Genomic DNA, 55400 nt, shown 5'->3' on the forward strand with positions numbered 1-55400 from the left:
CGGGCTTCAGCGCGTGGCCCGGCAGCACCTTGCCGCTCCACAGCACATTGTCAACGATAAGCAACCCGCCCGGCCGCACGTGGCCGATAACGGCCTCGAAGTAAGCCAGGTTGTGCCGCTTATCGGCGTCAATAAAGACCAGGTCCCACACTTCGTCGGCCAACCCGGGCAAAACGTCGTGCGCGTCGCCGATGTGCAGCGTCACGCGCCCGGCCAGGCCGGCCGCCGCCACGTAGCGCCGGATGCGCGCCTCCCGCTCGGGGTTGATTTCGATGGTGTGCAGGTGGCCGTCCGGGGCCAAACCCTCGGCCAGGCACAGGGTGGCGTACCCGCAAAAGGTGCCGATTTCGAGCACGCGCCGGGGCCCCAGCAAATGGCTCAGCATACTCAAAAAGCGCCCCTGCACGTGGCCGCTGCTCATGCGCGGCAGCAGGGTTTGCAGGTGGGTTTCGCGGGTGAGGCGGGCCAGCAGCGGCGGCTCGGGCGCGGTGTGGGCGGCGGCGTAGTGCTCGGTCGGGGAAGCCAAGGCGGTAGCGGATGGAGTGAGCGGCTTGTTGGCAGTGGGCGGGGCCCGGCGAACTGCGGCCGGCCAACGGGCCGCCCGCTGGCTTTCGACTACCTACCCAGGCGGGCGCGGGGCCCGGGGGCGGGCAAAACTACCACCGCGCTTCCCGCCGCCAGTTGCGGATGGGCACCACCCGGGCCGCGAAGCCATCGGCCAGGCGCGGGCCCCGGGCCACGTACTGCCGGCGGCGGGCCGCAAACGGGAAGGGCGCGTACCAGGGAATCTTGTCGGCCCGGTTTTGCAGCACCCACACGGGGTTGCCGGGGGCCAGGGCCACGGCCTGCACCGCGATGACGGGGTAGGGGGCGGGCCACACCAGCCGCTCGGGCAGGCCCAGCAGGCCGCTGCGCCCGGTCAGGCCGTCGAGGCCGCTGTAGCCCCGGAAGCCGCCCGAGCGGGCCAGCAGCCGCACCAGCCGCGCCCGTTCGAGCAGGGGCCGGCGTTTCTTCTCCCAAAACGCGTTGTGGAACGCCCGCGGGAACTGGCTGCGCACAAAGGCCTGGTCGGCGGGCGCGGGCAAGCGGTGCAGGATGTCGGCGTATTCGAGGCGGTTGAGGGCGGGCGCGATGATGTAGTGGCGGTACTCGATGAGCACCGGGCTGGCCACCAGCACCCCCGCCGCGGCCAGCGCCAGGCCCCAGGCCAGCGGCCGGGCCCCGCGCCGGGCCGCGGCCCACAGCCAGGGCAGCAGCAGCAGCGCCACCAGGGCCAGCAAAAAGCCGTAGCCGAACCGAAACGCCGGGGCCAGCCCGAACCAGAACGCCGCGCCGCCCACCGCCACCGCCCCCGCCACCAGCACCTGGGGGGCCTGGGGCAGGTGCCCGCGCCGGTACTGCCCGCGCCCCAGCAGCAGGCTGCCCGGCAGCAGCAGCGGCACGGCCAGCAGCGCCACTTGGTTGGCCCGGTACTGCTGCTGCCACCACAGCGGCAGCCAGAACTGCCAGGACTTGTCGTGCACGCTGATTTGGTTGTAGAAGTCGGAATTACGCGCGTACTCCCGGATGTAGTCCTGGTGCAGGCGCAGCTCGGCCAGCGGAAACTTCCAGCTCGGGTTGAAAAAATCGAGGGCGGTGACGGGAAACACCAGGTAGCCGCTGATGACGTAGTTGCGGGCCAGCCACGGGGCCACGATGGCCACGGCCAATAGGCTCAGCACCCCCATGAACCGCCCGTTCAGCAGGGCCCCCGAGCGCCCCACCCACCACAGGGCCAGCAGCAGCAGCGGCAGCGTGGACAGCTTGACGGTGACGGCCAGCACGCTCAGCAGGATAACGGCCGCGTGGCCCGTGCCCAGCGGCTGCCCGGGCCGGGGCGGCGGCAGGGCCAGGGCCTGCGCCAGGGCAAAGAAGACGAGCAGCGTCACGGCCGGGTCCGGCGAGAGCGAGGGCAAGTCGTCGAGCAGCCAAAATACCGCGAAGGCCGCCAGCACGAAGCGCACCGCGTCGGCCGGCCCACACCGGCCCTTGAACAACTGGTCCAGCCCCACCAGCCCGTACCAGCCGAACAAGACGAAAAAGACCGTGTTCAGCACCTGCAACGGGCTGCCCACGTAGCGCCCCCAGCTGAAAAGCGCCTCCGGCACGAACCACGCCGAGTTGAAGCCGATGTGCAGCTCCAGGTTGGCCAGGCCCGGCACCACGCCCATCTCCTCCAGCCACCGCACCGATTGGGCGTGGTAGTAGCCCGTGTCGATGTTGATGGGCGGCATGGTGGCCACGGCCAGCGCCACCAGGGCCAGCAGCCCGCCCAGGGCCAGCACCGCGCCGTGCAGCTGCCGCGCCCGGGCCCACTGCCGCCGCAGCAGCTGCCGCGTGGCCGGCTGCCACAGGCCGGTAGCCGCCGCGCCCGCCGCCGCCAGGTGGGCCCCCGTGTGCACCGGCCCCGCCAGCGACCACGCCTCCAGCAGCACCGTGAGCAGGGCCAGGCCGCCCAGCCAGGTCGTGAGGGCCGCCACCGGCCCGTCGTCCGTCAGCCGCAGGCAGAACCGCACGAAGCGCAAAAACCAATAGCCCAGCCCCAGCGGCAAGAGCAGCGCGTACAAGCCCGCCAGTACCAAAATAGCCATGCGTGGGAGGTAAAGATTTAACCAATAACAGAATAAATATTCATTCTACCATAAGTTAAACCAAGCCGTACGCTTGCCAGCATCGGCCGGCCGTACGCCAGGTGCCCGCCGCGCAAGTAAAAATGCCGGGTGCCGCCGCCTTCCCGCCGCCCAAAAAGCGTCCGTGGGGCCGGGCCCGGCGGGCTCACCCCCGCCACGGCTCCAGCCGGAACCGCCACACCTTGTAGCCCGACTTGCCAGTGACGTAGGTATGGTCGGCCACCTGAAAAAGTCCTTCGTAGCGAAACTGCCGGGCCGCCGGGGCCGGGGCAATGCGCCGGAATACCCGCACCGGCCGGCCCGTTTCCTGGCTGCGGGCCAGGCCCTGGTTGCGGTGGTTGAAGTCCTGGTCGGTTACCTGGCGGCCCGACTTGGGGCCGCGCCCGCCGTGCCCGGCGTACCAGAAGTAATCGGCGTGGACTTCGTCGTCCTCGTACTGGTCGGCCAGAACGAGGCTCTCGGCCCCGTGCTGGGCCGTGGCGCACACGCCCGTCCGCCGCGGCCGGTGCTGCCCAACGTCGGCCAGCGCGAGGCGCGAGGCAAACAAGTCGCCGGGCTGCGCCGTGCCGATGGGCCCAAAGGTCGGTAGCGCCATCATATCGGTAGCGTCACTACAATTAGTTACGACGGCTTTCCATCGGCTAACGGCTCGTAAAAATGCCCCCGGTGATAAGCCAAAAAGTCGGTGCCAACCACGTGCTTTTTTTGCGTGATGAGCCGGCCTGGCAAACCCAATAATTGTAGGTTATCGTTGATGCCAAAGCTGCCTAAATCAAATAATACGTGGTGGTTGGCGCACAGGCACAAGACATTAGCGAGGGCGTCGGGGCCGTGGTGCGGGGCCCCCAGCGGGCGAATGTGGGCCGCTTCCGCATAGGGTACCGCGCCGCGCAGCTGCACCCCACACACCTGGCAGCGGTAGTCGTGCAGGGCCTTCACGCGGCGGCTAACGGCTGTGTCGCGCACAACGCGTAGCACGGTACTGGCCCGGCGCGGGGCCGGGCCGTAGGCCAGGACGGGCTCTGCTGCTTCAAACAAATTCGGGGAATTGGATTCTGCGACTGACGGCCCGCCGTCGGTTAGCAATCCTGCTGGCAATAGTTCCAGCCGGAAGCGCCACACGCGGTGGCCCGATTTACCCAACTCGGCCCAATAGCTAGCCACGCGGTAAAGGCCGTCGTAGCGGTAGAAGCTGCCGCTGCGGCCCTCTATTTTGCGCGTCACGCGCAGCGGCAGGCCCGCGGTGCAATTGCGCACCAACTCCAGGTTGGCACCAGTCAAGGTTTGGTCGGCTACTTGCCGGTTGCTTTCGGCGCTGCGTCCCCCGCGGCCAGTGTAGATGATGACGTCGCCAAAGTCCACGTCGTCTTCGTAGCCGCCCGACAGCACAATGGACGCCGCGCCCTCGCCCTGCCGGGCGCTGATGCCCGCCTGCGTTTGGGCGTGCACGCCCGCGCCGTGCAGCTCCAGGCGGTTGCGGAACTCGTGGCCGGGCGCTACGCCGGCAATGGGCCCAAACACGAACGGGAGCTTTGCCATCGCGCCCCGTTATTTCCCCTCCGGCAGGTATTGCAGCACGCTCAGGTGCTCGTCGGTGAGCAGCTCGTTGGCCATGGCGAGCAGGTCCGGGGCCGTCACCTGCTCAATTTGGCCGAAGATTTCGCTCAGCGGCTCCACGCGGCCCAGGTCGAGGGTGCTCTTGCCGAGCAGCTGCATCAGGCCCGAGTTGCTTTCCTCGCTCATGGCGAGCTGGCCCATGAGCTGGTTTTTGGCCACGTGCAGCTGCGTGGTGGTCAGGGCTTTGTCGCGCAGCAGCTTCAGCTCCTTCTGCACCAGGCCCAGGGTGCGCTTCACCTGCTTGCCCTCGGTGCCGAAGTAGATGCCGAACAAACCGGTGTCGGTGTAGGGCGAGTAGGTGCTGTCGATGGTGTACACCAGGCCGTATTTTTCGCGCACGGCCAGGTTGAGGCGCGAGTTCATGCCGGGGCCCCCAAGAATGTTATTCAGCATGAAAAACGGGATGCGGCGGGCGTCGGCCAGCGGGTAGGCGGGGCCCCCCACCAGGCAGTGCGCCTGGCTGATGGGCCGGCTTTCGAGCTGGGTTTTGCGCGCGTAGCCGGCAAAATCCTGGCGCGGCCGGGGCCCCCGCCGCGCCGGCAGGTCGCCCAGAAACTTGTCCGCCAGCCGCTTCACTTCCTTAAAAGGCAGGTTGCTCACCGAGCTGAACACCAGCCGGTCGGTGCGCACGTTCTCGTTATAAAACGCGTGGAAGTCGTCGGACGTGAAGCCGCTCACGCTTTCGCGGGTGCCCAAGATGTTGACGCCCAGCGGGTGCTGGCCGAACACCACGGCGTCGAAGTCGTCGACGATGGCGTCCTCCGGCGCGTCCTGGTACATGCTCATCTCCTCCAGAATCACGCCGCGCTCCTTCTCCAATTCGCGGCCGGGAAAGGTAGAATTGAACGTGAGGTCGGTGAGCAGCTCAAAGGCCCGCTCGAAGTGGGTGCTGAGCAGCGTGGCGTAGAAGCAGATTTTTTCCTTGGTGGTGTAGGCGTTCAGCTCGCCGCCCACGGTTTCGAGGCGGTTGAGGATGTGGAACGACTTGCGCTTGCGGGTGCCCTTGAAGGCCATGTGCTCCCAGAAGTGGGCCAGGCCTTGCTGGTGGGGGCCCTCGTCGCGCGAGCCGATGTCGAGCAAAAAGCCGCAGTGCGCGATTTTGGTGTGCGGCACCTGCTTGTGCAGCAGCCGGATGCCGTTGGGGTACTCGTGGATATCGTAATCAATCATAGAGACCACAAAACTACCGCCGCCGGCCGGAGGTTTCACTTGGCGTAGCGCCCCGCCCCTTCCCGGTGGGGAGGGGGCGGGGTTAGGTGCCCAGCGGCTCCAGCAGCTGCTCCACGGCAATGGTGTAGGCGCAGCGAAAGTGGCCCAGCGGGCAGGCCGCGTGCCCGTGCAGGCCGCAGGGCTTGCAGTCCAGCGGCTCCCGGGTTTCGACCACGCGCCCCGCCGGGCCCAGCGGCCCGAACCCGAACGCGGGCACCGTGGAGCAAAACACCGCCGTGACCGGGGCCCCCACCGCCGAGCACAGGTGCAGCGGGGCCGAGTCGTTCACGTAGTTCATGCGGGCCCCGCGCAGCAGGGCGGCCGAGGCCAGCAGGCCCAGCTGCCCGGCCAAACTGACGACGTTCGGGCGGCCGCTGGCCACGGCCAGGCGGTCGCAGGCGGGCGCGTCGGGCGGGCCCCCGAGCAGGTACACGCGCAGGCCGGGCGGCAAGGCGGCCAGCAGTTCCAGCCACTTGCTTTCGGGGTACTGCTTGGTGAACCACACCGACGTGGGGGCCAGGCACACATAGGGCCCCGCGGCGGCGTAGGGCGCGGCGGCGGCCTCGTCGGCGGCGGTGGGGTAGAGGCGGGGCGCCACCAGGGGCTGGGCGGCCGGGCGGGGCCCCCGGCGCTGGTGGCGCGGATTCTGGCTCAGCACCGGGGCCACCAGGGCCAGGTTGCGCTGCACCTCGTGGGTGCCGTTGCCCACGACGTGCCGCACGCGCCGCGTGAACCACCGGCTGAACGGGTTTTCGGCGAACCCCGCCCGCGCCGGGGCCCCCGAAAACGCCGCGAGGAACCCCGTGCTGGCGTAGCGCTGCAACGTGGCCACGCGGCCGTAGCCGCCGGCCCGCACCCGTTGCAACAGCTGCCACAGGGCGGCGTACTTGCCGTGCTTCTTGTCCCAGATGAGCACCTGCCGGACGTGCGGGTGGCCGCGCAGCAGCTCCTCGTTGCCGCGCCGCACCAGCACGTCCACGGGCGTGGCGGGCTCGGTTTGGGCGAGGTATTCGATTAGGGCCGTGGCCAGAATCACGTCGCCGATGAAAGCCGTTTGGATGAGGAGGATGGGCGGGTGAAGCTGGAGCATGGCGCGGGTAAGGGGCCCAAAACTACGGGCGCAGCCGGCCTTTGCCCAAGGCCCGATTTGGAAAATCTAAAACCAGCGCTTTACCTTTGGCGCAGCAGTTCTTTCTGAAAGGATTGTTTTTATAGAGAGGCGCGGAGAGACAGGCTCGACGAACCGCCGGCAACCCCCAGCTACCCGCTGGCACGGTGCCAATTCCTGACCATATAAAAACGAATTGCCATGCGCCCCCATTGCTCCCCGTTCGGTACGTCTCTGCTCACTCCCCTGGTCCCGGTCCAGCGGTGTTGGGCCCCAACGATGCCCGGCCGGGGTTGTTGAGGCCACTCGACTTTCCCCGGCTACCGGCGCGGGCCCGCGGGCCGCGTCCCCGGTGCCGCCGCGGTTAGCGGCGCATGCGTCTGGCGGCCATTTTTCTTCACCCGTGGGTAGTTAATGCGTTCGGCCCGCCGGGCTGGCCGGTGCGCGTTGGCGCGCCGGGCTGGTTCGCCGGAAAGATTGATTAATTATTCGGCAGTGAATGAAAAACAGCGAGAAAAGGACGGGGTAATTTCCCATTTTCACATCTTTAATTTTTACATTTCTTAACTTCCTCATGCCCCACCTCGAAGTATTGCCCCGCGCGCAGGCCCCCGCCGCCGCCCAGCCCACCTACGACGGCCTGCACGGCAAACTGGGCTTCGTGCCCAACCTCTACGCCACGTTCGCCCACTCGCCGGCGGCCCTCAACGGCTCCATCGGCTTCGGCGCGGCCCTGGCCAAGGGCGAGCTGGACGGCCGCGAAATCGAAGCCATCTACCTCGCCGCTTCCGAAGCCAACGCCTGCGCCTACTGCATCGCCGCCCACACCACCGTGGGCCAGCTCCAGGGCCTGAGCGAAGCCGAAACCCGCGGCGTGCGCACCGCCCGCACCGGCGACGCCAAGCTCGACGCCGTGGCCGCCCTCACCCTCGACGTAGTGGCCAGCAACGGCCGCCCCGCCCCCGCCAGCCTCGACCGCTTCTTCGCCGCCGGCTACAGCAAGGCTGCCCTGGTGGAACTCATCGGCTTCGTGGCCCTGAACACGTTCAACAACTACGTGCAGCACATCGCCCAAGTGCCCATCGACTGGCCCGCTTTGCAGGAGCAGGAGGCGTAAGTGGCAGCAGCTTAACGTAAAACAGGGCGCTTTCCCGGCTGGAAAAGCGCCCTGTTTGTTGCTGGAGGGCCTAAATATTTAGGACTACCTTAGTTTTTTGACTCCTGGAACGGTGTAGAGACGCATCTTTGCGTCTCAGGATTGAACGACTTGTCCAACGGCTTTCGATTCTACCGTTCAACTCTGAAACGCAAGGATGCGTCCCTACAGCGTACGGGCGTTAACTCAAATAGCCGCTAAGCCGCCTTACCGGCCGCGGCGTCCTTTTTCATGGCCAGCCCAAGCGCCACTGCCAGCCCTACCGCAATGGCCAAGCCCGCTGCTGCCGTGGCGATGCGCCAGGGCTCGTGCGTGGCCAGGGCGTGCAGGAAACCGCGCAGCGCGAACAGCATAAACAATGAGTTCAGCACCAGCGGCAAGGTGAATTTTTTCATGGGAGGCGGCAACTAGTGGTTGGGGAAGGGGCGCTTGCGGCGGCAACTTACAGTCCGCCGCCGGAACGCCCTGCGCCGGGGCCCCCGGGCCGCCCGCTACGCCGCTAACTTGCGGCCCCTAACCCACCTCACCGCCGCTATGCGCTACGCCCCCCTGGCCCCCGAGCTTTTTGTTGAAAACCGCCGCCGCTTCCGCGAGCTGCTGCCGGCCAATTCGTTGGCCATTTTCCAGTCCAACGACGTGATGCCCACCAACGCCGACGGCTCGATGGGCTTCCGGCAGAGCAGCGACTTGTTCTACCTCACGGGCGTCGACCAGGAGGAAAGCATCCTCGTACTGGCGCCCAACGCGCGGCTCGAAAGCCACCGCGAAATCCTGTTTCTGAAGGAAACTTCGGACCTGATTTTGGTGTGGGAAGGCCACAAGCTGACCAAGGAGCAGGCCCGCCAAAACGCGGGCATCCCCACCATTATGTGGCTGGAGAGCTTCAAAACCGTGCTGCCCGCCCTGATGAACGAGGCCGAGCAAGTGTATCTGAACTCGAACGAGCACATCCGGTCCGTGGTGGACGTGGAAACGCGCGACGCCCGCTTCATCAAGGCCATCCAGGCGCAGTACCCGCTGCACACCTACCGCCGCGCCGCGCCGCTGCTGCACCGGCTGCGCGCCATCAAGGGGCCCCAGGAGGTGGAGGCCCTGCGCACGGCCTGCAACATCACCGAAAAAGCGCTGCGGCGGGTGCTGGGCTTCGTGCGGCCGGGCGTGTGGGAGTTCGAGATTGAGGCCGAAATCGTGCACGAGTTCCTGCGCAACCGCAGCCGGGGCCCCGCCTACGGCAGCATCATCGGGAGCGGTAAAAACGCCACCGTGCTGCACTATACCACCAACGACGAGCAGTGCCAGGCCGGCGACGTAATTCTGATGGACTTCGGCGCCGAGTACGCCAACTACGCCGCCGACCTCACCCGCAGCATCCCGGTCAGCGGCAAGTTCAGCCCCCGCCAGCGCGAGGTCTACGAATCGGTGCTGGCCGTGATGCGCTACGCCGAAACCCAACTGCGCCCCGGCAACGAAATCGAAGCCTACCACAAGAGCGTGGGTGAAAAAATGGAGCAGGAACTCACCAAGCTCGGCCTGCTGAAAGCCGAGGACGTAGCCGCCCAAAACCCCGACCAGCCGCTCTACAAAAAGTACTTCATGCACGGCACCAGCCACTACCTGGGCCTCGACGTGCACGACGTGGGCGCCAAGTACCGCACCTTCGAGCCGGGCATGGTCTACACCATCGAGCCGGGCATCTACATCCCCGACGAAAACCTGGGCATCCGCCTCGAAAACGACTATCTCCTCACCGCCGACGGCAACGAAAACCTGATGGCCAGCATCCCGCTTGAAGCCGACGACATCGAGCGCCTGATGCAGCAGGGAAATTAAAAATGAGGAGTTAAAAATGCCCGTCTGGTGGTTCAGACGGGCATTTTTAACTCCTCATTCTTCATTGATAATTCTTAATCGCCTTTCCCCGTTGCTTGCACCAGCGCGGGCAAGTACTTGCTGAGAACTTCCACCTCGGAACGGCTGAAATTACCGTCCACGGCCACGAGTACGAACGAGTCGGCCGCGTCGGGAAGCTGGCCGGTGGCGGCAAACTCCGTCACTTTGTCGCCGCTGCCGCGCGTGGACACCTGGTAGCTGCTGGCGGCGGGGGCCCCAAGGCTCAGGGCAGTATACTTCTCGCTTTGTAACACGCCGGCAGCCTCCTGGCGCAGGCCCTGCTGGGCCAGGTCGCGGGCGGCGGCCGTGGTGGGCGCGAAGCTGATGACCCGCGCCGAGCGGATGCTGGTGATGGCGTTGCTCAAGTCGGAGCCGCCCAGCAGTTTAGCGGCTTTCACCAGGGCCAGGCGCTGGAGCAAGTCGGCCGACCACGCGGTGGTGTGGAAGCCGGGCTGGCCTTCGTATTTCTTGAAAAACGCAGCCACGGTGCGGGTCTGCCCGCCGCCGGGGCCGCTGGCGCGGCAGCCCGCCAGCAGCAGCAGGCACACGATGAAAAAGGAAGCGAGGAGAAAAATCGGGCGTTTTGGCATGGGGCGCGGGCGGCGGGAAGTGAACAGCCGCCGGGCCGGCTTCGCAAACGCCGGGCCAGCCCTGGGATTTCAGTGTACAGTGAACAGTTAGCAGTGGGCAATTGAAACGATTAATTGCTCATTATCAATTGCTCATTGTGTGTTCAAAACGCCACCGCGTTCAGGAAAAACACGTCGCGGTCGGGGCTCCCGGGGCGGCGCACGCGCTGGAAGCCGCTGGCCACGAGGCGCGTGCCGTACCAGGGCAGCAGCTCGTCGGGCTCCGAATCGAGCACCTTGCCGGGGGCATCGGCGGGCGGCGTGAAGATGGGCACGGCCAGGTCGTTGGGGCCCGGTTCGGCGCGGTCCACCAGCTTGTAGTGCAGCTGGTCTTCGTAGAGGTAGGCCAGGGCCAGGCGGCCGTCGGGCAGGGGCAGCAGGCGCACGGTTTCCTCCAGGGTGCGCCGGTGCACGTCGTTGAGCACGTAGGTGTTGTCCCACAGCAGGTTGCCGGCCCGGTCGAAGCCGCACACCACCACGTGGCTGGTCTGGTAGCCGTCGGCGGTGCGGGGGTTGCCGTAGTAGCTGCCCATGCCGGTGGGCAGGTCGAAGGGGGCCCCGGCGTAGCCGGGCAGGCCGCGGCCGTAGTAGCGGCTGTTGCCGTAGGGGGTGCTGCGGTAGTGGGGGGCGTACACCTCGGCGGCCAGCACGTAGCCGCCGTCGGCCTGGGGCAGCAGCTCGTGCAGCAGCAGGCGGTAGCGCCAGCGCTGGGGCTCGGCGGCGGTGGCGTCGATGCGCTCGTTGCGGCGCTCGAGGCGGGCCAAGTGGGCGGGGTTGAGGTAGTCGAAAAAGTGCTTGAGCCGCCGGAAATCGTAGAAGCGCAGCGACGAGTGCAGGCCCGGGTCGGCGTTGAGGTCGGTGGCGAACAGGCCCTGGGCGTACTCGGGGTCGCGCAGCGAGTAGGTGCCCGTCAGCAGGCGGGCGCTGGTGTCCTGGAGCGGGCTCAGCTGGGCCGTGATGAGGCTCCGCTCGCTCTCGGCCTGCACGTACTCGGAGCTGACGAGCTGGCCGCGGTCGGTGAGCTGCTTGAGCAGCAGGCGGCTCTTGCGGCCGTTGGTTTGGGTGACGACGTACTCGGCGCGGCCAGCGGCGGCATCGGCCACGAAGCTGAGCTGGGTAGGGATTTGCTCGTACACCGACGAGAGGAATTGCAGGCGGCCGGTGGCCACGTCGAGCAGCAGGGCCGTCACGTGCAGGCCGTCGGCCAGCATCACGGTGGCAAACAGGCGGCCATCCAAGGCCTTCATTTCCAATACGTCGCGGGCCATCTTGGTTTCGAACACCTGCGTCAGGGCCTGGCCGCCCCGGGCGTCGTAGGCGGCCACCAGCAGCCGCCCGGGGTTGTCGACCGAGCTGAACAGGGCGTACACGATGCTGGGCTCGGCGCACAGGCGCACGAAGTTGAACTCGGCGGGTACTTCCACCGCCCGCTCGGCCCGCAGGTGCAGGTTGTGGTCGTACTGCTGAAAAGCGAACAGCGTCTCGCGGCTCAGCGGCGACTTGGGGCGGCCCAGCAGCAGCACCACCGAGCTGTCGGCGGGCAGGGGCTGCACGTGGGCCTCGCTGGTGCTGGGGTCCAGCTCCAGCTCGAGGCGGGCCGCCTGCGTGGGGGCCCCGGGCGGCGGCGGGGGCGGTGGCTCTTTGCGGCGCTGGGCTTGCAGCGGGCCCCCCGCGCCCAGCAGCAGGCCCGCCGTCAGGAGCAGGAAGTACAGTGTTTTCATGCCGAAGGCAGTTACTTGCCGGCCAACCACGCGGCCCCGGCAGCGGCCGTATTTTAAAGGTACGGCCCCCGGCGGGGGCACGCAAGCCGCGCCATGTTACGGCGGCGGCCCGCCGGCCGTTGCGGGCCCCGGCTAGGGGGTGCCCAGCGCCAGGATGAGGTCGAACTCGTCGGGCCGCACGGGCAGCACCGACAGGCGCGACTGCCGCAGCAGGGCCAGCTCGGCCAGCCGCGGGTCGGCCTTGAGGGCGGCCAGCGCCACGGGCCGCGCGAGGGCTCGCACCGGGCGCAGGGCCACCGCCACCCAGGGGCCGTCGGCGTCAGCGGTAGCGTCGGGCGCGGCCGGGGCGGCCACCTCGGCCAGGCCCACCACGGCCTTCTCGCTCACGCTGTGGTAAAAGAGCACCTGGTCGCCGGGCTGCATGAGGCTCAGGTTGTTGCGGGCCTGGTAGTTGCGCACGCCGGTCCAGGCCGTGCCGTCGTCGCGCAGGAAGTCGGCCCAGGAATAGGCCTCGGGTTCGGATTTGACGAGCCAGTAGTTCATGGCGGGAAAGAAGCGAAAAATAGATTTTAGTGAAACCATGTATGTACATTAAATGTATATACATTTGCAAACCGGTTGCGCGCTGCCCACGGCCGCCGCCCCGGTTTTATCTCCAAAACTATTCCTCCCTGCCCTCATGGCCCGCACCGTTCTGCACCCCGCCGCCACCCGCGGCCACGCCAACCACGGTTGGCTCGACTCGTACCACACCTTCAGCTTCGCCAACTACCACGACGCCAACCGGATGCACTTCGGGGCCCTGCGCGTGCTCAACGATGACACCGTGCACGGGGGCATGGGCTTCGGACGCCACCCGCACCAAAACATGGAAATCATTTCCATCCCGCTGGCCGGCGACCTGGAGCACCAGGACTCGATGGGCAACAAAACCGTGATTCGCCAAAACGACGTGCAGGTGATGAGCGCCGGCACCGGCGTGGCCCACTCCGAAAAAAACCACAGCCCGAAGGAAACCGTCAAGTTCCTGCAAATCTGGGTGATCCCCAACGCGCAGAACGTGGCCCCGCGCTACGACCAGCAAACTTTTCTGCCCGAAGCCCGCCGCAACCAACTGCTGCAAGTGGTATCGCCCAGCCCCGACGACGCCGGCGTGTGGCTGCACCAGGACGCCTGGTTCCACCTCGGCAACCTCGACGCGGGCTTCGAAACCGAGTACAAGCTCAAGCAGGCCGGCAACGGCGTGTACGCCTTTGTGCTGGCCGGCGACGTCACCATCAACGGCCAGGCCTTGCACCGCCGCGACGGCTTCGGCCTCTGGGAAGTTGACAAGCTCGCCATCAAGGCCGACAGCAGCGCCGAATTGTTGCTGATGGAAGTGCCCATGCTCGGCTAGGGGCCCGGGCGGCCGGCTTTGCGTCGGCTACCCGGCAATTGCTGTCCATTAACGTTCAACATCAAGTACATGCAAACCCACCTCACCCGCGCCGCCGACCGGGGCCTCAAAGACATCGGCTGGCTGCAAAGCAACTTCACGCTCAGCTTCAGCTCCTACGCCAACCCGCTGCGCAACGGCTTCGGGCTGCTGCGGGTGTTCAACGACGATTTTGTGCAGCCCGGCGGCGGCTTCGGCACCCACGGGCACGCCAACATGGAAATCATTTCCGTGCTGCTGGCTGGCTCCATGAACCACAAGGACTCGCTGGGCTACTCGGAGGTGATAACGCCCGGCGGCGTGCAAATCATGAGCGCCGGCGCGGGCCTGCGCCACGAGGAGTACAACGTGGGCGAGGACGAGGTGAACTTCCTGCAAATCTGGATCGAGCCCAAGCTGCAAAACGTGGGGCCCCGCTACCAGCGCCGCCAGTTCCCGGAGGAGAAGCGCCGCAACCAGCTCACCACCATCGTGAGCAACGAGGAAGGCCAGGCCCACTGCTGGATCAACCAGAACGCCAAGCTCTCGCTGGGCCACTACGAGCAGCCCACCGCGGTGGACTACGCCCTCAAGCCGCTGAATAAGCTGGTGTTCCTGTTCGTCATCAGCGGCACCGTGACCGTGGCCGGCCAGGAAGTGGGCACGCGCGACAGCCTGGGCATCTGGGACACGGATGCCATCCGCCTCGAAACCAGCGCCGACGCGCGGTTTTTGCTCATTGAGGCCCCCATTAACCACTAAACACCTGGCTTTTAGTTGAATTAGCGAGAGAAAGGCGGTCATGCCGAGCGCAGCCGAGGCATTTCGCGTACCGCAGTAAACCATCGATTGAGTTAGTTCAGCACGCGAGATGCCTCGACTGCGCTCGGCATGACGGTCTTTTATAACTCCTTTGAATGGCTTGCCTGCATGGCCCGTTCATTTCCCTCACCGTAGCCTTTCAACCACATAAACCCATGAGCAAGCAATTGTTAATCGGCATTGACAACTTCGTGGCGGCGGGCACCGACCCGGCCACGGGCCGCGCCATTGCCCCGGCCGACCGGATGCAGCAGCTGCTGGAGGAAATTGTGCTGGCCGACGAGGTGGGCCTCGACACGTTCGGCATCGGCGAGCACCACCGGCCCGACTTCCTCGACGCGGCCCCGGCCATGATTTTGGCGGCCGCCGCGGCCCGCACCAAGCGCATCGGCCTCAACAGCGCCGTGACCGTGCTCAGCGCCGACGACCCGGTGCGCGTGTTCCAGAACTTTGCCACGCTCGACCTGCTCTCGCAGGGCCGCGCCTCGCTGGTGGTGGGCCGCGGCTCGTTCACGGAGGCCTTCCCGCTCTTTGGCCTCAGCCTGAACGACTACGACTCGCTCTTCACCGAAAAGCTGGACTTGCTGCTGAAAATCCGCGACAACGCCACCGTCACGTGGTCGGGCCGGCACCGGGCCCCGCTCAAAAACCAGGGCATTTACCCGCGGCCGGTGCAGGAGAAGCTGCCCATCTGGCTGGGCGTGGGCGGCACGCCCGAGTCGTTCGTGCGGGCCGGCACCCTGGGCCTGCCGCTCATGGTTGCCATCATCGGCGGCGAGCCCCACCGCTTCCGCCCGCTCGTGGACCTGTACCGCGAGGCCGGCCGCCGCGCCGGCCACCCCGCCGCGCAGCTAAAAGTGGGCATCCACGTCTTCGGCTTCGTGGGCGACACCACCCAGCAGGCGGCCGACGATTTCTACCCCGGCTACGCCAAAATGTTCACCACCATTGGCCAGGAGCGCGGCTTTGCGCCGCCCACGCGGGCCCAGTACGACGCCACCCGGGGCCCCCGCGGCGCGTTCATGATCGGCGACCCCGAAACGGTGGCCGCCAAGCTGCTGGCTGTCAGCGAGTCGCTGGGCGGCCTGGCGCGCATCTCCATCCAGATGACCAACCTGCTGGTGCCCCACGCCAAAATGCTGCACGGCATCGAGCTGCTCGGCACGCGGGTCGCGCCGCTGGTGCGCGAGGCGTTGGTATCGGCTTAGTTGTTAGTTTAAAAAGTAGCCGGAAAAGGCCGTCATGCTGAGCCTGTCGAAGCATCTCTCCCGCAGCAGTAAACATGATTACTTGCGCGGTAGAGATGCTTCGACTGCGCTCAGCATGACGGCCTTTCTTCATCCTTTTTCTCCAGAAATAACTACTTGCCGAGCAGCGTTTTCAAGTACGCCTCGAAGCCCGCGGGACCTCCGCTGACGTAGCCAATCTTGCCCAGGATTTTGCCGTCGGGCGCCACCACCACGGCCAGCGGAAACTCGCCCTCGCGGTTCAGTTGGGCCTTGGCCGCCTCGTTGCGCTTGAGTTGCGCGGGCGCGGGCTGGTTCTGGGGTTTCTGCGGGTAGTCGAAGTGGGCCAGCACCAGCCGGTCCTTGGCGTAGGCCACGAAGGCGGGCTGGGCAAACACCTCGCGCTCGTACTTCACGCACGGCGCGCACCAGTCGGAGCCCGAAAACACGGCCACAATGGGCCGATTGGTGGCCTTGGCCTGCGCCTGGGCGGCGGCCAAATCATTAAGGCCCCAGTTAGCCACCAGTTTAGCGGGCGCGGTGGTGGGCGCGGTTTGGGCCGCGGCGGGAAGGAGGGGAGCGGCGGCCAGGGCCCCTAAAAGGGCAACGCGGAGGAGCATGGGGAAGAAATAAAAATTGTCATTCCGAGCGCAGCGAGGAATCTGCGGCAATGCTTGGCCCAGATTCCTCGCTGCGCTCGGAATGACAGACGTGCAAAAACTACGCCCGGGTGGCGGGGGTGCCGTAGCCGAAGTTTTCGGCCGGCTCGCCGGTGGTGGCCAGGGGCACATCGTCCACGTCGTCCACGGTAATGGTGAGCAGGCCGGCGATGATCATGGCCGCGCCGCCCACCATCAGGGTGTAGATGGATTGGCCGTGGAAGACGTGCTTCGTGAGGGGCCCCAGGATGAGGCCGGCCGCGCCCTGCGGCAGCACCACAAAAAAGTTGAATACGCCCATATAGTAGCCCATTTTATTAGACGGTAGGGCCCCCGCGAGCATGGCGTAGGGCACGCTCAGGATGCTGGCCCAGGCAATTCCCACGCCCACCATCGACAGCAAAATGTAGTGGTAGTCGTGGATAAAGTAGATCGAAATCAGCCCCAGGCCGCCCAGCACCAGGGCCAGCATGTGGGTGAAGCGCCGGCTGGTGCGGCGCGCCACCAGCGGCAGCAGCAGCGCCATCACGGCCGACAAACCGTTGTAGACCGAGAAGCATACGCCCACCCAATCACCGCCCTTGTTGTAGAGTGCCGAGGTGGTGTCGGTGGTGTGGAACACGTGGCTGGTGACGGCCTGCGTGGTGTAAATCCACATCGAGAAGAGCGCGAACCACGAGAAAAACTGCACCACGGCCAGCTGGCGCATGGTTTTGGGCATCTTGAAAATGCCGGCAAACGACTCCCGGAAGCCGTGCGCGATGCCGGACGTGCGGGCCTTTTCAGCCTCAAACTCGGCCAAATCGGCCGGCGGGTACTCGCGGGTGCGCAGCACCGTCCAGAGCACGGCCAGGAAAAACACCACGCCGCCCGCCGTGAACGAGTAGCGCACCGACGCCGGGATGTGGCCTGCCGCCGCCACGTTGGCCACGTGGAACCAGTTGGTGAGCACCCAGGGCAGCGACGAGGCCACCACGGCCCCCACGCCGATGAAAAACGTTTGGGCCGCGAAGCCGGTGGTGCGCTGCTCCGAGGGCAGCAAGTCGCCCACCAGGGCCCGAAATGGCTCCATGCTGATGTTGATGCTCGAATCCATGATCCAGAGCATACCGGCCGCCATCCACAGGGCCGTCACGTTGGGCATCACCAGCAGCGAGAGTGACGCCAGGATGGCGCCCACCAGGAAGTAGGGCCGGCGCCGGCCCCAGCGCGGGCTCCAGGTGCGGTCGGAGAGGTAGCCGATGATGGGCTGCACGATGAGGCCCGTGGCGGGCGCGGCCAGCCACAAAAAGGCAATTTCATCGGTCTTGGCGCCCATCGTCTCGAAAATCCGGCTCACATTGGCGTTTTGCAGCGCAAAGCCGAACTGGATGCCGAGGAAGCCAAAGCTCATGTTCCAGATTTGCCAGAACGTGAGGCGGGGCTTGGCGTGGGTAGAATGGGCGGACGTAACGGCTCCAGCGGCCATAGCGAAGTGGGTGGGATGTAGGGAGATGGAGAAGGAAGATGGGGCCCCGGGGCCCCATTTCCAAATCTATTTTTTCAATTCTACCACCATCACTGTGCGGGCGGGCACGGCTATGGTTTGCAGGTCGGGCACAGGGGCCCCGGTCACCACGTCCTGGCCCGAGGCAAAGCCGGCGGTGCGCTCGGCGAAGCGGCGGCCGTCTACCTGCTTGGCGTCCTTGGTGTTGTTGGCGATGACCATCACGCACTCGCCGGCGTCGGTGTAGCGGAAGTAGGTGTACACGCCGTCCTGCGGGATGAATTGCATCAGCTTGCCGCTGCTGAGCACGGGGTGGCTTTTGCGGTAGTTGGCCAGCTTGGCCACGTAGTCGAAGGCCTCGCCGGCGGGCCCCGGGCGGGCCGCGAAGTAGTTGGTTTTGTCGCTGGCCCAGCCGCCGGGGAAGTCCTCGCGCACCTTGCCGTCGGGGTCCGAGAAGTTTTTCATCAGCACCTCCGTGCCGTAGTAGAGCTGCGGCGTGCCGCGCAAGGTCAGCAGCCAGGCCAGGCCCATTTTGTACTTGGCGAAGTCCTCGCCGATCACCGAGTAGAACCGGCTCATGTCGTGGTTGTCGAGGAACGGCACGTTGCGCGTGGCGTCGGTGTACATCCAATCGCCCTGTAGGGCCCTATACAGCTTGGTCAGGTCGCCGCCGTCACCCTTCAGGACGTCGCCGATACCGAAGCAAATCTGGAAATCGAGCACGCCCGGCAAGTTGGACTTAAAGCCGTTGACGGGCGGCAAAATATTCTGGGCGAAGAACGCCTGCTCGGCCTCGGTGCCCTCCCAGGCCTCGCCAAACAGGGCCAGCTTGGGGTACTCGTCGGCAATGGCCTTGCCCCAGGCCATCAGGAACTGCGGCTCCGAATACGGGTACGTGTCGATGCGGTAGCCGTCGAGGCCGGTGCTCTCCACCCACCACAAGAAGTTCTGAATCAGGTACGTGGCCACCAGCGGATTGCTCTGGTTCACGTCGGGCATGGTGGTATCAAACCAGCCGTCGTTTTCCAGCTTACGGTCAATTTTGGCGCCGTACGGGTCGTTGAGGACGAAGGCGTTGTAGTTGCTGCGCGTGAAGGTGGGAAACGCGTGGAACCAGTCGGCCGCCGGCTGGTCGCGGAACAAGTGGTGGTAGCTGCCCCAGTGGTTCAACACAATGTCCTGCACCACTTTAAGGCCTTGCTTGTGGGCGTTTTTCACAAACTGCACGTACTCGGCGTTCGTGCCGTAGCGCGGGTCCACCTTGTAGCAGTCCGTCACGGCGTAGCCGTGGTAGCTGGCCTTGGGCATGTCGTTCTCCACGATGGGCGTGGGCCAGATGGCCGTGGCCCCCAGCTGCTTCAGGTAGCTGAAGTGGTTCTCGATGCCCTTCAAATCGCCGCCGTGGCGGGCGTACATCGAATCGCGGGCCACGTGGTTCACACGGGTGCCCCGCACCACGTCGTTTTTGGGGTCGCCGTTCGCGAAACGGTCGGGCATCAGCATGTAGATGAAGTCGGCCTGGGTGAGGCCTTGGGTGCGGGCCGGGTCTTGGTTGCGGGCCCGTAGCTCGTAGGCGCGGGTGGTTTTTTTCTTTCCGTCGAGGAACAGCAGCGTCAGCTGGCCCGGCTTGGCATCGGGCGCGATGGTGAGGTTGACCACCAGGTAATTAGGGTTTTCCAGCTTCTGAATACCGTCGAGTGCCACGCCTGCGTAGCGCAGGCTCGCCAGGCTGGCCCCGATGCCGGGGCCGTGCACCAGCAGCTGCAAATGCGGGTTTTTCATGCCCACCCACCAAAACGTGGGGTCCACACGGTCGATGGCGGGCGCGGCTTTCTGGCCGTGGACGGGGGCGGCCGTCGGGGCCCCCAGCGGGGCGGCCCGCAGAGCCGAAGCTACCAGGGCCCCGGCCAGAACCAGCGCGAAAAACGGGAATATTTTCATGGGAAGAGCGAGGTAAGCAGCACCAAAACTTGCCGCGGCCAGCACGGCCGCGCCGGGGCGGCGGGTACTGGCGGGCGCGGACAAACGCGGGCGCGGGGCCCCACGCGGGCCGCCGGGCAGCGCGGAAAAGTACGGCTACCTGCCGAAACTTTGACGAAAAAGTATCAATTGCTCCACCGGTCTGGGGCCGCTACGGCCGCCGCAGCCGCAGTACGCCTTGGTGCAGCGAGATGATTTCCAGGGTGTAGTCGGGGGTGCTGCCGTCGTCGAGGTGCACGCGCAGGTGGGTGGGGTCGGGGGCCGTCCAGGTGCCATCGTGCCCGGCCAGGCCGTCGGTGGGCGCAATGTCGAACTGCTTGAAGCGGCCCGCCGGCCCAATGGCGAAACCTGTGCGGCCCCGGCTGGGCTTGAAGCGGTAGGTGTTGGGCCGGTAGGCGAGGGTGTCGGCGCGGTCGTCTTCCGGCGATTGCAGCCAAGTGCCTTGCAGCTCTTTGGCGGCGACGGGTAGGGCTGCGCGGCGCGGCTGGCACGCCGCAGCCAGCAGCAGTACCGGTATAAATACCAACCAGCGGGACGAAATAGGGGCCATGAGCGTTGGAATAAGTAAGCAAAAATCAAAGCGTTGGGGCTGGGCCCGCGGTAGAAAAGCCGTTGGCCCGGCCCCGCAAGCTACGCCCGGCGGTACCTTCGCTGCCCCCTAACGACCCTTTCCCGTGGACAACCGCGCCCTTACCCGCGCCTTCCGGCTGGCGGCGCAGCTCATGGAGCTGCACGACGAAAACCCCTTCAAAATCCGGGCCATCGAAGGCACTGCCACGGCCCTGGAGGCCCTGAGCTTCCCAGTGGCCGAGGTGGAGCGCCCCGGCCTGCCCGACCGCACCGGCCTGAGCAAAACTGCCGCCGCCAAAGTGGCCGAGCTGCTCGACACGGGCACGTTCTCCGACTTGCAGCGCCTGCTCGAAATCACCCCGCCCGGCGTGGTGGAGCTGCTGAAAATCAAGGGCATTGGCCCGAAAAAGATTAGGGCCCTGTGGCGCGAGCTGGGCATCGAAAGCGCCGAACAGCTGCGCGACGCCGCCGAGGCCGACCAGGTGAGCAAGCTCAAGGGCTTTGGCCAGAAAACCCAGCAGGGCATCCTGGAAGCCCTCGAATTCACCGATCAAAGCAAGGGCAAGCTGCTGTATCCGCAGGCCGAGGAACTGGGCGAAGCCCTGGCCCGCCGCCTGCGCGAAACCCTCGGCACCGAGCAGGTAGCAGTAGCCGGCGAAACCCGCCGCCGCCTCGAAACCGTGGAAACCGTGGCCCTGGTGGCCGCCACCGACGCGCCCGAAAAGGCGCACGAGCTGCTCAATTCGCTCGAAGGCCTGGTGCCCGCGCCGGCGCTCTCGGGGCCCTTCGCCTGGCGCGGCACCGCCGCCGGCTCGGGCGCGGCCGTGGAGGTGCTGCTGGTGGCGCCCGAAGATTTTGTGAACGAGCTGTTCCTTCAAACCGCCACCGAAGCGCACCTGGCCGAGCCGCTGCCCAGCGCCGCCGGCCAGGGCCCCGGCCAGCCGGCCACCCTGCGCCAGTGGGCCCGCCGCGAGAAATTCGCCCAGGAAGAGCTGATTTACGAAAAAGCCGGCCTACAATACCTGGTGCCCGAGCTGCGCGAGGGCCTGGGCGAAATTGCGCTGGCCGCCGAAAACAAGCTGCCCCGCCTGCTCGAAGACGGCGATATCCGCGGTTCGCTGCACAACCACAGCACCTACTCCGACGGCAACCACTCGCTGCGCGAAATGGCCACTTGGCTCCGCGACCACGGCTTCGAGTACCTGGGAATATGCGACCACTCGCAGGCCGCCCACTACGCCAACGGCCTCAGCGCCGACCGCGTGCGCCAGCAGCACCAGGAAATCGACCAGCTCAACGCGGAGCTGGCGCCCTTCCGCATTTTCAAGGGAATAGAGAGCGACATCCTCAGCGACGGGGCCCTGGACTACGCGCCCGACGTGCTGGCGAGTTTCGATTTCATCGTGGCATCGGTGCACTCCAACCTGAAGATGGACGAGCGCAAGGCCACCGACCGCCTGCTGCGCGCCATTGCCAACCCGTACTGCACCATGCTGGGCCACCCCACCGGCCGCCTGCTGCTGCGCCGCCAGGGGTATCCCATTGATTACAAGGCCGTCATCGACGCCTGCGCGCAGCACCAGGTCATCATCGAAATCAACGCCAACCCCTGGCGCCTCGACCTCGACTGGCGCTGGGTGCGCTACGCCCTCGACCAGGGCGTGCAGCTCAGCATCAACCCCGACGCCCACCACACCGACGGCTACGCCGACACCCGCTACGGCGTGCTCATGGGCCGCAAGGGTATGCTAACCAAGGAGATGACGTTCAACACGAAATCGGTGGACGAGGCCGCCGCCTACTTCGCTGCCCGCAAAGCCGCCATCAAGCCGCCGGAAGTTTTCAAAGCTTCGCTATTCGAGTAGGTACCACTGGCTGTTGGCCATTAGCTGCTGGCTGCTAGCTTTTTGTGCAAAGGTCCCGAAGAAAGCTAACAGCCAGCAGCTAATGGCTAACAGCTAAATGATGAAAATCCTCGTTCTCCGCTTTTCCTCCATCGGCGACATCGTGCTGACCACGCCCGTGGTTAGGGCCCTGGCGCAGCAGGTGCCGGGCGCGGAGGTGCATTTTGCCACCAAGCCCGCCTACCGGGGCCTGCTGGAGCCCAATCCGTACATCGCCAAAGTGCACGTGCTCAGCGGCTCGCTGCGCGAGTTGGTGCGCGAGCTGCGGGCCGAGAAGTTCGATTTTATCGTCGATTTGCACAACAACCTGCGCACGCGGCTGCTCAAGCTCCAGCTCAACGTGAGGTCGGCCAGCTTCGACAAGCTGAACCGCCAGAAGTGGCTGCTGGTCAACTTCAAAATCAACACGCTGCCTAAAATCCACGTCGTGGACCGCTACCTGGCCGCCGCCGCGCCGCTGGGCGTGCGCAACGACGGCCAGGGCCTCGACTACTTCATCCCTGAAAGCCAGGAAATCGACCTGCGCGACCTGCCCGCGGGCTTCCAGCGCGGCTACGTGGCGGTGGCCATCGGGGCCCAGCACGCCACTAAGCGCCTACCCGTCGAAAAGCTCATCGAGCTGTGCGCCAAGCTCAACCGGCCCATTGTGCTGCTCGGGGGCCCCGAAGACGAAACCACCGGCCACGTCATCGAGCTGGCGTTCGACGCCGGCGCGGGCCGCGCCGAGCCCACGGCCCGCATCCCCGAAAGCCCGTATTATTTCCCCAAAACGTCCTCCCTGCACGCCTTCGCCAACCCGCTCATCCACAACGGTTGCGGGCGCTACTCGCTGCACCAATCGGCCTCGCTGGTGCGGCAAGCGCAGCTGGTGGTGAGCCACGACACGGGCCTGATGCACATCGCAGCAGCCTTCAAAAAGGAGATTTTTAGCGTGTGGGGCAACACGGTGCCGGCCTTCGGCATGTACCCCTACAAAACCGAATTCCGTGCCCTGGAAGTGCTGAACCTGAGCTGCCGCCCCTGCTCCAAAATCGGCTTCGCGAAATGCCCGCAGGGCCATTTTAAGTGCATGAACGACCAGGCGTTAGATTTGAACCTGCCGCCGCCCCGCGACGGCCGCTAGGGCCCCTTCACCAACCCGCGAAGCCATGTCCGACATCTGCCAGCACCTCGCCCACATCACCCACATCATCCCGGATACCAAGCACGTGTGCCCCGAGTGCGTGGCCCTGGGCGACGCCTGGGTGCACCTGCGCACCTGCCAGGAGTGCGGCCACGTGGGCTGCTGTGACGATTCGAAGAACAAACATGCCACCAAGCACTTCCACGCCGTGGGCCACCCCGTCATCGCCTCCGCCCAGTCCGGCGAGCGGTGGCTCTGGTGCTACGTGGACGAGCAAATGGTGGAATATTAGGGGCCCATTAAGAACCCACCAGCGCCCCTGAAAGGATCAACCAAACTTTTTGCGCGGCGCACGCATATTTGCCTTACAAAAAATAAGGGGCCAAACCTCACGGCTCAGCCCCTTACCCTACTTAATCCAGTGTTCGGCGGCCGTTAAGGCTCCGCCGCCCACCAGAAATCAAAGAAGCCATTTTACCAGCCCTTCGGGTATTCGGACGTCAAGCCTGAACTTAACCTCCGATTTCGCACGTTCCTTTTCCATATGGATGAGAAGATTAGGTGCTCCAACACCTACTTCTTGAACCCTCGGTCGCTACCAACGGCCGGGGGTTCACCGTTTATATATAGGCAACCGCGTTGGCGAGGTGTGTACCGTGCGTTGCGCCAAAGGTAGCGGCGAAACGCATGCGGTAAATGTGGCCGCGGGTGGCAAAAGAATGGCTATTTCTGCCATTGAAATTCCACTGCGGGAATGGCTAAGCTGTCCAGCACACGTTGAAATTGCTTTTCGGAAAGCGGCGTACTCATAGCCGACCGTACCGCGGGGTCGCCAATATCGGACGCGAAATCTTGTGCGCGGATTATATACTGATAAAAGCCATCGTCCCTTTTAGCGAAAATGAAATCAGCGGTGTAGCCAACTTTGCTAACGCCATGAATTCTCTCCGCATCGATACCCCTTGATGTATCGGGCCCCTCGGATATAAAATAATAAAGCGTTTTATCATATCCTGCCGGGTCATCAGCCACAAGATATGGTCCGACGATTTGCTGCTCACTCATGTCGAGGCACGAAGTGAGAATAAAATTGAGAATAAATAGAATAGGCGTGAACAAATAGGTTTTTTTCATAGCAAACAGCTCCGTTTAATCACCACCGATAGAGAAAACCATTTATTAAATGGTTTTCTCTATCGGTGGCTTTTTCAAGATTCTCAGGGTACATACTTACTCCTGAATAGATATTATAATGAAGAACGAACAATGCGCTTTCATATCGAAAAATCCAATATGCAGTGTCAAGACCATCGAGTTTATTGATAAACTCCACATTAAATTTTGCTTCTAGCTTGTCAGCAGTATTATAAAAAAGATTATAATCGCAGTTTTCTTCAATAATTAGCTCATTATAGCCATTAGCTTTGTCTATCTTAATCATTTTTATATATAAAACAGGTTGCTATATTATTCATAATTGGTGTTAATCCAGTGCCGTTTAAAAGGTGGCCATTCGAGCACGGAAAATAATTTACTCCTTCGAAAATCGTAGTTGCTGAACCAGTTCTCATAAAAAAAGAACTTATCGCCTGACTCGTCAATCACCCCATATGTTATCAAAAACGCATCATCGTTAAAGTGTTGATCATCTGCGTCGGTTACGTAAGTTAATAGCTCTTTCTTAGTCACGCCTGATGCCAGTAAATAAATAGTAGGGCCATCATTTGTAAAAGCAAGTGGGCCCAGGCTGCTTTTGACGAATGTCTTTCGTTCATCACTCAAAGACACTTTCTTTCCGATGAATAAGCTTCTGAAAAATGCTTTCATCCTGCTCGATAAATAGTTTTTACCCAATCCGCGAGAAGCCGCAGTAGCCGTGCAGCACCTCGGGCAGCTCGATGCCGTCGGCGGTTTGGTTGTTTTCCAGCAGGGCGGCCACGATGCGGGGCAGGGCCAGGGCCGAGCCGTTGAGCGTGTGCAGGAGCTGGGTTTTGCCGCCATCGGCGCGGTAGCGGCACTTTAGGCGGTTGGCCTGGTAAGTTTCGAAGTTGGACGCCGACGACACTTCGAGCCAGCGGCCCTGGGCGGCGCTCCACACCTCCAAATCATACGTCAGGGCGCTGGTGAAGCCCATGTCGCCGCCGCACAGGCGCAGCACGCGGTAGGGGAGGCCCAGCTTTTGGAGCAGGCTTTCGATGTGGGCCACCATGCCGTCGAGGGCGGCGTAGCTGTTTTCGGGCTGGGTAATCTGCACAATCTCCACCTTGTCGAACTGGTGCAGGCGGTTGAGGCCCCGCACGTCGGCGCCCCACGAGCCGGCCTCGCGGCGGAAGCAGGGCGTGTAGGCTGCGTTGCGGATGGGCAGCTTCTCGACCGGGATAATCTCGTCGCGGTAGAGGTTCGTCACCGGCACCTCGGCCGTGGGGATGAGGTAGAGGTCGTCCTTGGCGTCGTGGTACATCTGGCCCTCCTTGTCGGGCAGCTGGCCGGTGGCGGTGGCGCTGGCCTCGTTCACCACGATGGGGGGCTGCACTTCAGTATAGCCGGCGGCGCGGGCTTCGTCCAGGAAAAAGTTGATGAGTGCCCGCTGCAACCGGGCCCCCTGGCCCTTGTACACCGGAAAGCCGGCCCCCGTCACCTTAATGCCCAGCTCAAAATCAATGATGTCGTATTTTTTGATCAGCTCCCAATGCGGCTGGGCCCCGTCGTACAGGTCGGGCTTGGTGCCGTGCTCGCGCACCAGCTCGTTGTCGGCGGCGGCGCGGCCTTCGGGCACGCTGGCGTGGGGCAGGTTGGGCAGCTTGTAGAGCAGCTGCTGGATGGCCAGTTCCACCTGCGTCAGCTCGTCGGTGGCGGTTTTGGTGTGCTGCTTGAGCGCCGTGGTGCGAAGTTTCAGGGTTTCGGCGCCGGCCTTGTCGCCGCTTTTCATCAGGGCCCCAATCTGGCGGGCGAGGTCGTTGGCTTCGGCCTGGGCGGCGTCGTGGGCGGTTTGCAGGGCCCGGCGGCGCTGGTCGAGGTCGAGGACGGCGGCCACGTCGGCGGGGCCCGTGGGGTAGTGTTTCTTGGCGAGGCCGGCCAGTACCCGGTCGGTTTGTTCTTTGAGGACGGAAACTTGCAGCATGGGGGGCGGGTTAGGAAAGCGGCGGCAAAGGTAGGCCGGCAGGCAGCCGATTTGGCCGTTCGCTCGTAATCCCCTAACATTGCGGTAGCAACCGGCCCCCGTGGCCGGGCCGGCGGGCCCCGAGGGCCGCTGGCCCGCACCGACCACCTACCTCTTTTTTAAGTAGCGCCGGGTTGCCCCATTATTATTGCTCCACCCGATTTGTGTTGTTGTGCCGCGCCGACGCGGCCCCTCGGCCGGCGGCTTGCCGGCCGTTGTCCCCGCGCCACGGGCGGCCCCGCAGCGGCCCGCCGGCCCCTCCCCGATATTCCCTCCCTCTAATTTTTCTATGCATACCCTCAACGAGTTGAAGGACCGCTTGCTGCCCGACCTCAAGGAAATAGCCGAGCAGCTGAGCGTTGGTAACTTTAAGCGGCTCAGCAAGCAGGATTTGATTTACAAGATTCTGGACCAGCAGGCCCTGCAACCGGGCCCCGACGGCCCCGCAGATGCCCTCGAAGCGGCCCCGGCCGCCCGGCCCGTCCGCGCTCCCCGGGCCGTGGCCGCCCTGGCCTCGGCCGCCGCCGAGCCCGGCGCCCGGCCGGCCCGCGCCAGCCGTCGCCCTGCGGCCGTGGCCGAGCAGCCGTTTTCGGACGTGGCTTCGCCCACCGAAACCCCCGCGCCCGCGCCCGCGCCAGCTGCGCCTGCCGAAGCCGTGGAAGCCGCCGCGCCGGTACCCGCGGCCCCGCTGGCGGCCGCTGCCGCTGAAGTGCCGGTAACCGAAGCCGCCGAAACAGTGGCCACGGACTCCGCTGCCAGCGCCGCAACGGCCAGCGCTGCAACGGCCGGTGCCGAAGCCCCGGCGGAGCGGCCCCGCCGCGAGCGGGTGGGCCGCAACGGCCGCCCCATCAGCGAGAACCGGGCGGCGGAGCAGGCCGCCCAGGCCATCCGCGACCAGGCCCGCGCCGCCCGTGAAGCCGTGGAAAGCAGCGAGGGCGACGCCGTGGGCCTGCCCGCCGCGGCCGAAACGGCCGCCACCGATGCCAACGCCCGCTACAACGGGGCCCCGGCCCGCGACAACGGCCGGCGCGACTACGGGGCCGACGACTACGCCAACCGCCGCCCTGACCGCGACCAGCCGCGGGCGTTCCGGCAAGACCAAGCCCGCACCGGCCAGGACCAGCCCCGCGAGTACCGCAATGACCAACCCCGCGAGTACCGCAACGGCAACGGGCAGGACCAGCCGCGCAACGACCAGCCCCGTAGCGGCCAGGACCAGCCGCGCAACGGCCAGGACCAGCCGCGCAACGACCAACCCCGCCTGACCCGCGAAGAGCGCCAGGCCCAGCGCGACCAGCAGCGGCAGCAGCGCCGCGACGAGCAGCGCGCTAACGGCCAAAACCCCGACCAGCCCCAGAACCCGCAAAACCAAGGCCAGCCGCAAAACCAAGGCCAGCCGCAAAACCAGAACCAGCAAAACCAGAACCAGCGCCCGGCCCGCCAGGAAATCGACCTCGTAGTGCCCGGCAACGGCACGTTCGAGCTGATGCCCGACGGCGGCTACGGCTTTCTGCGCTCGCCTTTTTACAATTACCTGGCCTCGCCCGACGACATTTACGTGTCGCCGCAGCAGGTGAAGCAGTTTGCCCTGAAGCCCGGCGACACGGTGGTGGCCACCATCCGGCCGCCGCGCGAGGGCGAGAAATACTTCGCCCTGGTGGGCATCGAGAGCATGAACGGCCGCTCCGTGGAGGAAGTCCGCGACCGGGTGCCGTTCAGCCACCTCACGCCGCTGTTTGCCGACGAGCGGATGCAGCTCAGCACCAAGCCCAGCCAGATTAGCACCCGCGTGCTCGACATGTTTGCCCCGATTGGCAAGGGCCAGCGGGGCCTCATCGTGGCCCAGCCCAAAACGGGCAAGACGGTGCTGCTCCAGGAAATCGCCAACGCCATTTCGGAGAACCACCCCGAGGTGTATTTGATGATCCTGCTCATCGACGAGCGGCCGGAGGAAGTGACCGACATGGCCCGCACCGTGAAGGCCGAAGTGCTCAGCTCGACCTTCGACGAGACGGCCGACCGCCACGTGAAAATCGCCGAAATGGCCCTCGACAAGGCCCGCCGCCTCGTGGAGTGCGGCCACGACGTGGTGATTCTGCTCGACTCCATCACCCGCCTGGCGCGCGCCTACAACACGGTGCAGCCCAGCAGCTCGCGCATCCTTTCGGGCGGCATCGACGCCGGGGCCCTGCAAAAGCCCAAGCGCTTCTTCGGCGCGGCCCGCAACGTGGAGGGCGGCGGCTCGCTCACCATCATCGCTACGGCCCTGATTGAGACGGGCTCGAAAATGGACGAGGTAATTTTCGAGGAATTCAAGGGCACCGGCAACATGGAATTGCAGCTCGACCGCAAGCTGGCCAACAAGCGCGTGTTCCCGGCCATCGACATTCCGGCCTCCGGCACCCGCCGCGAAGACCTGCTGATGAGCAAAGAGGAGCTGGGCCGCGTGTGGGTGCTGCGCCGCTTCATGACCGACATGAGCGCCACTGAGGCAATGGAATTCTTGAAAGACCGCATCAAAGGCACCAAGGATAACAACGAGTTCCTGCTGTCGATGAACGGCTAAGCGGCATTTATTAGCTGTTAGCTTTTAGCGGCTGACTATTAGCTTTTGCGCTGATTCATGGTGTTTTGCCGACTGGTACTGCACGTTTGTTTTCAGCTCCCGGTTTAAGCCGTGCCTCAGCCAGTAAAAAACGCCAAACCGGCCGGTTTGGCGTTTTTTATTGGGTCATAATCTCCAAAAGTGCGTTTGCTGGGCGCGGCCGGCTACCAGCCGGTGCGGTAGTCGCGCTTCACGAAGCGGTTGGCCTCGTCGAAGTTCGTGACCCGCAGCTGCTGCGGGTCCCAGAGCAGCTCGATGCCGCGGCCGGGGTAGTCCACGCCGGGGCCCGTGGCCCGGGGGCGCTGGATGTCGTAGCCGCGAATGGCGAGGTTGGCCATCAGCAGCGCCTCGGTGAGGGGCCCGGCCAGCTCGAACGGCGAGCTGACCTCCTTCTTGCCGTAGCCGGCCAGGCAGGCCTCCACCCACTGGGCGTAGTGGCCGTCGGCCCCGCCCGGCACGCGGGCCAGCGTTTGCTTCACCTGCACCTCCTGGGTGCGGGCGGTGGGCAGCAGGCGCGGCTCGGCCGAGTAGGTGCTGGCCATCATCTTGCCCTTGCTGCCCACGAAAAGGATGCCGTTGCCGCCGTCGCCAAACTTTTCGGTGGGGCCCAGCTCGGCGGGGCGCTCGGGCTGGATGCCGCCGTCCATCCAGTGCACCGTCACGGGGTGCTTGGTTTTGTTGGTTTGCGGGAAAGTGAGCGTGGCGTGGCTCGACGGCGGGCAGCTGTCGGGGAAGTAGCCGCGCTTAAATTCGTCGACGTACACGCTGCCCACGCTGGCCTGCACCGCCGTGGCGTAGCCCAGGTTCAGCACCCGGAACGGCGCTTCGAGCAGGTGGCAGCCCATGTCGCCGAGGGCCCCGGTGCCGTAGTCCCACCACCCGCGCCAGTTAAAGGGCACCAGCTTGTCCACGTAGGGCCGGGCGGGGGCCGTGCCCAGCCACAGGTCCCAGTCCAGCGCGGTGGGCACGGGGGCCGGGGTGGTGGGCCAGGCAATGCCCTGGGGCCACACGGGCCGGTCGGTCCAGCAGTACACGGTGTGCACCTCGCCGATGAGCTTGGCGTCGTACCATTCGCGCAGCTGCCGCACGCCGTCGTTGGAAGCCCCCTGGTTGCCCATCTGGGTCACCACTTGGTAGCGCTTGGCCGCCTCGGTGAGGGCGCGGGCCTCGTGGATGTCGTGGGTGAGCGGCTTTTGCACGTACACGTGCTTGCCCAGCTGCATGGCCGCCAGCGTGATGATGGCGTGGTTGTGGTCGGGGGTAGACACCGACACGGCGTCGATGTTTTTGGCTTCTTTGTCGAACAGCTTGCGCCAGTCTTTGTAATACGTGGCCTGCGGAAATGCCTGCACCGAGCGGGCCGCGCGGCGCTCGTCCACGTCGCACAGGTAGCCGATGCGCACCTTGCCGGTTTTGGCAAACGCGGCGATGTCGCTCTCGCCCTTGCCGCCCGCCCCCACGCCGGCCACCACCAGCTGGTCGCTGGGGGCGGTGTAGCCCCGGCCGCCCAGCACGAAGCGCGGCACAATGAAGAACGTAGCCGCCGCAGCGGCCCCTTGCTTGAGGAATGTGCGCCGCGTCGGCGCGTCGGGAAGCTGGCTCATGGGCGACCAAAGTTGGGTGGGAAACGGGCCGCCGGCCGGGCGCCGAGCGGGGGCAGAGCGAGGGAAGCGCGGCAACACAAAAGCGCTGCCAAATGCCGTGCGAAGCTAGGCGGGAAAGCCGAATAAACTCTGGGCCGGCCCGCGCAGCTCAGCGCCCCCGGGCATAGCTCGCCCCGCGCCCCGTGGGCGCTCAGAAATGCCGCCAGAGCAGCATGGCCACGAAGGCCGCGCTCAGGCACAGCGACGACACCTGGTTCATGCGCATCGTCCAGCGGAAGTTGGCCAGGGCCGCGTCGTGCCAGGCCAGCCAGGCCCAGCGCCCGAACAAGGCCACCACGGGGCCCGTGGCGGCCAGAAAAATGAGGGTGTTGCGCGGTTCGCCGCGCAGCCAGTAGGCCAGCGCCAGGGCCCCGGCCCCCGCCAGCAGGCCCACCGCCGCAAACACGAACGTGCCCCGGATGCCCAGCCGCAGGCTCAGGGTGCGGTCGCCGCGGCGGCCGTCTTCGGCGTGCTGGTACACTTGGGTAAGTGGGTAGGAGCCGCACAAAAACAGGGTGCTGACCAGGGCCAGCAGCAGGTTGGTTTTCTCAAAGAGCAGTGCCGGCCCGGCCCCCGCGCCCACCTGCGCCATCAAAAATGTGAAGGCACCCTGGAATACTACCACCACGGCTGTACTCAGCAGCGGGTACTTTTTCAGGCGGATGCCCTCGTAGCTGTAGGCCTTGGAAACCAATAAATAAACCACCACCAGCCCCGCGAAGGCCCCCGAGAGCAGCGCAGCCCCGGCCACGGCCAGCGCGTCGAAGAGCCACACCAGGTGCAGCAGCGCGGGCGTGACGGGGGGCGGCGCTTCCAGCCCGCCGATGCTGCCCTCGTCCCGGTCGTAGTAGGAATTGTAGCCGTTAGAGGCCGGGTAGGCCAGCAGGTGCAGCACCGCGAACACGCCCAGGGCCCGCCCGCCGCTCCAGGGCCCGCGCAAGGCGCTCAGCCCGAACCAGAACACGGGCATCAGGTAGAGCGAAAACGGGATGCGCAGCAGCGGCAGCGCCTTTCTGTATTCAGTTAACATTTAACAAATATCATTCATCAGGCGCGGCGCGGGTGAAGGTGGCAAGAACAACAAAAGTGCGCCGGAAGAACGCGCCGGCCCCGCCCCGGGCGGCTCCCGCCCCGGGCGCACCAGCTGTTAAATGATAATTGTTAAATGTTAATTGCTCGCCGGCCAGCCCACTAAATACGTGACTTCGGGGCCCCACCAGTGGCGCTTTTTGCCGGCCTGCCAGGCGTAGCGGCCGGCGGGGTCGGCGCGGGCGGCCAGGGCCAGCAGCTCGGCGGGCGCGTAGAGGCGCAGCAGCGACACCGTGCCGTCCCAGATGGTGCAGAGCGGGATGACGGGCACCAGGTACGTGAACACCAGCCGGCTGAGGCGAAACGGCCGGAAGAACGGCGTGAGCAGCAGCTGGGCCACGGGCAGGGCCGTCCAGGCCAGCAGCAGCTCCCACCAGTGCTTGCCCGCCCCCTCGAACACGCCGATGCCGCGGCCGGCCCGCACGGCATCGCGCAGCAAGGCCTCGGCCGCAGCGGGCGGAAAGTGGTGGAAGGCCGAAAAAATGACTCGTAGCCCCGGCAGGTGCTCCGGCACGGCCAGCGCGTCCACGGGCCCCGGCTCGGCGCGGATGGCCCCGGCGGTGCGGGCGGCCACGTCGGCCCAGGCGGCGGGCTGGGGGTAGAGGTCGGTGAGGACAACGGTGGCCTCGGGCAGGCCGGCGGCGCACAGGGCCCGCCACACGGTTTCGGTGCCGCCGCCGGCCCCGGCCCCCAGCTCCAGCAGCTGGGTTTGGCCGGTGCGGCGCAGGCCCTCGGCCAGCAGCGGCACGATGGGCCGGTAGGTGCCCAGCGCCGAAATCATGAACCGCAGGTAGTCCATCATCCCGGCCCGGACGACGGCCGGAAACCAGGGCAGGTCTTCAAATTCGAACAGGCGGAGGCGGAGCTTCAAACTGCGAAGGAAAAGGCTACTTATTTGGTAGAGTGGGGCAAAAACAGTGCGGTGGCTAATCTGCGGGAAGCTAGTCCGGTGGCCAGCAGCCAAGGCAAGCTGAACAGCAAATAAATTATAAGCTGGTGCCCGACCATCGAAAGGCTAAACCGATTGTAAGCAACGGGCCAGGGCACCAGCGCCATCAAAACCAGTGGTATTTCATAGGCAAGCAACGATTTATAAACCAGTTCGTTGGGTGTAAGTGCCTTGCAACTGATCGAAAACAAGTAATAGTGCCGAATCAAACCACAGACCGCTGCGGAAGCCAGGCCGAGTAGCAAAAGGATAACGGCAGTCTCCAGTTGATCGCAGGCGAGTGAAGTAATAGCATCCGCATGATTATTAGCGTAATATGCTGATGCTGTGATAAGGGATTTCTTTTTTACGCAATCAATAAAAGCAAAGGGCATTACTGCACTTGCCCAAATAAGCAGCCCCACCCATAAATGCCAGCGGTAATGGTGCCACACCAATTGTGAGAGCCGGGGCGGGGAAATGGCGTGGGCAGGCATGGAATAGAATGTTCAAAAAAATCGTGGGATGGTTTTGCAAAGCCGGGGCCGTGCCGCGCAGCTTTTATGATGCGCCTCGCTTCGTGTCAACAGCAGTTGAGTAGCGACCTGGGTTGGTAAATCCGTGCCACTGTTGCGCTACGGCTGCTTTTTACCCCACCAGCCGTTGCAGCCAGCGGCGGGCCAGCGGCACCTGGGCCAGGCGCACGCCGGCGTTCACCAGCCAGGGCTTGTTGCCCAGAAACCGCATGATGCGGTAGCTGCGGGCCAGCTGGGGCCCCAGCCGGGCCTGCACGGCGCGGGCGTACTGCTGCATAAAACCGGTGCTGAAATCCTGCTGCGCGAAGCAGGCCACGGCCTGGGCGGCGGCCAGGATGCCGCTTTTCACGGCCGTGTCGATGCCGTGGCCCTGCAAGGGGTCGATGAGGGAAGCGGCGTCGCCGCACAGCAGCCAGTGGGCCCCCGCCAGGGCGTGGGCTGGCCGGCCGGTGCCCAGCGGCAGCCCGAAGCCCGCCAAGGGTCCCAGGGCCCGCGCCTGGGCGAAGCGGCCGGCCAGCTGGGGGTGCGTGGCTAGTAGCTCCAGCAAGGTCTTTTTTAGGTCCACGCCCTGCTTGGCAATGTCGCTGGAGAGCATGCCGAAACCCACGTTGTGCACGCCCGCGCCCACCGGAAACACCCACAGGTAGCCGGCGGGGTACTTTTTGAGGAAGAAAAACTCGGTGGTGCGGCCGTCGGCATCGGCCATGCCGGTGTAGTAGGCGCGCACGGCAGCGCAGTGGTGGGCGCGGTCGAGCCGGCGGTGGGCCAGCTGGCGGGCGGCCACGGAGTGGGCCCCGTCGCAGGCGATGAGCAGGCGGGCGTGCAGCCGGCGGCCGTCGGGGGCTGTCAGAGTAAGGCCGTCGGGCGCTGGGGCGAGGGTTTTGACGGCGAACCCCTCGCGGATTTCGGTGGCGGTGTGGCGCTTCACCAAAGCCAATAAGGCGGCGTCGAAGTGCAGGCGCGGGCTGTTGAAGGTGGGCAGGTGCCAGCGCACGGCCAGGCCGCGGCCGTTGGGGGCCACCACGCGGCTGGTGCGGGTTTCGGCCTTGGGGTGCAGGCCGGCCAGCAGCTCGTCGGCGTAGGCGGGGTCGAGCTGGCGCAGGGCTTTCAGGGCCGGGCCGGGGATGGCGTCGCCGCAGATTTTGTCGCGCGGAAACCGGGCTTTGTCCACCAGGGCCACCCGCAGGCCGCTGCCGCGCAGGGCCAGGGCGCAGGCCGTGCCCGCCGGCCCGGCCCCCAGCACGACGACATCAAAGGCAACGTCGGAAGGCTCGGGCACGGTGGAGGGGGAAGAAACGCCCGAAATTAGCGCCTTCACCCCAACTGCACGGGCCCCCCCGTACTTTCGGGCCCGATTTGTGACAATTCGGAGCCATGCGTTTCTCTTATTTCTGGGCCTGCCTGCTGCTGAGCGCCGGGCTGAGCGCCCCCCACCGCGCCCACGGGCAGGCCGCCCCGCTGGTGCGCGACGTCGGCCTCGTGCTCGACACCACCCGCTACGCCGCGCCGCAGCAGCAGCTGACCGTGGCCGGCGAGCCGCGGCTCTACTTCTACTACCACGCCGACGACCAGGCCGCCGAGGTGCACGCCACGCCCGCGGGCCCGGTGCGGCGCCTGCGCCTGCTGCCCTCGCCCGACTTTAAGGTGCTGGACTCGCTGGTGCGCGGGGCCGACGGCAGCTACCGGGCCACGGTGCGCTTCCGCAACCTCACGGCCACGCCGTTTGTGCGGCTCGTGTTCGGGGCCACGCCCGACTCGGCGGGGCGGCCCGAGCGGCAGCAGGCCGTCAGCTTATTGCCGCTCACGCGCAGCAGCCTGGGCCTGCGCGTGGCCAACCCCGAGCTGTTCGTGGGCGAAGAGAAAATCGTCGACCTCAACACCGACAACCCCGCCAACGTGCGCCTGACCAACACCTGGACGCGCGGGCAGGACATCGACTACAAGGTGACGCTGGAGGGCACCGGCCTGCGCCTGCACCTGCTGCCCAACGAGCCGGGGCCCCACACGCTGGTGCTGAGCCTAGTGGCCGAGCGCCCCCGCCTGGGCCCCGACGGCAAGCTGACGTATCAGTACCCGCCGCTGCGCCAAGACTTTACGGTGAAGGCCAGCCGCCTGCGCTTCCTGAGCGTGGACCACAAGGACATTGCCTTCGACGAGGCGGGGCGCGTGCAGGGCACGGAGCTGATACTGGATGACGGCCACTCCTTCGACCTGCACCACACCTACCGCCTCGAGGCCCAGCAAGACCCCGGCGGGGCCCTGGTGGCCGAGCTGTACACGCGCAGCTACCTCACCAACGACCGGGTGCTGTGCCAGCTGCGCGTGTTCAACCCCCACCGCCAAACCGAAGGCTACCTCTACATCAAGGACGGCGACGCGGCCCGCTACGTCACCAACTTCGACATCGCGCCCCGGCCCCACGTGGCCGTGGTGAGCGTGCTGCACCGCGGCGGCGACTGGAGCCAGAACCTGGCCGTGAGCCCCGGCGAAACCGTGGACGTGCGCCTGGAGGGCGAGTCGCTGCTCAAGGGCCGCTTCCGGGTGGAAGACCTGCTGCCGGTGGCCTCCGACTCGTCGGTGCGCTCAAATAATTCGCTGATTTACCGCGTGCAGGTGCCGCTGGGCGTGGTGCGCCGCCGCCTGGCCATCCTCGAGGGCACCGCGCCCACGGGCTTCGTGCTGGCGGTGAAGGAAGTGCAGCGCCCGCACCCGCTCAACTTCGTGAGCGTGAGCTACGGCGAAGGGGCCGTGCCCGTGACGCGCCTCAGCGGGCCGGTGCTCTACCAGCACGCCATCCGCGACGTGGTGTTCGCCTTCAACACGGGCGGCATCGACGGGGCCCAGGCGCTCTACGGCAAGCAGTGCCTGACGGTGGACGTGCGCGTGCTCGATGCCAAAAATAACCTGCTCGACCAGAAAACCATCGACAACCTGGTCGTCTGCCCCGGCGAGCCCTCGCCCCGCGCCGCCTATTACCAGGACAAGCAGTGCCAGAGCGGGCCCCTGAGCCTCAACGCCCTGCTCGACCACAAAACCTACGACCTCGGCGACTGGTCGCGCATCATCGTCACCCTGAAGCACAACGCCGGCCAGTACGGCGAGCCCGGCTACAGCCAGGTCATCGACCTGGTGCTGAGCCGCCGCAGTACCTTCGATATTGACGTGAGCTTCCCGGCGGGCCTGCTCACACGGCAGGAAGGCGTGTCCGGCTACGGCAGCTTCAGCGGCATCAGCATTGCCACGCTGGCCCAGTTCAGCTTTTATTCGCCCGGCCGCATCAACCACCTGCGCCCCTACAAAATCGGGGCCGGCTTCGTGGCCCTCAACGCGTTCAACCTGGCCCAAAACGCGGCCGACCGCGACCTGGGCGTGGTGGTGCTGGGCTCGGTGACGCCGCTGCACACGGGGCGGCTCACGTTTCCGCTGTACCTGGGCGGCGGGCGGCTGCTGTCGGCGGGCAAGTGGTTTTACCTGCTGGGGCCCGGCATCGGGGTGAGCTTGTAGCGGGGCCTTACGCGGCCACCGCGTAGGTCGGCCGCTGCTGGGCCCCGGGCCGGAACAGCCAGTCGGCGTACATGACGCCGGTGGCCAGCAGCGCGGCCGGCAGGTACACCCAGCCGTGGAACTGGTAGAGCAGGGCCAGGTAGGCCACGTTGCCCAGGGCGAGGGCCAGCACCAGGCCGGCCAGCAGGAAAAACCCCAGCACGGCCCCCAGCGTCCAGGCCAGCCGGCGGGCGCGGGTGGGCACGGCCAGCAGCCGGCCCATGGCCAGGCGCAGCAGCGGCACCAGCGGCGCGGAGCTGGCCGCGGCGGCCCCGCCCACTACCGCGCCCCACTTATACTCGGCGGTGTGCGGGGCGGAAAAATAAAACAGCAGCGTGCAGCCGGCGGTGCCCAGCAAGTTGGCCAGCAGCCACAGCCGGCCGCTTTTGCCCCAGGAATGGTACCGGCGTTGGGCAAACGGGAAGTGTAACATCGCAGCGGGTTCGGGTAAAAAGAGTCGATAGAAGGGGTTTAAGTCGCCGCTAACCGCGCGGCAGGCGGGCAGTTTAGTTCAGTTGCAGGCCGCGCCAAGCGCCCACCAGCCGCTTGAGGCTGTAGGTGCCGGGGGCGGGGCGGGCCCGGTATATCCAGCCCACGGCCAGCAGCGACGCGCACAGGTACGGCTCCGTGATGCTGAACAGGTGGCCGATGGAATCGAGGGGCAGCAGCGTCACGAATAAGTAGTTGCCCACGAAGAAGGTCAGCACCGCACCCAGAACGGCAAACAGCCGGCACCGCCACCCAATGCACCAGGTGTAGCGGTTGGTGAACGCAAAAAACGGCACCGCCAGCGGCACGCAGGCCAGCGACAGCAGGGCCGCGACCGCGCCGATGCCCAGCGGAATGGTGAAATCGGTGGGGCAGTCGCGGCAGAAGTCGAGCAGGAGCCAGCCCGTGCCGCCCAGGTTGCCCAGCAGCCAGATGTGAAGGGTGCGGGTGGTGGCGGCGGAAGCGGTGAGCGGAGCGTAGAGAGGGGCCATAAAGTGAGCGAATGGGAGCGCGTGAAAAACTGGTGCTGGCTAAGGGGATTGCCGAGAAAGGGCCGGGTTAGGAACCGCTTATTCGACTGGTTGCCGACCTACGAATGACTGTAAATGAATGGATTGAAAGAATTTTAAAGATTTTTTTTGGGAATATCATTCCCAAATTGGCACTGCCTGAGCGGTACCAAAAAGAAGGGCGAAACGCGTGGTTTGCGCGGGGTTACGGCGGGCGGGCTCAGTGCCCTGGGGCAGTAGGTTAACCGGGGCTTTTCCCAGCCTGGGAACAAACTTTTTTGTTGCCGGCCCTTTGCCGGGCGGGCGGCTGCCTGCCCGGCAAAGGGCGGTGCGCGGGGGGCGCAGAAAAACCCGTGCGCTAAACCGTGCCCAGGGCCAGCGCCGGGGCCCGAGCGCCGGGGCCCAGACCCGGGATGGAAAACTTTTTTTGGCATTTGGCGGGATTCCCTTAGCTTTGCATAACAAAGCACTTCGCATATTATGCAGCCCGACCCGCTCGCCCAGCTCACCGAAATCCGCGCCATCATGGAGCGCAGCTCGCGCTTTCTGTCGCTCTCCGGCCTGAGCGGGGTGGGGGCGGGCGTGGTGGCGCTGCTGGGCGCGGCGGCGGGCCACTTCTACCTCAGCAGCCACTACCCCAGCGAGTACGGCAGCGACGGCTACCGCCACCTGATTGCCAGCACCGCGGCCGAGCGGCAGGCGGCGCTGCCGTTTCTGCTGCTGCTGGCGGCCGCGGTGGCGGGCGCGGCGGTACTGGTGGCCTGGTACTTTACGCGCCGGCGCATGCGGCAGCAAGGCAGCCGGCAGCCGCTCTGGAACGGCCTCACGCGGCGGCTGCTGGGGGCCATGGCCGTGCCGCTGGGCGCCGGGGCCGTGTTTTGCCTGCGCCTGTACCTGGGCGGCGACGCGGGCCTGGTGGTGCCCGGCCTGCTGGTGTTCTACGGCCTGGCGCTGCTGAACGCCAGCAAGTTCACGCTCGACGAAATTCGCTGGCTGGGGCTCACGCAAGTGGCCCTGGGGCTGGTGGCGCTGGGGCTGCCGGGCGGGGGCCTGGTGTTTTTCGCGCTGGGCTTCGGCCTGGGCCACATCGGCTACGGCCTGGCCATGTACCACCGCTACGAGCGGGCCGCCCCGGCCGCGGCCCCCGCCTCCTCCGTATTGGGCCGGTGAAGCACCTCATCCACGCCCTCAACAAAGCCTTCGACCACCGCGTGCGGCTGGGCGTGATGGCCGTGCTGCTGGCCACCGACGCCGTGAGCTTCACCGACCTCAAGGAAGTGCTCGACCTCACCGACGGCAACCTCGCCAGCCACGTGGCCGCCCTCGAAAAGGCTGGCTACGTGCTGGTCAGCAAGCAGTTCATCGGCAAGAAGCCCAATACTACCTACACCGCCACCGCCGCGGGCAAGGCCGCTTTCCAGCAGCACCTCGCGGCCCTGGAGCAGCTGCTGCGCCCGGGGTGACCGTCGCGGAGGGCAAAGCGCCGGCAAGCGGCCGCTTGTTTGGCTTTGCCCTTTCAACCGCCTTCCCGCCCCGTGCCCTGTGCGCGTTTTTTTATCTCATTTTACTTTGTAATACAAAGAACTTTAAATAATCATGGAAACTTTCCTGCCTCCCGCCGCCGCCTGGCCCGCGGCCCCGGCCAAGCCCGCCCTCACCCCCCTCACCGCCGCCCAGCAGCTGCTGCTGCCACTGGGCGTGGTGCTGTTCGATTGGTTGTTCTGGGCCGAAAAAACGGGGGTCAACCTGCTGCTGTACAGCGTATTTGTGGTGGGATGCCAGCTGGCGGTGCTGCCGCGCCACGCGCCGGCGCGGCGGGCGGGCCTGTTCTGGCTGGCCGTGGCGGGCAGCCTGTTTGGGGGCCTGATGGCGGCCGTGTACGGTTCGGGGGCCGCCGCGCTGGCCAGCGGCGCGTCGCTGCTGCTGGTGGTGGGTTACGCCAACCAGCCCCACCTGCGGCTGCTGGCCTTCGCGCTGCTGACGGCGGCCGGCAGCGCGGCCCAGGCCGGGGCGGCGGTGCCCCGGGCCTGGCCGGGCCGGGGCGTGCGCGGCGGGCAGGTGCGGCGCGGCTGGTACTACGGCCGGCTGCTGCTGGGGCCCCTGGCGGTGCTGGGGCTGTTCCACGGGCTGTTTGCGGTGGCCAACCCGCGTTACGCCGCCCTGAGCGGGCGGGCCCTGGCGGCGGTGGGCACTTGGCTGGCCCGGCTCTGGCCCGACTGGTCGGTGGGCCACGTGCTGTTCCTGGGGCTGGGCTACTGGCTGGCGGCGGGGGCCCTGGTGGCCGTGCCGGTGTACTACTTCGCCGACCGCGAAGCCCGCCTGGGCGAGTTCGTGCGGCGGCAGCGCGACCGGGTGGCCTCGTTTGGGGTGCGCCGGCCCGATTTTCGCCGCCGGAATTTTCAAACGCTCGACTTGCGCCAGGAATGGCTGATGGCCGTCGCGGCGCTTGGGCTGGTGAACGCGCTGCTGCTGGCCGTGAACGCCATCGACATCAACTGGCTGTGGTTCGGCTTCGAGCCCGCGCCGGGGTTCGACCTCGCGCAGTTCGTGCACGAGGGCACTTACGTGCTCATTTTCAGTATTTTGCTGGCCATGGGCATCGTGCTGTGGTTTTTTCGGCGCAACCTGAATTTCTACGGCCCCGGGCTGCCCTGGCTGCGGGCCGGGGCCACGGCCTGGGTGCTGCAAAATGCCGTGCTGGCCGTGTCGGTGGGCCTGCGCAACTACTACTACATCCAGCACCGGGGCCTGGCCTACAAGCGCCTGGGGGTGTGCTTCTTCCTGCTGCTCACGCTGTTCGGGTTGGGTACCATGCTGCTCAAAATCTGGCAGCGCCGCTCCGTGTACTTCCTCGTGCGCTGCAACGCCCTGGCCGCCTACGCGGTGCTGCTGGTGCTGGCGGCCGGCAACTGGGAGGTGTGGATGGCCCGCTACAACCTCCAGGCCCGCTTTCATACCGTGGACGTGGGCTTCCTGCTGGACATGCCCGGCCGGGTGCTGCCCGAGCTGCAAGCGGCCCGGGCGGTGCTGAACCGGGTGCCGCAGCTCACGGGTAGCACCAGCTACGGGGCCCCCGTGGTCATTTCCGCCGCTGATGCCCAGAGTCGCCTCGACGCCGCCGTGGCCGCCTGGCGCCAGCGCCAGCGCACCTACGCCGATTGGCAAGGCTGGAACTACGCCGACTGGCAAGCCGCGCAAGCATTGCGCTAAACGGCTAAGGGCTCCAGCATTGACTTCAAAAAGCCGTTAATTAATTCAGTAAGTCCATGACAATTAAACAATTCGCCTGCCTGGCGCTGTGCCTGGTTACCTGCTTCGGCGACCTGGCCACTTTCGGTTTTTTGCTCTCTTGGCGCGACCGGGCGGCCACGCCCAGCCGGCGGCGGGCCCGGCTGCTGCGCGGGGTGGTGCCGGGCGCGGTGGTGCTGGGGGCCCTGCTGCTCACGGCCCTGGTGCAGGCCATGCTGCGGTGGTCGGAACAATGAAACACAAGCACCCCGTGACCGCACAGAGGAGCGCTTTTGGCCAACCGCGGCGGCCGGGAGCCGCGCTTTTCCACCCGTGAGCCGCCGCGCCAAATGGCTGCCGCCGTGGCCGGTGGTGCCGCCGCGGCTGTGGGCCACGGCCGGCGTGGCGGGTCTGGCGGTGCTCAGCCTCACTTTTGAGCACGAGCTGTGGTCTAACACATTATATGCCGAGGCCATAAACTGGGCCGTGCTGCTGGGGGCCCTGGCGGCGGCCGGCCCGCAAATAGCCTTGATGCTGTGGCGCTGGCCAGCGGCCTACGTAGGGCCGTGGTGGCTGGGTGTATTATTTGTGGCAGGGGCTCGGGCCTTGGCCGTTTGGCTGCTGGTGATGGAAGTACTGGGCTGCGCGGGGCTGGCCGCGTTGATGGGTGTCACTTGGTAAAGCGCCAGGGTACGGGTGGCTAATATGCAAGCATCCTGGTTTTTCAGGGCAATTTAGTTAGCTTCGCCGCGCCGGCCGGTGCTCCGAAGCGGAGTAAGTCCCCGGTGGTCCCTCCTTAGCGTCCGCCCACCCATGGCCCGTTTCTTTTTGTTGCTGCTGCTGTTCGTGGCCATCGTGCTGGAATTAGCCCTCACGGGTGGGGCCTTTTTTGCGCCGGCCTTAACGCTGGGTAAGTTCGGGGTGAAATACGGGCCCGAAACGGCGTTTTTAGGGTACATCACGGGGTGGTTCTTGCTGTTTGTGTCGGTTGTGGCGGGGCTAGCCTTTGCCTGGGTGTGGCAGCGGCGGCCGCGCTTTGCGGCGCTGTGCTACCTGCTGGGGCTGTGGTGGGTGGGCATTGGCGTGGGCATCTACGTCGCCTTCGGCAAGCCCGACAACCTGCTGCTCGACTCCTTGAAAGGGGCCCTGCTGGTGCTGCTGGCTTGGCGCTGCCAGGGCGGGCGCATGCCCGTGCGCCGCTACTAAGCCGGCCGCGGGGCTACCTTGGGGCCGGGGCCGGGAGTGGCCCCTTCTCGCCCGCCGCCCGCCATGCCCCCCACCCTCACGCTCCCCGCCTCGCCCCGGCTGTCGCGCCTGGGCCGGGCCCTGGCCGCCGCCCAGGCCGCCAAGGAAACCCTGAGCTTCCTGCTGCTGGTGCTGCCCCTGGCCCTGGAGGCCCCGCTGGTGCTGGTGTCGGCCCTGCCGGGGCTGGTGCTCTACGCGCTGCACCTCTACCTGGCCGCGGGCCGCGCCACCCGCCTGCTGGCCCTGGCCGCCTGGGTGCTCACCCTGGCCGACGAACTCTGGGCCGTGCTGCTCTACCACGATTTGGGGGCCCCCGTGCCGGCCCGCCGGCTCCACCTTAGCCACTGCCTGGGCCTGGGCATCAGCTTGCTGGCCCTGGCCGAGCTGGCCTGGCGCTGGCCGCGCCGCCGCCGCCCGCCCGGCCTGCCCGGGCCCGGGTAGCCGGCCGGGGGCGGCCGCGTGCGCCCGCCGGGGCCCGGCGGCGGTATATTTGCCTTTCCGCGCGGCGGGGTTGCGGCCCCGCTTCCCACCCGCGTTCCTGCATGGCCGTTCCTTCTCCGCCCACCCCGCCCGCGTCGCCTGCGCTCCCGTCTGCCACCCCCCGCCGCTGGCCGCGCCGCCTCGTGCGCTGGACGTGGGTCTCGTTTGGGGTGGCCGTGGTGCTGTTTCTGGTGTACCCGGTGCTGGTGAGTACCAACTTTTTGTTCCTCTTCGGGAAGTCGCCGAGCCTGGCCGACCTGGAAAACCCCCGGGTGGAGCAAGCCTCCGAGCTGTACACCTCCGACGGGGTGCTGATGGGCAAGTACTTCCGCGAAAACCGCTCGCCGGTGCCGCTGAGCAAGATTTCGCCGGTGCTCATCAAGGCTCTGGTGGCCACCGAGGACGTGCGCTTCTACGACCACGCCGGCATCGACGGGCCGGCCCTGCTGGGGGCCCTGGCGGCGGCGGTGCGCGGCGAGAAGCGCGGGGGCTCGACGCTGACGCAGCAGCTGGCCAAAAACCTGTACAAAACCCGGCGCGGCGAAACCCGCGGCGGCCTGGGCCACGTGCCCGGCCTGAGCACGCTCATCAGCAAAACCAAGGAGTGGCTGACGGCCGTGGAGCTGGAGCGCCGCTACACCAAGGAGGAGATCCTGCGCATGTACCTGAACACCGTGGAGTACGGCTCGAACGCCTACGGCATCAAGGTGGCGGCCAAAACCTACTTCAACACCTCGCCCGACAGCCTCTCGGCGGTGCAGGTGGCCATGCTGGTTGGCGTGCTCAACAACCCCACGGCCTACAACCCGCGCTTCCACCCCGAAGCCGCCCGCCGCCGCCGCAACGTGGTGCTGGAGCGCATGGGCCAGGCCGGCATCCTCAAAACCGGCGACGTCGCGGCCCTGCAAAAGGAGCCCGTGGCCCTCGACTACCACGTGGAGCGCCACATCGACGGGCCCGACAACTACTTCCGCGGGGCCATCGGCCAGCTCGTGACGAAATGGTGCGACGACCACGACCTGGACCTCTACCGCGACGGCCTGCGCATCTACACCACCCTCGACTCGCGGATGCAGGACCACGCCGAGGAGGCCCTGCACGAGCGCATGAAGCTGCTCCAGCGCAGCTTCGATGCCTTCTGGCGCGACCGCCACCAAAACCCCTGGGTGGACGACGAAGGCGAAGAAATCCCCGACTTCATCAGCACCCAAATCCGGCGCACCGAAGTCTACAAAACCCTCTTCAACCGCTACCACGGCAACCAGGCGCAGATTGAGGCGGCCCTGAGCGTGAAGCGCCCGATGAAGGTGTTTACCTGGAAGCACGACGACAACGACACCACGCTGGTCATGTCGTCGCTCGATTCGCTGGCCTACTACAAGCACTTTTTGCAGGCCGGCATGATGACGATGGACCCCTACACGGGCTCCGTGAAGGCCTGGGTGGGGGGCCTGGACTACCGCTTTTTCCAGTACGACCACGTGAAGCAGGGCCGCCGCCAGGCCGGCTCCACGTTCAAGCCCTTCGTGTACCTCACGGCCCTCGACAACGGCTACTCGCCCTGCGACCGGCTCCAGGACAAGCGCGTGACCATCAAGTACGTCGAGAACGGCCAGCCCATGGAGTGGCAGCCCGACAACGTGACCCGCGAGTACACCGGCCTCAACATGACGCTGCGCCACGCCATGGCCCGCTCCGTGAACTCCGTCACGGCCCAGCTCACCGAGCTGGTGGGCTGGGACAAAGTGGCCGTGTACGCCCACAAGGTGGGCATTACCAGCCCCTTGCTGCCGGTGCCGAGCATAGGGTTGGGCTCGGCCGGCGACGTGAGCGTGTACGAGATGGTGGACGCCTACAGCACGTTCATGAACACGGGCTTCCGCTCGCAGCCCCGCCTCATCACCCGCATCGAAGACCGCCACGGCAACGTCATCCACCAGTTCGACCCGGTGCAGCGCCGCGCCATCGCGCCCGAAACGGCCTGGCTGATGACCTACATGCTGCGCGGCGGCATGGAGGAGCCCGGCGGCACCTCGCAGGCCCTGTGGGACTACGACCTCTGGCACAAGGACAACCAAATCGGGGGCAAAACCGGCACCACCTCCAACTATTCCGACGGCTGGTACATGGGCCTCACCAAAGACTTGGTGACCGGCGTGTGGGTGGGCGGCGAAGACCGCAGCATCCACTTCGTGGGCTCGCAGCAGGGCGAAGGCGGCCGCACGGCCCTGCCCATCTTCGGCAAGTACATGGAGAAAATTTACCAGGACAAGTCCCTGGGCTACGACTACGGCCACTTCCCCGCCGCCACGGTCAAAATCAGCAAGAAGTACACCTGCGTCTCGCCCGACGAGCCCCGCCACCGCCGCGCCGCCGCCGTGGACACCATCGCGGCCGACAACCTGCTGGAGCAGATGAACGACGGGGGCAACGCGGTGCCGGACAGCGTCCGCTAACTGGTTCTTAAGTAGGAATATTTATTGGCGTAGCGCCTTCCAAACGGGCAGGTATTTAGCTGGAAGCAGTGCTCTGGCTTCACGAGCTTTTACAGAATCGCCATCCATCTCTACATGCTCGAGAAATGAGACGTAAAGGGCATTTTCAGTATCGCTATCTACTTTTTCTACGGTAACGCTAAAAAAGCTGAATACCCTTCTTAAAACATCAAATCTGCTGTGTTGAATAAGTTGGTTGGCATATCTAGCCAGACACGCAATTTGCAGATGAATAAGGTCAGCATAATCTTCGTCCAGCACTTCATCCGAAATTTCTGGGAACACTTTCACTAAGTGATTGAGAAATTCCTCTTGGCTAATGTTGGGCTTCGTGATTGTAAAATTCATTGCTAACGAGTGCAGAATGCGGTCTGACGTGCAATAATCAGAAGACTCATAATAGAAATTATCCCGCCCCGTACAGCGCCTTCAGGGCCCCGCGCAGCACCAGGTAGTCGAACTCGAAGCTTGCGCCAGCACCACTTCGCTCTGCTCGCCCAATAGCAGTTTCAGCACGAAACCGGGTACCTTGGGCAGCAGGCTGGGAAAGCTTCATTGGTGGCACCATTCGCTAGAGTGCTTTGGAAATTACCCGAACAACGATTCCAACGATACTGGCTTGGAACCGTGGTGGACTACTAAAATAGCCAAATCATTGGGAGTAAGCACCTGATACATGATGCGGTACTGTTTGTAAAGCAATTCCCGCAAATCTGTTTGATTCAATTCGGGGATGATACGCCCCATGAGCGGGTGGCTTTCAAGCAAAAATACCTTCTCAAAAACCCGCTCTATAAGCTCATCGGCAAAGCCAACGGAGTAAGCCCGGTGAAATTCGCTAGCTGCATGAACGCTCTCTAGCGCCAACGTGGACCACGTTATTTTGACCATTCCTTGAGCTTCTGCCGGGCCTCTTCGGTGGTATATACTTCGCCTGCTGCCACTTGGGCCATTGCCCGATCTATTTTTTCCAATAAAATAGCCCGGTCAAATAATTCATCCAACGTGAATTTATCTGGCAAATCCTGGAGGCTGGTTATCAGGTTATCCTTGGTAATCATGGGTTAGAGGCATTAAGACCTAAAAATTTCGATTGCTCTAAACTACACAATATAGCTCACCCCGCCCCGTACAGCGCTTTCAGGGCCCCGCGCAGCACTGGGTAGTCGAACTCGAAGCCTTGGGCCAGCACTTTCGCGTCGCTCACGCGCTGGCCGGCCAGCACCACTTCGCTCTGCTCGCCCAGGGCCAGCTTGAGGGCGAAACCGGGCACCTTGGGCAGCAGCAGCGGGCGGTGCAGCACGTCGGCCAGCACTTCGGTGAAGGCCGCGTTGGTGGCGGGGTAGGGGGCCACGGCGTTGTAGGGGCCCCGCCAGGCGTCGTCGGCCAGCATGGCGATGAACAGGCGGCAGAGGTCGTCGATGTGAATCCAGGACAGGTACTGCTGGCCGTTGCCGATGGGGGCCCCAAGGCCCCATTTCACGGTGCCGGCCAGCGGCAGCAACGCCCCGCCCTTGGTGCTCAGCACCACGCCGATGCGCGGCAGCACCAGCCGTAGGCCCAGGGCCCCGATGGGCGCGGCGGCGGCTTCCCACTGCCGGGCCAGGTCGGCCAGGAAGTCGTGGGCCGGGGGCGTGTCCTCGGTGGCCAGCCGGTCGCCGGTGTTGCCGTAGTAGCCGATGGCCGAGGCCGAGAGCACGGTGTGCACGCGGTGGCCGGGCTTGGCCAGCTCGCGGGCCAGCAGGGCCAGGCTGCCGAGGCGGCTGGCCAGCAGCTCCTTTTTGCGGGCCTCCGTCCAGCGGCCTTCGCCCACGTTGGCCCCGGCCAGGTTCACCACGGCGTCGGCGTAGGGCACGGCGGCGGGGTCGATGGTGCCGGCCGCCGGGTTCCACTGAAACGTGTGGTAAGGCCCCCCGGTGCCCGGCTCGCGGCTCAACAGCGCCACTTCGTGGCCGGCGTCAACGAGCATTTCTGCCAGGCGGGTGCCCACGAGGCCCGTGCCGCCGGTGATGAGAATTTTCATGGGAAGTAAATGAATTAATTGCTGGTTATTAAATTGTTAGCTCGGTTACCGAAATTAAAACCGCCTTACTCCAGCCCGGTGTTTGTACGTCTGAGCCATCAGAACGACCAACAATTTAACAACTCAGCCATTAAACCATTTACTTCCCAATCTGCCGCAGGAACTCCGTGCGCAGGGCCGCGTCGGCGGCGAAGCGGCCCCCGTACTCGCTGGTGAGGGTGGAGCTGCTGGTGTCGTTCACGCCGCGGCTCATCACGCAGAGGTGGTCGGCTTCGATGAGCACGGCCACGTCGGGCGTGCCCAGGCTCTGCTTCAGCTCCTCGGCAACCTGGCGGGTGAGGCGCTCCTGCACCTGCGGGCGGCGGGCGTAGTGCTGCACCACGCGGTTGAGCTTGCTGAGGCCCACCACGTGGCCGGCCGGCAGGTAGGCCACGTGGGCCTTGCCGATGATGGGCACGAAGTGGTGCTCGCAGCACGAAAACAGCGTGATGTCGCGCTCCACCAGCAGCTGGTGGTACTCGTAGCGGTTCTCGAACAGCTTCACGTCGGGCCGGTTGGCGGGGTTGAGGCCCCGGAACCACTCCTGCACGTACATCTTGGCCACCCGGCGCGGGGTGCCGGCCAGGCTGTCGTCGGCCAGGTCCAGGCCCAGTTCGCGCATGATGGCCTCGAAGTGGCCCGCGATGGCCGCGATTTTGGCCTCGTCGGGGGCGGCGAAGGCATCGGGCAGCACGGGGGTGCGCAAGCCCGCGGGCAGGTGCGCGTCGGGGACGGGGCGGGCCCCGGAATCGTTATCCATGGTATTCTACAAAGTTACGCTCCGTCTCGTAGAGCGTGACCGACAGGGCCAGCGCCGCCGCCAGGTGCGGGCGCAGGCGCTGCCAGATGGCCACGGCGATGTGCTCGGCCGTGGGGTTGAGGGCGCGAAAATCGTCCACGTCCAGGTTCAGGTTGCGGTGGTCGTAGCGGTCGAGCACCTCGCGCTTGATGAGGTCGCTCAGCCGCTTCATGTCGTACACGTAGCCGGTGTCGGGGTCCACGTCGCCGGTGAGGCGCACCACCAAGTTGTAGTTGTGGCCGTGGTAGTTGGGGTTGTTGCAGGGCCCGAACACGCGCTGGTTCTGCGTCTCGTCCCAGGCGGGGTTGTGCAGGCGGTGGGCGGCATTGAAGTGTTCGGCGCGGCAGACGGTTATGGGCATAGTTACACTAAACCGGGCTGACGAGTTTTTTGTTCGGCCCCCGGGCCCGCCGAGGCCCGGGGGCCGCAAGCCCGCTCAGCAAAATAGATATTCTATGATAGAAGGACGAGAAAATTGAAATAATCTAATAAAAGTACAGTTTTTGTTGAAAAATTTGGTACTATATGATGTAAGCACCCGGAATAGGCATAAATTTGAAATGCCAAACCAGTTAACCATTCGCTACGCGTCCTTAATTCTATCTTTTTAGCTTTTTCTAATATTTACTCCGATGACCCGAAGCTTACTTTTCTTCCTGTTCGCATGCCTGCTATCCTTTGGGGCCCTGGCACAACGCTCGCCGGTTGACGAAACCGATAACATGATCGACGGCATCCCGCGCAAAGGCCAGCGGGTGGCCATCCAGCTCGACAACCGCCGGGTGGAAGCTGCCTGGCTCAAGCAGCTCAACGATAAGTACCCCGGCAAGGTGAAAAATGTGAAGGGCGTTATCAAGCTCGACGGGGTGGTGGTGGAAGAAATCGCCCCCACGCCCGTGCGCATCATCACCAAGGTGGACGGCATCCCAACGGGCACCACCGTGTGGTGGAGCATCGACCTGGGCAACGCTTACCTGGGCCGCGACGCCACCCCGGCGCAGTGGAAATCGGCCGAGAAGTACCTCAAGGACTTCGCCCGCGGCATGTACCGCGAAGACGTGGTGGCGCAGATTTCGGAGGCCGAAAAGGCCCTGGTGCAGTCGCAGAGCGCCCACATGGCCACCATTGCCAAGGTGGACGCCATTAAGAAAGACATTGAAAAGAACAAGGCCCGCAAGCTCGAAATCCAGCAGTTGCTGGCCCAGAACGCGGCCGAGCTGTTACAGTACAACAACCTGATCGACGCCAACCTGAAAGAACAGGAAGCCGCCCGGGCCGATATTGTGAACATGCGCGTGTCGCTGGAATCGGTGAAGGACCGCATGAACAAGATTGAGTAGCCGCCGGCTGGCAATAAAGTAAAACGGGCCCCGCTGGTACGCAGCGGGGCCCGTTTTACTTTATTGCCAACCCTACCCCCGGTTTCTGCGTTGGGACTAGACGTTTTACATCCGATTACCTTATTCATGGAAAAGACCGAAGTTCAGCACCAGAACCACCTCGACGGCACCGTAAACATCTTATCGCAGGATCTGGTGGAAGAAGCCAGCCGCGCCGGCCTCGACAACCACCTGCAACGCTGGATTGAAGACCTGAAGGCCGCCAGCAACCCCCAACTGCACCAACTAATTGTGGACCTGCAAGAGCTGAAAGCCCACTTCGGCAGCGGCAGCTACGACAAGGACACCATCAGCAAGCTGCTGGCGCGCCTGGGCAAGAACACCAGCCAAGCCGCCGTGTTTGCCGATGGCAACACCCAGCCCCGCGTAGAGAAGCTGGGCGAGGCCCTGACTGCCGCCGCCAAGCAAGTGCAGGACAGCGACAAGAGCACCCCTGCCAGCGACTTGCAAGCCGATTCGGCCAGCAGCAAGTAGGCTTTAGGCCCCGCCAACCAACAAGAAGGCCAGCCCCCGCACGGGGGCTGGCCTTCTTGTTGGTTGGCGGGGCCTAAAGCTCTGGGTTTGGCCGCGCCGGTCATAAACAAAGCCGGCCTTCTCCGCAAGGAAAAGGCCGGCTTGGCAAGCAACTGACGACGCCTTAAGCGGTGGCTACGGGCTTGGGAGCGTTCAGGCGACGCTCTTTGATACGGGCTTGCTTGCCCGAGAGGCCACGCAGGTAGAACAGGCGGGCGCGGCGCACCTTGCCGCGGCGGATCACCTCAATTTTGTCGATGTTGGGCGAGAGCAGGGGAAAAATCCGCTCGGTGCCGATTTGGTTCGAAATCTTGCGCACGGTGAAGGTTTCGCCGTTCGAGCTGGGGTTGCGGCGCTGAAGCACCACGCCCTGGAACTGCTGGATGCGTTCCTTGTTGCCCTCGCGGATTTTCACGTGCACGTTCACAGTGTCGCCGGCGGCAAATTTGGGGAAGCTGGCGCGGCGCTCCTGCGCTTCGGCATTGATAAAGTCGAGTAGTACGCTCATGGCGAAAGAAATTGCGAAGGGACGGCGCCGCCGGCCCGGATTGATTTTACGAAACGGAGCGCAAAGATAAGGACTTCGGCGCAGGATAGCAAATGCGTAGCAGATGAGGCGAATAGATAAGGCGTTATCTGCTGAAAAACTGGGGCCAGGGCCCTATTTTTCAGTAGCGCCGCCCAGTAAATCGGGCCGTCGGGCCTGGGTGCGGGCCAGGGCTTGGGCGTGGCGCCACTCCTCAATGAGCGGCGTGTTGCCCGACAGTAGGATGGCGGGCACGGCCTGGCCGCGCCACTCAGCCGGTCGCGTGTACACGGGCGGGGCCAGTAAGTCGTCCTGAAACGAGTCGGACAAGGCCGATTCTTCGTTGCCCAGCACGCCGGGCAACAGCCGCACCACGGCATCGACCAGGATGGCGGCCCCCAGCTCGCCACCGCTCAGCACGTAGTCGCCCACGCTGATTTCGTGGGTGACGTAGGCCGCCCGCAGGCGCTCGTCGATGCCCTTGTAGTGGCCGCAGAGCAGAATGACGTTGGTGAGCAGCGAGAGGCGGTTGGCCAGCGGCTGGCGCAGGGTTTCGCCGTCGGGCGTGAGGTAAATCACGGCGTCGTAGGGGCGCTGGGCCAACAGCTCGTCCAGCCAGGCGGCAATGGGCTCCACGCGCAGCACCATGCCGGCCCCGCCGCCGAACACGTAGTCGTCAATCTGCCCGTGCTTGTTGATGGCGTGCCGGCGCAGGTCGTGCACGTGGATTTCGGCCAGGCCCTTGTCCTGGGCCCGCTTCACGATGGAGTAGGCGAAGGGGCTGGCCAGCAGCTCGGGCTGGCAGGTGATGATGTCAATACGCATCTCTAATTAGCTTTTGGCTGTTAGCTACTAGCTGTTAGCTTTTGAACTGACGACTCGTACTGCGCTTTTCATGCGACGATAAGAGCTAACAGCTAATAGCTAAAATCATTCTGCCTCGTCCTGCTGGCGGGTCGTGGGGGCGAGGTAAATGTCGAGCAAGCCGTCGGGCAGGCGCACAAATACCTGGCGGGCGGCCATGTCGGCCCGCAGCACGATTTCGTCCACCACGGGCACTAGCACCTCGTGGCCCTGGTAGCGCATGGCCAGCATGTCCTGCTGGGGCAGCTCGTAGAAATTCTCGACCACGCCCAACTCGCCCAACACCTCGTCGATGACGGTGAAGCCGATGACGTCGTGGTAGTAAAACTGGTCGTCGTCGAGGGCCGGCAGGGCCTCCAGGGGCAGGTGCAGCGTGGCGTTGCGCAGCGGCTCGGCCTCCTCGATGCGCTCGATGCCCCGGAGCTTGAGCAGCACGCGGGTGCCCGATTGGGGCTGCACCTTCTCCACGGCGTGGGCCACGAGCTTGGTGGGGGCCCCGGGCAGGGCCAGGTACACGGTTTTCAGCTTTTGGTAGGCGGTGGTGTCGTCCACGTCAAAATCGGCGGCCACGAAGCCGCGCAGGCCGTGGGGCTTCGTGATTTTGCCGAGCTGATAGGTTTCGTCGGGGAGCATGGCGGGCGAAAAAGGGGTGAAAAAAGAATCCGGCAGCCGCTGCCCAGGCGGACAACAACTGCCGGACTTTTCAGTCGCTAAGCGGCAAAAACTAGGCGGCGTCCTCGGCCGATACTTCGGCGGTTTCTGTCGTCTCGGTTTCGGCGGCGGGAGCCGGGGCCGGAGCAGCAGCGGCCAAAGCGGCGGCTTGCTTCTGGCGCTGGGCTTCGCTGCGGGCCTCTTTCACCTTGGTTTCGGCGGCCAGGGCGGCGGTGCGAGCGTCGGTTTTGGCGTCCACCAAACCGGTGCGTTTGCCTTCGATGCGGCTATCCTTATCGGTTTTCCAATCAGCGAAGCGCTGGTTGGCCACGTCCTGGGTGATGGCACCTTTGTCGACCCCCAACTGGAGGTGACGGCGGTAGAGCACGCCGCGGTACGAAAGCATGGCGCGCACCGTGTCGGTGGGCTGGGCGCCGGTCATCATCCAGTAGAATGCGCGGTCGGCGTCGTAGTTGATGGTGGCGGGGTTGGTGTTGGGGTTGTAGGTACCGAGTTTCTCGATGAAACGGCCGTCGCGGGGCGAGCGGGCGTCAGCTACTACGATGTCGTAAGTCGCGGCTTTTTTACGGCCACGGCGGGCGAGGCGGATTTTAACTGCCATAAACCTTGGGGGTTGTGCGACGCAACTCGTGCGTCTGGTTGAAAATTATTTGGGCCCGCAAAGGTACGCACGAAAGGGCGACAAACCGTGGGGGCTGTTACTAATAAATATGCGGCTTAAGAACCATCAATACGTAAAATCATCTAAAAATGGCAGGTGTAAATAAATAGGGGTAAGGAGCCAATTTTAATCAAATTTGGACGAATACAACCTATAAAAATTGGGTCAATAATTACATAAACATATAAATAATGGAAAATTAACCTTAAATTTTGGGGCAAATCAGCGCGTGGAGCTTAATGGCGAATCAACTTTCCCGACGAGATTTTCTGGCGAAGAGCGCTGTGCTGGGGGCCGGGGCCTACCCGGCCATGCTCGCCCTGAGCCTGCTGCCCGGGGCCCCGGCGCACGCCTTTGCCTTGGAGGCGGGCCATGGCCAGGGCAAGCACGTGGTGGTGCTGGGCGGTGGCCTGGCCGGCATGACGGCTGCCTACGAGCTGCGCAAACTGGGCTACCGCTGCACCATCCTGGAGGCGCGCGAGCGCAGCGGCGGGCGCTGCTGGAGTATCCGCGGGGGCAGCAGCACCGCCGAAACCCAGAACCCGGCGCACGCGGCCGGCTTCGACAAAGGGTTGTATTTCAACGCGGGGCCCTCGCGCATTCCGCACCACCACCAGCTCACGATGCACTACTGCCGGGAGCTGGGCGTGCCGCTGGAAGTGTACAACAACGTGAACGAGGGCAGCTACTACTTTGCCGAGGGCAAGGGGCCCCTGTCGAACAAAAAGGTGCGGGCCCGCGAGGTGCACAACGACATGCGCGGCTACCTGAACGAGCTGCTGGCCAAGGCCGTGAGCCAGCACCAGGTAGACACCGCCCTCACGCCCGAAGACGCCGCCAAGGTGCTGGAGTACCTGCGCGCCGAGGGCGGGCTCGACATCGACAAGGCCTACAAGGCGTCGGCGCGGCGCGGCTACGCCGAGGGCCCCGGGGCGGGCAACCGGCCCGGTAAAATCGCCGACCCGCACCGGCTGGCTGATATCGTGAGTTCGGGCCTGCTCGACCCGGACTTTTACAACGTGGCCGAGTACACCTACGAGCTGCAAATGACCATGTTCCAGGCCGTGGGGGGCATGGATCGCATTGCCCAGGCCCTGGAGCGCCGCGTGGCCGACTGCCTGAAGCTGGGCGCCGAGGTGACGAACATCCAGAACCAGGCCGCGGGCGTCAAAATCCTGTACAAAGACGCGCAGGGGCCCCACGAGCTGGCCGCCGACCTGTGCATCTGCACGGTGCCGCTACCGGTGCTCAGCAACCTGAGCCACAACTTTTCGGCGGACGTGAGCCGGGCCATTGACTCGGTGGCCTACATCCAGACGGGCAAAATCGGGCTGCAATTCAAGCGGCGGTTTTGGGAAGAGGACGAGCAGATTTTTGGGGGTATTACGCACACCAACAACGACTTGACGCAGATTTTCTATCCGTCCTACGACTACCTCAGCCAGAAGGGTATCCTCATCGGGTACTACAATTTCAACGAGAAAGCCCAGCGCGTGGGCGAGCTGACCTACGCCCAGCGCGAGCAGTTAGCCCTGCAAAAGGGCCAGCTCATTCACCCGCAGTACCCGAAGGAGTTCGAGCAGTCGTTTTCGGTGAGCTGGCAGAAGCAGCCCTACAGCCTAGGCGGTTGGGCCCTGTACGCGCCCGAGGAGCGCCAGACGCACTACCAGGCCCTGCTGAAACCCGACGGCCACGTGCACTTCGCCGGCGAGCACACCACCTACCTCACTGCCTGGATGGCCGGGGCGTTCGAGTCGGCGCGCAGCGTGGTGGCGGCCGTGCACAGCCGCCTCAGCGAGCAGCGCGTAAGCTACCCCACGGTCAAGAGCTAACTGTATTTCACCGAAAACAAATTATTTGCACCTAAACCCCTACTCGCATGGCTTCTCTCATGAACCGCCGCAACTGGCTGAAATCGGGCGCGCTGCTGGCTGGCAGCGTGTCGCTGCTGCCCACGGGCCTGGAGGCGCTGGCCGCCCCGCGCCCGGCCGCGCCCGCCGCCCCGTCGCCGCTGGCCGACGTACTGACCGACGAGCAAGCGCTGCTGGCCGCCCCGGGGCCCCTCAAGGCACGGCTGTCGGCCAACGAGAACCCGTTTGGGCCCTCGGACAAGGCCAAGCAGGCCATTCTGGAATCGGTGACGAGCTGCTACCAGTACCCGATGCAGTCGAAGGAGCTGATTCAGATGATTGCCGATTACGAGGGCCTCACGCCGGCCCACATCCTGCTTGATGCCGGCTCCAGCCCGTTGCTGCTGGCCGCGGCCATGCACTTTGGGCAGCAGGGCGCCATCATCACCGGCGACCCGTCGTACGCCGATTTGCCGCGCAAGGCGGAGAAGTTCAAGTCGGCCATTGTGGTCGTGCCGCTCACGGCCGACTACAAGCTGGACCTCGACGCGATGGAGAAAAAGGTGGACGCCCGCACGGCGCTCATGTACATCTGCAACCCTAACAACCCGACCGGCACGGTGCTCGACGCGGCCAAGCTGAAAGCCTTCGCCGCCCGGGTCTCCCAAAAAGTGCCCGTATTTGTGGACGAGGCCTACATCGACTACCTGCCCGACCCGCGCGGGGCCTCGCTGATGGACGCCGTGAAGCAGGGCCAGAACGTGATGGTGGCCCGCACCTTCTCCAAGCTTTACGGCTTTGCCGGGCTGCGGGTGGGCTACCTCGTGGCCCAGCCCGATACGATTGTGGCGCTGAGCAAGTACGCGGTGGGCCCCATGAGCATCTCGGCCCCGGCGGTGCGGGCGGCCGTGGTGAGTTAC

General features: G+C 65.0%; 57 protein-coding genes and 1 riboswitch (2 of these 58 cut by a window edge). Of the genes, 22 read left to right on the forward strand and 35 right to left on the reverse strand.

Translation table 11 applies throughout. The features are described from left to right. The 6 genes from HNP98_RS15815 to HNP98_RS15840 form a co-directional block, all read right to left on the reverse strand. Nucleotides 1-526, reverse strand: partial view of an O-methyltransferase gene (locus tag HNP98_RS15815; RefSeq protein ID WP_173811136.1) — the 5' portion only. The gene continues 128 nt to the left of window position 1, outside the view; only the first 526 of its 654 coding nucleotides appear in the window; its start codon is at nt 524-526; its stop codon lies off the left edge, out of view. A 130-nt stretch (nt 527-656) separates the two neighbouring features. Further along, nucleotides 657-2630, reverse strand: a complete 1974-nt coding sequence (locus HNP98_RS15820; protein ID WP_173811137.1) for an LIC_10190 family membrane protein — start codon at nt 2628-2630, stop codon at nt 657-659. A gap of 184 nt (nt 2631-2814) precedes the next feature. Beyond that, nucleotides 2815-3267 (reverse strand): YDG/SRA domain-containing protein, encoded by a 453-nt coding sequence (locus HNP98_RS15825; RefSeq protein WP_173811138.1) that lies wholly within the window; start codon nt 3265-3267, stop codon nt 2815-2817. A gap of 23 nt (nt 3268-3290) precedes the next feature. Continuing rightward, nucleotides 3291-4208 (reverse strand): YDG/SRA domain-containing protein, encoded by a 918-nt coding sequence (locus HNP98_RS15830; protein ID WP_173811139.1) that lies wholly within the window; start codon nt 4206-4208, stop codon nt 3291-3293. 9 nt (nt 4209-4217) lie between these two features. Beyond that, nucleotides 4218-5456, reverse strand: coding sequence for a M16 family metallopeptidase (locus HNP98_RS15835; protein WP_173811140.1), 1239 nt, complete (start codon nt 5454-5456; stop codon nt 4218-4220). 82 nt (nt 5457-5538) lie between these two features. After that, nucleotides 5539-6585 carry a glycosyltransferase family 9 protein gene (locus HNP98_RS15840; RefSeq protein ID WP_173811141.1) on the reverse strand — a complete coding sequence of 349 codons (1047 nt, stop codon included), beginning with the start codon at nt 6583-6585 and terminating at the stop codon, nt 5539-5541. A 116-nt stretch (nt 6586-6701) separates the two neighbouring features. Next, nucleotides 6702-6795: riboswitch (SAM riboswitch) on the forward strand. A 382-nt stretch (nt 6796-7177) separates the two neighbouring features. Between HNP98_RS15840 and HNP98_RS15845 the strand changes: the two genes are divergently transcribed. Beyond that, nucleotides 7178-7720 (forward strand): carboxymuconolactone decarboxylase family protein, encoded by a 543-nt coding sequence (locus HNP98_RS15845; protein ID WP_173811142.1) that lies wholly within the window; start codon nt 7178-7180, stop codon nt 7718-7720. Nucleotides 7721-7956: 236 nt separating this feature from the next. On the opposite strand, the gene HNP98_RS15850 is transcribed toward HNP98_RS15845, so the two are convergent. After that, nucleotides 7957-8154, reverse strand: coding sequence for a hypothetical protein (locus tag HNP98_RS15850; RefSeq protein WP_173811143.1), 198 nt, complete (start codon nt 8152-8154; stop codon nt 7957-7959). A 139-nt stretch (nt 8155-8293) separates the two neighbouring features. On the opposite strand from HNP98_RS15850, the gene HNP98_RS15855 reads away from it, so the two are divergent. Then, the gene (locus HNP98_RS15855; RefSeq protein ID WP_173811144.1) at nt 8294-9589 is read left to right on the forward strand and encodes an aminopeptidase P N-terminal domain-containing protein; all 1296 of its coding nucleotides are present in this window, start codon (nt 8294-8296) and stop codon (nt 9587-9589) included. Between the two features lie 74 nt (nt 9590-9663). Here HNP98_RS15855 and HNP98_RS15860 read toward each other — a convergent pair whose 3' ends face one another. The 3 genes from HNP98_RS15860 to HNP98_RS15870 all read right to left on the reverse strand — a co-directional run bounded on the left by HNP98_RS15860 (nt 9664) and on the right by HNP98_RS15870 (nt 12542). Continuing rightward, on the reverse strand, nt 9664-10239 hold the full coding sequence (locus HNP98_RS15860; RefSeq protein WP_173811145.1) for a DUF4252 domain-containing protein: 576 nt from the start codon (nt 10237-10239) through the stop codon (nt 9664-9666). Nucleotides 10240-10382: 143 nt separating this feature from the next. Continuing rightward, nucleotides 10383-11999: a hypothetical protein gene (locus tag HNP98_RS15865; protein WP_173811146.1), complete on the reverse strand. Its 1617-nt coding sequence runs from the start codon at nt 11997-11999 to the stop codon at nt 10383-10385. A 132-nt stretch (nt 12000-12131) separates the two neighbouring features. Continuing rightward, nucleotides 12132-12542, reverse strand: coding sequence for an EVE domain-containing protein (locus HNP98_RS15870; RefSeq protein WP_173811147.1), 411 nt, complete (start codon nt 12540-12542; stop codon nt 12132-12134). 136 nt (nt 12543-12678) lie between these two features. Here HNP98_RS15870 and HNP98_RS15875 point away from each other — a divergent pair, with 136 nt between their 5' ends. From HNP98_RS15875 to HNP98_RS15885, 3 genes are all read left to right on the forward strand, one after another. After that, nucleotides 12679-13395, forward strand: a complete 717-nt coding sequence (locus HNP98_RS15875) for a pirin family protein (protein ID WP_173811148.1) — start codon at nt 12679-12681, stop codon at nt 13393-13395. A gap of 69 nt (nt 13396-13464) precedes the next feature. After that, nucleotides 13465-14175, forward strand: coding sequence for a pirin family protein (locus HNP98_RS15880; RefSeq protein ID WP_173811149.1), 711 nt, complete (start codon nt 13465-13467; stop codon nt 14173-14175). A 227-nt stretch (nt 14176-14402) separates the two neighbouring features. After that, a complete protein-coding gene (locus HNP98_RS15885; protein WP_173811202.1) occupies nt 14403-15443 on the forward strand; it encodes an LLM class flavin-dependent oxidoreductase in 1041 nt (346 codons plus the stop codon). A 152-nt stretch (nt 15444-15595) separates the two neighbouring features. Here the strand turns inward: HNP98_RS15885 and HNP98_RS15890 are convergent, their stop codons facing one another. The 4 genes from HNP98_RS15890 to HNP98_RS15905 form a co-directional block, all read right to left on the reverse strand. Continuing rightward, nucleotides 15596-16081: a thioredoxin family protein gene (locus tag HNP98_RS15890; RefSeq protein ID WP_173811150.1), complete on the reverse strand. Its 486-nt coding sequence runs from the start codon at nt 16079-16081 to the stop codon at nt 15596-15598. A 100-nt stretch (nt 16082-16181) separates the two neighbouring features. Continuing rightward, nucleotides 16182-17588 carry an MFS transporter gene (locus HNP98_RS15895; protein WP_217425801.1) on the reverse strand — a complete coding sequence of 469 codons (1407 nt, stop codon included), beginning with the start codon at nt 17586-17588 and terminating at the stop codon, nt 16182-16184. Between the two features lie 66 nt (nt 17589-17654). Then, nucleotides 17655-19547: an alpha-amylase family glycosyl hydrolase gene (locus tag HNP98_RS15900; RefSeq protein ID WP_173811151.1), complete on the reverse strand. Its 1893-nt coding sequence runs from the start codon at nt 19545-19547 to the stop codon at nt 17655-17657. A 190-nt stretch (nt 19548-19737) separates the two neighbouring features. Next, nucleotides 19738-20136 carry a hypothetical protein gene (locus HNP98_RS15905; protein ID WP_173811152.1) on the reverse strand — a complete coding sequence of 133 codons (399 nt, stop codon included), beginning with the start codon at nt 20134-20136 and terminating at the stop codon, nt 19738-19740. A 124-nt stretch (nt 20137-20260) separates the two neighbouring features. Here HNP98_RS15905 and HNP98_RS15910 point away from each other — a divergent pair, with 124 nt between their 5' ends. The 3 genes from HNP98_RS15910 (at nt 20261) to HNP98_RS15920 (ending at nt 23475) form a co-directional block, all read left to right on the forward strand. Then, complete coding sequence (locus HNP98_RS15910) at nt 20261-22021, forward strand: helix-hairpin-helix domain-containing protein (protein WP_173811153.1); 1761 nt, start codon at nt 20261-20263, stop codon at nt 22019-22021. Nucleotides 22022-22121: 100 nt separating this feature from the next. Then, entirely contained in the window at nt 22122-23183 is a 1062-nt protein-coding gene (locus HNP98_RS15915; protein ID WP_173811154.1) for a glycosyltransferase family 9 protein, read from the forward strand. A 25-nt stretch (nt 23184-23208) separates the two neighbouring features. Then, nucleotides 23209-23475 (forward strand): UBP-type zinc finger domain-containing protein, encoded by a 267-nt coding sequence (locus HNP98_RS15920; protein WP_173811155.1) that lies wholly within the window; start codon nt 23209-23211, stop codon nt 23473-23475. A gap of 431 nt (nt 23476-23906) precedes the next feature. On the opposite strand, the gene HNP98_RS15925 is transcribed toward HNP98_RS15920, so the two are convergent. Genes HNP98_RS15925 through serS form a run of 4 tightly spaced genes read right to left on the reverse strand, consistent with a single transcriptional unit; the run spans nt 23907 to nt 26304 of the window. Then, nucleotides 23907-24317 (reverse strand): hypothetical protein, encoded by a 411-nt coding sequence (locus HNP98_RS15925; RefSeq protein WP_173811156.1) that lies wholly within the window; start codon nt 24315-24317, stop codon nt 23907-23909. Nucleotides 24318-24336: 19 nt separating this feature from the next. After that, a complete protein-coding gene (locus HNP98_RS15930; protein ID WP_173811157.1) occupies nt 24337-24624 on the reverse strand; it encodes a DUF3630 family protein in 288 nt (95 codons plus the stop codon). A gap of 26 nt (nt 24625-24650) precedes the next feature. Further along, nucleotides 24651-25010, reverse strand: a complete 360-nt coding sequence (locus HNP98_RS15935) for a hypothetical protein (RefSeq protein WP_173811158.1) — start codon at nt 25008-25010, stop codon at nt 24651-24653. Between the two features lie 19 nt (nt 25011-25029). Beyond that, complete coding sequence (serS, locus tag HNP98_RS15940; protein WP_173811159.1) at nt 25030-26304, reverse strand: serine--tRNA ligase; 1275 nt, start codon at nt 26302-26304, stop codon at nt 25030-25032. A 328-nt stretch (nt 26305-26632) separates the two neighbouring features. Between serS and rho the strand changes: the two genes are divergently transcribed. Then, nucleotides 26633-28909 (forward strand): transcription termination factor Rho, encoded by a 2277-nt coding sequence (gene rho / locus HNP98_RS15945; RefSeq protein WP_173811160.1) that lies wholly within the window; start codon nt 26633-26635, stop codon nt 28907-28909. A gap of 203 nt (nt 28910-29112) precedes the next feature. Here rho and HNP98_RS15950 read toward each other — a convergent pair whose 3' ends face one another. The 5 genes from HNP98_RS15950 to HNP98_RS15970 all read right to left on the reverse strand — a co-directional run bounded on the left by HNP98_RS15950 (nt 29113) and on the right by HNP98_RS15970 (nt 34423). Further along, nucleotides 29113-30552, reverse strand: coding sequence for a Gfo/Idh/MocA family protein (locus tag HNP98_RS15950; protein WP_173811161.1), 1440 nt, complete (start codon nt 30550-30552; stop codon nt 29113-29115). A gap of 190 nt (nt 30553-30742) precedes the next feature. Beyond that, a complete protein-coding gene (locus HNP98_RS15955; protein WP_173811162.1) occupies nt 30743-31621 on the reverse strand; it encodes a UbiA family prenyltransferase in 879 nt (292 codons plus the stop codon). A gap of 138 nt (nt 31622-31759) precedes the next feature. After that, nucleotides 31760-32551 (reverse strand): class I SAM-dependent methyltransferase, encoded by a 792-nt coding sequence (locus HNP98_RS15960; protein ID WP_173811163.1) that lies wholly within the window; start codon nt 32549-32551, stop codon nt 31760-31762. A gap of 20 nt (nt 32552-32571) precedes the next feature. Beyond that, nucleotides 32572-33105 (reverse strand): hypothetical protein, encoded by a 534-nt coding sequence (locus tag HNP98_RS15965; RefSeq protein ID WP_173811164.1) that lies wholly within the window; start codon nt 33103-33105, stop codon nt 32572-32574. 151 nt (nt 33106-33256) lie between these two features. Next, nucleotides 33257-34423, reverse strand: coding sequence for a geranylgeranyl reductase family protein (locus HNP98_RS15970; RefSeq protein WP_173811165.1), 1167 nt, complete (start codon nt 34421-34423; stop codon nt 33257-33259). Between the two features lie 95 nt (nt 34424-34518). Between HNP98_RS15970 and HNP98_RS15975 the strand changes: the two genes are divergently transcribed. Further along, complete coding sequence (locus HNP98_RS15975; protein WP_173811166.1) at nt 34519-36648, forward strand: hypothetical protein; 2130 nt, start codon at nt 34519-34521, stop codon at nt 36646-36648. Between the two features lie 7 nt (nt 36649-36655). On the opposite strand, the gene HNP98_RS15980 is transcribed toward HNP98_RS15975, so the two are convergent. Next, on the reverse strand, nt 36656-37120 hold the full coding sequence (locus tag HNP98_RS15980) for a hypothetical protein (protein WP_173811167.1): 465 nt from the start codon (nt 37118-37120) through the stop codon (nt 36656-36658). Nucleotides 37121-37193: 73 nt separating this feature from the next. Beyond that, nucleotides 37194-37667 (reverse strand): hypothetical protein, encoded by a 474-nt coding sequence (locus HNP98_RS15985; protein ID WP_173811168.1) that lies wholly within the window; start codon nt 37665-37667, stop codon nt 37194-37196. Between the two features lie 498 nt (nt 37668-38165). Here HNP98_RS15985 and HNP98_RS15990 point away from each other — a divergent pair, with 498 nt between their 5' ends. The 8 genes from HNP98_RS15990 to HNP98_RS16025 all read left to right on the forward strand — a co-directional run bounded on the left by HNP98_RS15990 (nt 38166) and on the right by HNP98_RS16025 (nt 45094). Next, on the forward strand, nt 38166-38855 hold the full coding sequence (locus HNP98_RS15990; RefSeq protein WP_173811169.1) for a hypothetical protein: 690 nt from the start codon (nt 38166-38168) through the stop codon (nt 38853-38855). Continuing rightward, nucleotides 38852-39148 (forward strand): winged helix-turn-helix domain-containing protein, encoded by a 297-nt coding sequence (locus HNP98_RS15995; protein WP_173811170.1) that lies wholly within the window; start codon nt 38852-38854, stop codon nt 39146-39148. The genes HNP98_RS15990 and HNP98_RS15995 overlap by 4 nt, the downstream gene beginning before the upstream one ends. A 133-nt stretch (nt 39149-39281) precedes the next feature. Then, entirely contained in the window at nt 39282-40895 is a 1614-nt protein-coding gene (locus tag HNP98_RS16000; RefSeq protein ID WP_173811171.1) for a DUF4153 domain-containing protein, read from the forward strand. 56 nt (nt 40896-40951) lie between these two features. Next, nucleotides 40952-41170, forward strand: coding sequence for a hypothetical protein (locus HNP98_RS16005; protein WP_173811172.1), 219 nt, complete (start codon nt 40952-40954; stop codon nt 41168-41170). A 76-nt stretch (nt 41171-41246) separates the two neighbouring features. Next, complete coding sequence (locus HNP98_RS16010; protein WP_173811173.1) at nt 41247-41594, forward strand: hypothetical protein; 348 nt, start codon at nt 41247-41249, stop codon at nt 41592-41594. 132 nt (nt 41595-41726) lie between these two features. Continuing rightward, entirely contained in the window at nt 41727-42119 is a 393-nt protein-coding gene (locus HNP98_RS16015; RefSeq protein ID WP_173811174.1) for a hypothetical protein, read from the forward strand. Nucleotides 42120-42182: 63 nt separating this feature from the next. Continuing rightward, entirely contained in the window at nt 42183-42599 is a 417-nt protein-coding gene (locus tag HNP98_RS16020; RefSeq protein WP_173811175.1) for a hypothetical protein, read from the forward strand. A gap of 101 nt (nt 42600-42700) precedes the next feature. Then, nucleotides 42701-45094 (forward strand): transglycosylase domain-containing protein, encoded by a 2394-nt coding sequence (locus tag HNP98_RS16025; RefSeq protein WP_173811176.1) that lies wholly within the window; start codon nt 42701-42703, stop codon nt 45092-45094. 21 nt (nt 45095-45115) lie between these two features. Here the strand turns inward: HNP98_RS16025 and HNP98_RS16030 are convergent, their stop codons facing one another. The 6 genes from HNP98_RS16030 to HNP98_RS16060 form a co-directional block, all read right to left on the reverse strand. After that, complete coding sequence (locus HNP98_RS16030; protein WP_173811177.1) at nt 45116-45481, reverse strand: DUF7674 family protein; 366 nt, start codon at nt 45479-45481, stop codon at nt 45116-45118. A 240-nt stretch (nt 45482-45721) separates the two neighbouring features. Then, on the reverse strand, nt 45722-46024 hold the full coding sequence (locus tag HNP98_RS16040) for a type II toxin-antitoxin system RelE/ParE family toxin (protein ID WP_173811178.1): 303 nt from the start codon (nt 46022-46024) through the stop codon (nt 45722-45724). Beyond that, on the reverse strand, nt 46012-46194 hold the full coding sequence (locus tag HNP98_RS16045; protein WP_173811179.1) for a hypothetical protein: 183 nt from the start codon (nt 46192-46194) through the stop codon (nt 46012-46014). Before HNP98_RS16045 ends, HNP98_RS16040 begins: the two co-directional genes overlap by 13 nt. A 56-nt stretch (nt 46195-46250) precedes the next feature. Then, on the reverse strand, nt 46251-47156 hold the full coding sequence (locus tag HNP98_RS16050; RefSeq protein ID WP_173811180.1) for a TIGR01777 family oxidoreductase: 906 nt from the start codon (nt 47154-47156) through the stop codon (nt 46251-46253). 139 nt (nt 47157-47295) lie between these two features. Next, nucleotides 47296-47955, reverse strand: coding sequence for a GTP cyclohydrolase I FolE (gene folE / locus HNP98_RS16055; RefSeq protein WP_173811181.1), 660 nt, complete (start codon nt 47953-47955; stop codon nt 47296-47298). Further along, the gene (locus HNP98_RS16060; RefSeq protein WP_173811182.1) at nt 47948-48355 is read right to left on the reverse strand and encodes a 6-pyruvoyl trahydropterin synthase family protein; all 408 of its coding nucleotides are present in this window, start codon (nt 48353-48355) and stop codon (nt 47948-47950) included. Before HNP98_RS16060 ends, folE begins: the two co-directional genes overlap by 8 nt. Before the next feature lie 271 nt (nt 48356-48626). On the opposite strand from HNP98_RS16060, the gene HNP98_RS16065 reads away from it, so the two are divergent. Both HNP98_RS16065 and HNP98_RS16070 read left to right on the forward strand, forming a co-directional pair. After that, nucleotides 48627-49334 carry a hypothetical protein gene (locus HNP98_RS16065; RefSeq protein ID WP_173811183.1) on the forward strand — a complete coding sequence of 236 codons (708 nt, stop codon included), beginning with the start codon at nt 48627-48629 and terminating at the stop codon, nt 49332-49334. A gap of 126 nt (nt 49335-49460) precedes the next feature. Further along, entirely contained in the window at nt 49461-49868 is a 408-nt protein-coding gene (locus tag HNP98_RS16070; RefSeq protein ID WP_173811184.1) for a hypothetical protein, read from the forward strand. Nucleotides 49869-50031: 163 nt separating this feature from the next. On the opposite strand, the gene rplS is transcribed toward HNP98_RS16070, so the two are convergent. From rplS to HNP98_RS16090, 4 genes are all read right to left on the reverse strand, one after another. Continuing rightward, nucleotides 50032-50415 (reverse strand): 50S ribosomal protein L19, encoded by a 384-nt coding sequence (rplS, locus tag HNP98_RS16075; protein WP_173811185.1) that lies wholly within the window; start codon nt 50413-50415, stop codon nt 50032-50034. A gap of 153 nt (nt 50416-50568) precedes the next feature. Continuing rightward, nucleotides 50569-51258 carry a tRNA (guanosine(37)-N1)-methyltransferase TrmD gene (trmD, locus tag HNP98_RS16080; RefSeq protein ID WP_173811186.1) on the reverse strand — a complete coding sequence of 230 codons (690 nt, stop codon included), beginning with the start codon at nt 51256-51258 and terminating at the stop codon, nt 50569-50571. A 105-nt stretch (nt 51259-51363) separates the two neighbouring features. Continuing rightward, nucleotides 51364-51930: a ribosome maturation factor RimM gene (gene rimM, locus HNP98_RS16085; RefSeq protein WP_173811187.1), complete on the reverse strand. Its 567-nt coding sequence runs from the start codon at nt 51928-51930 to the stop codon at nt 51364-51366. A 91-nt stretch (nt 51931-52021) separates the two neighbouring features. Continuing rightward, nucleotides 52022-52570 (reverse strand): 30S ribosomal protein S16, encoded by a 549-nt coding sequence (locus HNP98_RS16090; protein WP_173811188.1) that lies wholly within the window; start codon nt 52568-52570, stop codon nt 52022-52024. A gap of 299 nt (nt 52571-52869) precedes the next feature. Here HNP98_RS16090 and HNP98_RS16095 point away from each other — a divergent pair, with 299 nt between their 5' ends. Then, on the forward strand, nt 52870-54462 hold the full coding sequence (locus HNP98_RS16095; RefSeq protein ID WP_173811189.1) for a flavin monoamine oxidase family protein: 1593 nt from the start codon (nt 52870-52872) through the stop codon (nt 54460-54462). A gap of 47 nt (nt 54463-54509) precedes the next feature. Then, on the forward strand, nt 54510-55400 hold the 5' portion of the coding sequence (locus HNP98_RS16100) for a pyridoxal phosphate-dependent aminotransferase (protein ID WP_246275167.1). The gene runs 282 nt beyond the window's last position; only the first 891 of its 1173 coding nucleotides appear in the window; the start codon lies at nt 54510-54512; the stop codon falls past the right edge of the window.

Source organism: Hymenobacter caeli (genome assembly GCF_013294115.1).
GTDB lineage: Bacteria > Bacteroidota > Bacteroidia > Cytophagales > Hymenobacteraceae > Hymenobacter > Hymenobacter caeli.

Bases quoted from the DNA above. Each gene is read 5' to 3' on its own strand.
- HNP98_RS15820 (WP_173811137.1), bottom strand. From the start codon at position 2,630: ATGGCTATTTTGGTACTGGCGGGCTTGTACGCGCTGCTCTTGCCGCTG.
- HNP98_RS15825 (WP_173811138.1), bottom strand. From the start codon at position 3,267: ATGATGGCGCTACCGACCTTTGGGCCCATCGGCACGGCGCAGCCCGGC.
- HNP98_RS15830 (WP_173811139.1), bottom strand. From the start codon at position 4,208: ATGGCAAAGCTCCCGTTCGTGTTTGGGCCCATTGCCGGCGTAGCGCCC.
- HNP98_RS15835 (WP_173811140.1), bottom strand. From the start codon at position 5,456: ATGATTGATTACGATATCCACGAGTACCCCAACGGCATCCGGCTGCTG.
- HNP98_RS15840 (WP_173811141.1), bottom strand. From the start codon at position 6,585: ATGCTCCAGCTTCACCCGCCCATCCTCCTCATCCAAACGGCTTTCATC.
- HNP98_RS15845 (WP_173811142.1), top strand. From the start codon at position 7,178: ATGCCCCACCTCGAAGTATTGCCCCGCGCGCAGGCCCCCGCCGCCGCC.
- HNP98_RS15850 (WP_173811143.1), bottom strand. From the start codon at position 8,154: ATGAAAAAATTCACCTTGCCGCTGGTGCTGAACTCATTGTTTATGCTG.
- HNP98_RS15855 (WP_173811144.1), top strand. From the start codon at position 8,294: ATGCGCTACGCCCCCCTGGCCCCCGAGCTTTTTGTTGAAAACCGCCGC.
- HNP98_RS15860 (WP_173811145.1), bottom strand. From the start codon at position 10,239: ATGCCAAAACGCCCGATTTTTCTCCTCGCTTCCTTTTTCATCGTGTGC.
- HNP98_RS15865 (WP_173811146.1), bottom strand. From the start codon at position 11,999: ATGAAAACACTGTACTTCCTGCTCCTGACGGCGGGCCTGCTGCTGGGC.
- HNP98_RS15870 (WP_173811147.1), bottom strand. From the start codon at position 12,542: ATGAACTACTGGCTCGTCAAATCCGAACCCGAGGCCTATTCCTGGGCC.
- HNP98_RS15875 (WP_173811148.1), top strand. From the start codon at position 12,679: ATGGCCCGCACCGTTCTGCACCCCGCCGCCACCCGCGGCCACGCCAAC.
- HNP98_RS15880 (WP_173811149.1), top strand. From the start codon at position 13,465: ATGCAAACCCACCTCACCCGCGCCGCCGACCGGGGCCTCAAAGACATC.
- HNP98_RS15890 (WP_173811150.1), bottom strand. From the start codon at position 16,081: ATGCTCCTCCGCGTTGCCCTTTTAGGGGCCCTGGCCGCCGCTCCCCTC.
- HNP98_RS15895 (WP_217425801.1), bottom strand. From the start codon at position 17,588: ATGGCCGCTGGAGCCGTTACGTCCGCCCATTCTACCCACGCCAAGCCC.
- HNP98_RS15900 (WP_173811151.1), bottom strand. From the start codon at position 19,547: ATGAAAATATTCCCGTTTTTCGCGCTGGTTCTGGCCGGGGCCCTGGTA.
- HNP98_RS15905 (WP_173811152.1), bottom strand. From the start codon at position 20,136: ATGGCCCCTATTTCGTCCCGCTGGTTGGTATTTATACCGGTACTGCTG.
- HNP98_RS15915 (WP_173811154.1), top strand. From the start codon at position 22,122: ATGAAAATCCTCGTTCTCCGCTTTTCCTCCATCGGCGACATCGTGCTG.
- HNP98_RS15920 (WP_173811155.1), top strand. From the start codon at position 23,209: ATGTCCGACATCTGCCAGCACCTCGCCCACATCACCCACATCATCCCG.
- HNP98_RS15925 (WP_173811156.1), bottom strand. From the start codon at position 24,317: ATGAAAAAAACCTATTTGTTCACGCCTATTCTATTTATTCTCAATTTT.
- HNP98_RS15930 (WP_173811157.1), bottom strand. From the start codon at position 24,624: ATGATTAAGATAGACAAAGCTAATGGCTATAATGAGCTAATTATTGAA.
- HNP98_RS15935 (WP_173811158.1), bottom strand. From the start codon at position 25,010: ATGAAAGCATTTTTCAGAAGCTTATTCATCGGAAAGAAAGTGTCTTTG.
- serS (WP_173811159.1), bottom strand. From the start codon at position 26,304: ATGCTGCAAGTTTCCGTCCTCAAAGAACAAACCGACCGGGTACTGGCC.
- rho (WP_173811160.1), top strand. From the start codon at position 26,633: ATGCATACCCTCAACGAGTTGAAGGACCGCTTGCTGCCCGACCTCAAG.
- HNP98_RS15950 (WP_173811161.1), bottom strand. From the start codon at position 30,552: ATGAGCCAGCTTCCCGACGCGCCGACGCGGCGCACATTCCTCAAGCAA.
- HNP98_RS15955 (WP_173811162.1), bottom strand. From the start codon at position 31,621: ATGTTAACTGAATACAGAAAGGCGCTGCCGCTGCTGCGCATCCCGTTT.
- HNP98_RS15965 (WP_173811164.1), bottom strand. From the start codon at position 33,105: ATGCCTGCCCACGCCATTTCCCCGCCCCGGCTCTCACAATTGGTGTGG.
- HNP98_RS15975 (WP_173811166.1), top strand. From the start codon at position 34,519: ATGCGTTTCTCTTATTTCTGGGCCTGCCTGCTGCTGAGCGCCGGGCTG.
- HNP98_RS15980 (WP_173811167.1), bottom strand. From the start codon at position 37,120: ATGTTACACTTCCCGTTTGCCCAACGCCGGTACCATTCCTGGGGCAAA.
- HNP98_RS15985 (WP_173811168.1), bottom strand. From the start codon at position 37,667: ATGGCCCCTCTCTACGCTCCGCTCACCGCTTCCGCCGCCACCACCCGC.
- HNP98_RS15990 (WP_173811169.1), top strand. From the start codon at position 38,166: ATGCAGCCCGACCCGCTCGCCCAGCTCACCGAAATCCGCGCCATCATG.
- HNP98_RS16000 (WP_173811171.1), top strand. From the start codon at position 39,282: ATGGAAACTTTCCTGCCTCCCGCCGCCGCCTGGCCCGCGGCCCCGGCC.
- HNP98_RS16005 (WP_173811172.1), top strand. From the start codon at position 40,952: ATGACAATTAAACAATTCGCCTGCCTGGCGCTGTGCCTGGTTACCTGC.
- HNP98_RS16015 (WP_173811174.1), top strand. From the start codon at position 41,727: ATGGCCCGTTTCTTTTTGTTGCTGCTGCTGTTCGTGGCCATCGTGCTG.
- HNP98_RS16020 (WP_173811175.1), top strand. From the start codon at position 42,183: ATGCCCCCCACCCTCACGCTCCCCGCCTCGCCCCGGCTGTCGCGCCTG.
- HNP98_RS16025 (WP_173811176.1), top strand. From the start codon at position 42,701: ATGGCCGTTCCTTCTCCGCCCACCCCGCCCGCGTCGCCTGCGCTCCCG.
- HNP98_RS16030 (WP_173811177.1), bottom strand. From the start codon at position 45,481: ATGAATTTTACAATCACGAAGCCCAACATTAGCCAAGAGGAATTTCTC.
- HNP98_RS16040 (WP_173811178.1), bottom strand. From the start codon at position 46,024: ATGGTCAAAATAACGTGGTCCACGTTGGCGCTAGAGAGCGTTCATGCA.
- HNP98_RS16045 (WP_173811179.1), bottom strand. From the start codon at position 46,194: ATGATTACCAAGGATAACCTGATAACCAGCCTCCAGGATTTGCCAGAT.
- HNP98_RS16050 (WP_173811180.1), bottom strand. From the start codon at position 47,156: ATGAAAATTCTCATCACCGGCGGCACGGGCCTCGTGGGCACCCGCCTG.
- folE (WP_173811181.1), bottom strand. From the start codon at position 47,955: ATGGATAACGATTCCGGGGCCCGCCCCGTCCCCGACGCGCACCTGCCC.
- HNP98_RS16060 (WP_173811182.1), bottom strand. From the start codon at position 48,355: ATGCCCATAACCGTCTGCCGCGCCGAACACTTCAATGCCGCCCACCGC.
- HNP98_RS16065 (WP_173811183.1), top strand. From the start codon at position 48,627: ATGACCCGAAGCTTACTTTTCTTCCTGTTCGCATGCCTGCTATCCTTT.
- HNP98_RS16070 (WP_173811184.1), top strand. From the start codon at position 49,461: ATGGAAAAGACCGAAGTTCAGCACCAGAACCACCTCGACGGCACCGTA.
- rplS (WP_173811185.1), bottom strand. From the start codon at position 50,415: ATGAGCGTACTACTCGACTTTATCAATGCCGAAGCGCAGGAGCGCCGC.
- trmD (WP_173811186.1), bottom strand. From the start codon at position 51,258: ATGCGTATTGACATCATCACCTGCCAGCCCGAGCTGCTGGCCAGCCCC.
- rimM (WP_173811187.1), bottom strand. From the start codon at position 51,930: ATGCTCCCCGACGAAACCTATCAGCTCGGCAAAATCACGAAGCCCCAC.
- HNP98_RS16090 (WP_173811188.1), bottom strand. From the start codon at position 52,570: ATGGCAGTTAAAATCCGCCTCGCCCGCCGTGGCCGTAAAAAAGCCGCG.
- HNP98_RS16095 (WP_173811189.1), top strand. From the start codon at position 52,870: ATGGCGAATCAACTTTCCCGACGAGATTTTCTGGCGAAGAGCGCTGTG.